The following is a 57671-nucleotide window of genomic DNA, read 5'->3' on the forward strand; positions in this document are numbered from 1 at the left end:
CTGCTTTTGACTGCGCCGCCTTGTTTAGCGCTGCGCCGTCATCAGCAGAGAAGCGAGATTATGTACTGCTGTTTTCTCGCTGTCAACTGTTTTTTAACTTTCGTTCGCTGAACTTTTCGCCACCGCCAGACTCGCCGGCAACCCGTCGTGTTCAGCAACAGGTGAGCCAGCAACTATAGTCAACTCGCGCCGTCAGCGCAAGCTGGAAGGCATTGAGCGTTCTATTCAAAGGCACGACGAAGCGTTTTGTTTCTTTTCCGCAACGCGCGAAGGCTCGTGTCGAGCCTCGCATCCGCTTAATCAGAAGGCTGCTCTCAGATCCGTTGAGACGATGTGCATACGCGGCGATACACGAGCCTCGAACTGACTCGCGTCCCGTCTTATTGGATAAGACGGCGCTCAACCGGGACTTGGCTTTCGTGTAAGTAGGGCACTTCAGCACCTGCCTGACTTCTTCCGAGACCGCGATGTTCCGCTTCATCCACGCCGCCGATCTTCACCTGGACTCTCCTTTACGCGGATTGAACCGCTATTCAGGCGCACCGACAGAGAGGCTACGAGCAGCGAGTCGCGAGGCCTTCCATCGATTGGTGGATATGGCCATCAACAGCCGTATCGACTTTCTTGTTCTGGCTGGCGATCTGTACGACGGCGATTGGATCGACTTCCAGTCCGGCTTGTATTTGCGCAGTGAACTCGCGCGATTGATCAAATCCGGCATATCCAGCTACATCGTCAAGGGCAATCACGACGCGCGTAGCGTTATTTCCCGTGAATTACCCTTGCCAGAAGGTGTGCACGAGTTCGACTCACGAAAAGCACAGACACTGCTGCATCCGTCACTGCCGGTGGCCATTCACGGCCGCAGCTTTGCCGATCGTGCGATGGCCGAGGATCTGGTGCCGAGCTATCCGGCCCCTCGGCCCGGTCTGTTCAATATCGGTGTGCTGCACACGAGTTTGGCCGGCGATGCCAATCACGACACCTACGCCCCCACGACCGTGCAGGCTCTGCGCCAGCATGGTTACCAGTATTGGGCGCTCGGTCATATTCATCAGCACGCGCGTGTGAGCGACGACCCTTGGATCGTCTACCCGGGCAATCTGCAGGGGCGCCATGCGCGCGAGACCGGGCCGAAGGGCTGCGAGCTAGTGACGGTGACGGACGACTTCAGCGTTTCCAGCGACTTCGTCGAGCTGGATGTGGTGCGTTGGACAGTAGTGAACGTCGAACTGACCAGCCGATCCGATGCCGCCCACGCAGATCAAGGCCTGACGGGCGACGATCTGCGTGACGATCTCACCGTCGCGCGCAACCGGATCCGTGATGCGCTCGAAGCCACGATTGCCTCCGCGCCGGATCGGCTGCATGCAGTCCGACTGCACCTGGAGGGGCAGACGACACTCGCCATCGAGGAGGCGCGCATGCCCGGCACGCTGGCAGCCACCGCCCGCGCAGCTGCCCAGGACGTGAACAATGGCGAGGTCTGGGTTGAACGGGTCGAACTCGCGCTGCGCGCCCCCTTCGACCGCGCGGCCGAGGCGCGCCGTGACGACGCCGTCGGCGAACTGGTCCGCGCCATCGACCGCAGCGCCGGTGATTCGACCGAGCTCGACAGGCTCCTCGCCCCGTTGATCGAAACCTTGATCGACAAGTCCATCCCGTCCGGCCTCCTGACCGAGGCCGAGCGCGCTGCCTTCCGCGACCCGTCGTTCTGGCGCGAACTGCTGCTCGAAGCCGAGGACACCTTGCTCGCCCGCCTGGGCAACGAGGTGAAGGCATGAAGTTACGCAGCCTGCATCTGCTTGCCTTCGGGCCCTTCACTCGTCGGACGCTGGACTTCGGTCCACGCGGCACAGGCGTGCATCTCGTGACCGGCGCGAACGAGGCCGGGAAGTCGTCCGCGTTGCGGGCGATGGGCGACCTGCGCTTCGGCATCCATGCCCAGAGCCGCGACGATTTCGTGCATGACTACAAGTCGATGCGCATCGCGGGCGTGTTCGATGGCTCTGACGGCAAACCGCTGGCGCTGCTGCGCCGAAAGGGCAACAAGGCGACGCTCCAGCTCGCCGATCCGGTCACGCTCGAAGCCTTGCCCGATCTGGCCGTGCCACCCGAAGTCGAACGCGCGCTCGGCGCGGGACTGACGCGGACGGAATTCGAACAGCTGTTCGGCCTGGACCACGCACGCCTGCGGGCGGGCGGACGTCAGCTGCTCGCCGGCGAGGCCGAGGTCGGCGCCGCGCTATTCGACGCGAGCGCAGGCAGTGTCAGTGGCGTACGCAAGTTGATCGAGGCACTCGACGCCGACGCCAAGCGCCACTTCAATCCCCACGGCCGTGCCGAGACCGCCACGATAAATGCCGCGCTCAAGGCCTGGGATGCCGCGCGCAAGGCAGTCAGGGAAGCCACCGTCAAGCCTGCCGAATGGAGTCGGCTCGATGCCGCCGCCCGCGCGGCTGAAGTCAGGCGACAGGCTGCTGCCGAGGACTCCGGCCGGGCACGAGAGGAACAGACCGCAGCCGAACTGCTCAAGCTGTTGATTCCGCAGCTGGCCGAGTTCGACGCCTGCGAACGCGCCCTCGCCGACCTGATCGATGCGCCCCGCCTCGCACCCGAGGCAACCGCGCGCCGCATGGCGGCCGAAGCCGGCCTTGCCGCCGCCGAGGCCACGATGCGCCAGGCTGCGTCCGATCTCGCGGAAGCCGAGGCCTTGCGCGCTACGCTCGATCCCGATGCCAACGTGCTCGCCCATGCCGAGCCGATCGAGCGACTGGCTGCCGCCGCCGCGCGCGCCAGCGCCTACCGGCTCGACCTGCGCCGCTTCGCCGGCAATGCCGACGATGCCGCGCAACGCCTTGCGCTTGCCGCCACGCGGATCGCGCCCGGTCTGGCAACTGACGTCGTGGTCGCCGCGTTGCCGTCGGACCGCGACGCACGCGCCCTGCAGGATCACGCGGCCGACGCCCTGCGCCTCACCGAACGACTCGGCGAGGCCGGCGCCGGTGCCGAGCAGCTGCACGAGCGGATCGCCGCCCTTGCGCCCATCGTCCTGCCCGACCTCGTCGCACTCGATGCGCTCGGAGCCGCCCTGGCCAATCTGCTCGACAGACAACAAGCAAGCACGCGCGCCGCGCCGCGACGGGACGCCCTCGCCTGCCACCGCGCCGAACTGGCCGCGTTGCTTCGCGAGCTCACCGCGACCGACACCGCGCTCACCGCCACCGATTCCGACCCGCTCGCCATGCTCACCGCGCTCGCACTTGCCCGCCCGCTACCGCGCGCCCGGTTAGCCGAGCTGAGGGACAGCCGTGCCGCCCGCGATGCCGAGCGCCGCGCCTTGCTCGACCGCATCACCAAGCTCGACACCGATCTCGCAGCCCTGCGCATCGAGGAAGCCAGCCTGCTCGCCACCGGCCAGCCCGTCACCGAAGCTAGCCGCAACGCCGCCCGCGCCGAGCGCGACCGGTTGTGGCTCGAACTGCGCCAACAGCATCTGCTGCCCGGCCGCGCCCCTGACGCCGATGCACTGCGACTCGCGGACCGCTATTTCATGCTGATGGTTGAAGCCGATCGCCAAGCCGATGCGCTGCACGCCGACGCCACCCGCGCGACCCGACTCGCCACCTGCCTGCTGCGGATCCGCCAGATCGAAGCGGCGCGTGCCGACCTCGCGCGCGACCAGGCCGCACACGATGACGCCGACCGCATCGCGCGAGCCGACTGGCAAGCTGCCCGCGCCGCCGCACATCTCCCCGATCTCGACTTTGACGCCCTGGCCGAATGGCAGACCGGCGTCGCCCGCGCGCTCACCCTCGGCGCGGACATCGCGCGTGAGCAGGCAGCGCTCGACATGCTCGATGCCGACGCACGCAGCGCCGGCGAGAACCTCGCCAGCCTGCTCGGCCACCCGCCGCAGACCGATACCGCCCGCCTCGCCGCCGAAGCCCGGCAGCGCCTGCAAGCCGCCGAGGATCTCGCGCGTCAGCACGAGCGCCGCGAGGCCGAACTCGCTGGCCTGCGCCAGCAGCTCGAGCGTCTCGAAGGTCAGATCGCCGCCGACACCGACCGGCTGGACCGCCACCGCGCACACCTGTCCGGCTGGTACACCCGGCTGCTGCTGCCCGCCGACGCCACGCCCGCCGACATCGCACCGCGCCTCGATGAACTGGCGCGTGTCGTCGCGCTCGACCAGAAGCATCGCGACGCCAAGCTCACCCTGCGCGAGCGTCAGGTCGAACTCGACCAGCTCGCCCAGGAGGTGGAACAGCTCGCCCGACGCCTCGATGCCCGCCCGCCACATCGGCCCGCGCCGCCCGCCGACGGATCGACCTCGCCGGACGACGTGCCGGCGCCGCCCGGCGCGTCCATTGACCGCGCCGCCGACCAAGACCCCGTCGATCGTGCCAATGGCTTCGCCCGCCGGCTCGCGGTCGCGCGCGATACCGTCGGCCGCGCCGCTACGCTGGACGAGCAGATCGGCCAGGCCCGTCGCGCCCGGGATCGCGCCCTCGCCGATGCCGACGCCGCGCGCGCCACGCTCGCCGTGCTCTGCGCCGCCGCCGGTTGCAGCGATCCCGCCGACTTGCCCGCGCTCGAAGACCGGGCCGCGCGCCGCCGCGATGCAGAGGCGGCCCTCGCGCGCGCCCGCGCAGACCTCGACCGCAGCGCCCCCGGCCTCACGCCGGACGCCGTGCGCGAACGCATCGCCGGCCTCGACCTCGCCGCACTCGACACGAAGCTGCAAGCCCTTGCAGCGGCCACCGAGCATGCCGAGGCCGAGCATGTGCGCGCCATCCAGGCCGCGCGCGACGCAACTCACGCGCTCCAGGCCATCGATGCCAGCGACCGCGCCGCACGCGAACGAGAAGCCATGGAACACGAAGCAGCCCGCGTGCGCGACGCCGTCCGGCCCTGGCTGCGGCTCAAGCTCGCCCACGGACTGCTCTCGCGCGCGATGGACAGCTTCCGTGAACGTGCCCAGGCGCCGATGGTCGCGGCCGCATCGGCCTACTTCTCGATCATGACCGGCGGCAAGTACGTCCGCCTCGTCGTCGACGAGATCGACGAGCGCCCCGCACTCGTGGCAGAGACCGCCGGAGGCACCCGCATCCCGCCCGACGCGATGAGCGAAGGCACAGCCGATCAGCTCTATCTCGCGCTGCGGCTGGCGGCGCTCGACCTGCGCACCGAGCAGGACATGCCGCTCGTGCTCGACGATGTGCTCATGACCTCCGATGACGGTCGCGCCGCCCGCATCCTCGACGCGCTCAGCCGCTTCGCGCGGCGCCGGCAGGTGCTGGTGTTCAGCCATCACGACCATCTGGCCGCGATCGCCCGCGGACTGGCGCCGGCGGACGGCGCGGCGCCGATCTCGCTGCTCAGGCTGGATTGAAAGCGCTTGCAGCCGGCGTGCCGGCCGTCCGGGACGCCGGTGCCGGCGGCCAGCCCTGAACCTGCACCGTCCGCGTCGGAAACGCAAAGGCGATGCCCTCGGCGCGGAAGCTTTCGAGGATGGCCAGGTTGATCGCCTGCTGGATGTCCATGTAGGCGTTGAAGTCCGGACTCAGCACGTAATAGACGATCTCGAACTCCAGCGCCGACTCGCCGATCGCCGAGAAATGCGCGCGATCCAGCCTCACGTTCTGGCGCCCGCCCACGATGTCGCGCAGCAGATGCGCCGCGCGCTCCACCTTGGCCGGCTCGGTGTCGAAGACCACACCGAGCTTGAACACCACGCGCCGTTCGAGCATGCGCTTGTAGTTGCGGATGCGGCTCTTCAGCAGGTCGGCGTTGCCGACCACGATCTGCTCGCCGCTCAGGCTCGCGAGCCGCGTCGTCTTGATGCCGATCTGCTGCACCGATCCGAGGTAGTCGTCCACCGCAATGAAGTCGCCGATGACGAAGGGCTTGTCGATGCTGATCGACAGCGAGGCGAACAGGTCGCCGAGGATGTTCTGCACCGCCAGCGCGATCGCGATGCCACCCACGCCCAGGCCGGCCACGAGCGCCGTGATGTTCACGCCCAGGTTGTCGAGGATGAGCAACAGGAACATCGACCACAGCAGCACCCGACCCAGGAAGCCGATCAGCGCCGACGACACGCCGCCGCCGGGCTGGGCGCGCTGGCGCTCGTCATAGCCGTGCAACCACTGGCGCAGCGCCGCGTTGGCCCAGAGCGCGGCCTGGAGGATGAGCACCGTCACCGCCACGCGGCCAAACACGGTGCGCGCGGTCGGACTGAGTTCGAGGTACTGCACGCCCACCATCAGGCCGACGATGAGCACGAAGGGAAAGCGCGTGCCGCGCAGCACGGCCACGAGCGCGTCGTCCCAGTGCGTGGCGGTGTGCTCGGCGAAGCGCGCGAGCCGGCGCAGCAGCAGTCCGCCGACGAGATAGATCACGAGCATCACGCCGAGCGCGATGGCGCCCGCGAGCGCGAAATCCATCCAGTCGTTGCTGGCGAGGAGGTCCCTCATGCCGTCATCTCCTTCCTGTTGCGGGAAGGAGATGGTCGGCTGCCGCGCCCTGCCCGGCGCAGCCGCCTTACCCGCGTTTACCGTGGGCGGGGCTCGGGCAAGGTCTTGTTGCGGATCAGTCGAACAGGCGGCGCGCGCGCGGCGAACCCGGTTCGATGCCGCTGTCGCGCAGGCGCTGGTAGAGCGGCGCGAGCTGCACTTCGATGCCGGCGAGCGCCGCATCGGTGACGGGACGGCGGTTGTCGTCGACCAGCTCGGCGCCGAGCCGGGCACCGACCGCGCGCGCCACGTCGATCATCGTCGCGAAGGGCTTGGCCACCTCGGGCGCGCGCGGCACGTCGAGCACGCAGGTCAGCACGCCGCTGGCCGCCTCGGGCGGCGCGCCCGCAAGCGACACGAGCCGGCCCTGACCATCGAGCGCATGCATGCTGAACAGCTCGTCATGCACGCCCTCGATGTAGAGCAGCCGACCGTCCGGCCGCACCGAGAAGCCGGCCTCGGTCGCCACGCGCAGGATGTCCAGTGCGGGCCAGGGGCCGCCGGTACTCACGAGGTTGACGCCGATCTGCGCATCGACCGCCGCGCATTGCTGGTCGAGGTCGCGCGCATGGGCCAGGACGTCGGCCATGTCCGGCAGTTCGATGTGGGCTTCGAGCGCGTGGCCGATGTTGTTGATGGCGGTCGCGAACTCGCTGAACTCGACCGCCGTGAGCGGCCCGCCGCGATTGGCGAGCAGCACGCCGCAATGCACGCCGCTGTAGGGCTGGCCGGCGCGCGGCAGTTCGAGCGCATGGCTCTCGGCATGCGTGGCGCCGACGCGCACGGATTTCGTGCCGGCGCGCAGTCCGTCGAAGGACGCGGCAAGGCGCGAGCCATCGATGGGCGCGTCGAAGCTCAGGCTCACGATGGCCTCGACCTCGTCGTCGAACTCGACCGCCTCGGGCTCCTCGACCGGCACCAGCACGCTGTCGACGAAGGGCTCGGGCGCCTCGGGCACGTCGATGCTCGGCTCGATGCGCGCCTCGCGCGGCGAGGTAGGCGTGAGCAGCGCATCGGCGGTCTGGCCGAAGGCTTCGCGCGCCTGCTTCATCGCACGCCATTCGACCCACTTGTTGTAGGCCACGACGGCCACCACGACGACGGCACCGCCCGCGGCAAGCCAGATTTGCAAGTCAGTCATATGCCTTCTTCTCGTTCTCAGGCGGCGGCCGCTTCGGCCCCGGCCATGCGGGCCGCCGCTTCGATGTCGACCGCGACGATGCGCGACACACCCTGCTCCTGCATCGTCACGCCGATGAGCTGCTCGGCCATCTCCATGGCGATCTTGTTGTGGGAGATGAACAGGAACTGGGTGACGCTCGACATCTTCTTGACCATGTTCGCGTAGCGCTCGGTGTTCGCGTCGTCGAGCGGAGCGTCCACTTCGTCGAGCAGGCAGAACGGGGCCGGGTTGAGCTGGAAGATGGCGAAGACCAGCGCGATCGCGGTGAGGGCCTTTTCGCCACCCGACAGCAGGTGGATGGTGGAGTTGCGCTTGCCCGGCGGCTGGGCCATGACCTGCACGCCGGCGTCGAGGATTTCCTCGCCGGTCATGATCAGGCGCGCCTCGCCGCCGCCGAACAGCTCGGGAAAGAGTCGCCCGAAATGCTTGTTCACGTCATCGAAGGTGCCTTTCAGCAACGACCGGGTTTCCTGGTCGATCTTGCGGATGGCGTCTTCGAGCGTGGTGATGGCCTCGTTGAGGTCGGTCTGCTGGGCGTCGAGGAAGGTCTTGCGCTCCTCGGCGGCCTTGAGTTCGTCGAGCGCAGCGAGGTTGACCGCGCCGAGCGCCGCGATCTGGCCTTGCAGCCGCGTGATGTCGCCCTGCATCACGGCGGGTTTCCAGTCGGCGTCAGGCGCGTCGAGCTTCGCGCCGAGCGCGGCCTCGTCGGCCTGGGCTTCGGTCAGCTGCGTGCCGTACTGCTCGACGTTGAGCCGCGCCGCCTGCTCCTTGAGCTGAAGCTCCATGATCTTGGCGCGCGCCGGGTCGAGCTGGCGCTCGATGCGGTTGCGCTCGTCCTCGCCGGCGCGCAATTGCGCGGCCAGCGCGTCGCGCTCGGCACGCTGCTCGGCAAGGCGGTCATCCGCGTCGGCGCGGCGCGCAAGGGCTTCCTGCAAGGCGTCGTGCGCGGTGTCGTCGGCGATGGCGGCGAGTTCGAGTTCGAGCGAGGCGCGCTGCTTCGCGGCGAGTTCGGCCTGCTGGGCGGCGAGCGCGACATTGCGCACGAGTTCCTCGATGCGGGCGCGCTGCTGGCGCGCGGCGAAGCGCGCTTCCTGCGACTGGCGCTCCTGGTCGCGCAGCGCGTTGCGCGCGTCGGCCAGCTTCGCCTCGCGCGCTTCCTGCGCGAGCTGCTCGTCCTCGTGCCTGCCCTGGGCTTCGGCCAGGCGCTCGTCGAGCTGCTCGAAGGCTTCCTGCGAGGCTTCGAGCGCGGCCTGCTGCTCGTCCTGCTGGGCGACGATTTCTTCCAGCTCGCCTTCGATGCGCGTCGAGCGCTGCTCGTAGTCGCGCTGGGCCTGCTGGAGCTTGAGCACTTCGAGCTGGAGCTGATGTGCGTCGCGCGTGAGCGTCTGGCTCTTCTGGCGCAGGTCGGCGGCGTGCTGGTTGGCGGCGGTGAGCGCGGCCTCGGCACGCGCGACATTGGCGCGCGCCTCCTCGGCGATCATCGTCTGGGCGCGCGATTCCTTGGTCAGATCGTCGATCTCATGCTGGCGCGCGAGCATGCCGGCTTGCTCGTCGTCCGCCGCATGAAAGGCGATGCTCGCGCGGCCGACCGCATGGCCCGCGCGCGTCACGAAGATGCCGCCGAGAGGCAGCTTTTCGCGCGCCGCGAGCGCATCGTCGATCGACTCGGCCGCGAACACGTCAGCCAGCCATTCGGCCAGCAGCGCGCGCAGCGCCGGATCGGTCACGCGCACCAGCGCCAGCAGCGGCCTGAAACCAGCCGGCGACTCGCCCGCCGACGCGATATGCCCGGCCATGTGGAAGGTCAGCTTGGCCGGCGGCGGATCGGCCGTGAAAGCCTTTGCACGCGCGATGTCGCCGACCTCGATCGCGGCCACCTTCTCGCGCAACGCCGCTTCGAGCGCGGTTTCCCAGCCGGCGTCGATGCCGATGCGCTGCCACAGCCGGGGCATGTCGGCGAGGCCGTGCTTGCGCAGCCACGGCTCCAGCTTGCCGCGATGCTGGACGTCGTTCTGCAGCTTGCGCAGCGCGGCGAGACGGGCCTCGACCTGGTGCTGCTTCTGGCTCTCGGCGCCGGCGCTGCGTTGCGCCTCGGCGCGTGCCTGCTCGGCGGCGGGCACGGCGGCCTGGGCGTCGTCGAGCTGGGCGGCGAGTTCTTCCTGCCGCGCTTCGAGCATCGCGAGCTGTTCGCTGCCACGTTCGAGCCGGTCGGCGTCGGGCTTCTGCAGGCCGCGCGCTTCCTGATCGAGCCGTTCGCGCCGCGCGGCGAGCTGTTGCAGCGACTGGCTCAAGCTGCGCTGGCGCGCGCTTTCGAGCTGGATCTGCTGCTGCACGCCCATGGCCTCGGCACGCAGATCGCCCACGCGCTGCTGGCCGTCGCGCACCGCGTCTTCGAGCGCGGGCAGGTTCTCGCCGGCGATCGCTGCGCGCTCTTCGGTTTCGGCGGCGCGGGCGTCGAGTTCCTCGGCCTGCTCTCGCGCGGTGTCGAGCTGTTCGGACAGCGTCTCGCGCTGCTCGGCCCATTGCCGCACCTGCGCCGCGAGCGTCGCGATCTGCTGCCGCAACCGCGTGCGCGACTCGCCGACGAAGCGGATTTCCGCCTCCAGCTTCGACACCTCGCTCGCCACCTGGAGCAGCTCGCCCTGGGCCTGCTCGACGCGATGCGTGGCGTCGTATTCCGACTGCCGCAGCTTCTCGACCCGCGCCTCGACAGCGCGCAACTCGGCGGTCTGGGCATCGAGCGTGATCTGCGCCTGCTCGATCTCGCGCATGCAGCGCGCCCGGAGCGTCTCGGCCTCGCGCCGGCGCAGCAGCCAGAGCAGCTTCTGCTTTTCGTCGGCCTCGGCGCTCATGCGCTTGAACTTCTCGGCCACCGCCGCCTGGCCTTGCAGCTTCTCGACGTTGACCGTCAGCTCGCGAAGGATGTCCTCCACGCGCAGCAGGTTCTCGCGCGTGTCGTGCAGGCGGTTCTCGGTCTCGCGGCGGCGCTCCTTGTACTTGGACACGCCGGCCGCCTCTTCGAGGAACACGCGCAGTTCGTCGGGCTTGGCCTCGATGATCCGGCTGATCATCCCCTGGCCGATGATGGCGTAGGCCCGTGGCCCGAGACCCGTGCCGAGGAAGATGTCCTGGATGTCGCGTCGGCGCACCGCCTGGTTGTTGATGTAGTAGGTGCTGGTGCCGTCGCGCGTGAGGGTGCGCTTGACGCTGATTTCGGCGTACTGGCTCCACTGGCCGCCCGCCTTGCCCTCGGCGTTGTCGAACACCAGTTCAACCGATGCCCGCCCCGCTGGCTTGCGGTGGGTGGAGCCGTTGAAGATCACGTCCTGCATCGACTCACCGCGCAGCTCGCTGGCCTTGCTCTCGCCGAGCACCCAGCGCGTGGCATCGATGATGTTCGACTTGCCGCAACCGTTCGGCCCCACCACGCCCACGAGCTGGCCGGGAACCTGGAAGGAAGTCGGATCGACGAAGGACTTGAAGCCCGAGAGCTTGATCTGGGTGAGACGCACGCTTTGCTGTATTCGCTCGGAGGATGGGAACCGGCGGCTGGGCCCTTGCGGCCTGCGCGGTGACGCCACGAATCAGGGCTACGGCATGCGGCCCGCCTGGGCGGAGGGCCGCGAAAGGCCGCCGCCAGAGCCGGGCGATCATAGCACTCGCTCCGGGGGCCTCCCGAGGGCGGATGCTAGGATCGCCGACCCGCCGGCGCCTGCCGCTGCATGGCCGGCAACCGTTCATCCACGAGCCAGAACCGCTCGTCACCCATGCCCTAGTGGCGTCGTATTCCAGCCATGTCGACCAAGCCGTCCAAGGAACTTCCCGTCTTCCCCAACCCGAATGCGGAGCGGGACTACCACATCCACATGGAGATCCCGGAGTTCACCTGCCTGTGCCCCCTCACGGGCCAGCCCGACTTCGCGCACTTCACGCTCGACATCATTCCCGACAAGAAGTGCATCGAGCTGAAGGGTCTCAAGCTCTACATGTGGAGCTACCGCAACGAAGGCGCCTTCCACGAGAAGGTGACCAACACCATCCTCGACGACATCGTCGAAGCCATCAATCCGCGCTTCATCCGCGTGACGGCCAAGTGGTACGTGCGCGGCGGCATCTACACCAACGTGGTGGTCGAGCACCGCAAGAAGGGCTGGAAGCCGGCGCCGCGCGTCGACCTCGCGAGCTTCGAGCCCGAAAGCCCGCTGCGCGGCTGAGCCCCGGAATCGCCCGGACAGCGGACGTTCCGCGATCCGGGAAAGTTGAACATTCCGGGCCGGATGCGGCCCGGACGCCGCTGTCAGAATGCGCGGCGCGGACAGTTCCATCCGCGAGCCCCCAGACAAGAGCATCCGACAGCGAGACCTGACCGCATGACGCCCGACACGCGACTGCCCAGGTTCTTGCACGCCCTGCGCCGACGGCTCGCGCTCGCGCTCCTGATCGGTATCGTCCAGCCCGCGCCGGCCAGCGACAACGCCATCCGCGATCTGCTCGACCGTGCCGACAACGCCCTGCGCTCCGACGCCGATGTCGCGCGCGGCCTCGCGCTCGAAGCGCTCGGCAAGCTCGACGCCGCGCCCGATGCCGACCTCGAACTCCGAGCCCGCGTCGTGCTCTGCGACGCCCTCATCGAAACCGACGCGGCCGGCGCCGAACGCCAGCTCGCCGCCGGCCGCGCGGCGCTCAAGGCCGCCACCAGCCGCGCCTACGAAGCCGACCTGCTCAACTGCGAAGGTGAGCTGCGCTCGATCGCCGGCGACACGCCGGCCGCGCTGCGCCTGTTCGAACGCGCGCTCGCCATCGCCGAGCGCAATGACCGCCCCGATGCCGCCGCCGAAAGCCTGCTGCGTCGCGGCGAGTTGCGCAGCCGCAACGGCGACCTCGCCGCCGCGATGGGCGATCTGCGGCGCTCGCTGCTGCTGTTCGACTCGGTCGGCCGGCAGAGCGCCGCCGGCGATGCGCTCAATAGCATCGCCAACCTCTACAGCCGGCTCGGCGACGACACCGAAGCCGCCGCCGCCTACGAGAACCTGTTGCGCCGGCTGGACCCCGACAAGAGCCTGCGCGACTACGCGGTCATCGTCCACAACCTCGGCCGGGTCAAGGAAGCCGCCGGCGACTGGCCGGCCGCCCGGCGCGAATACGAACTCGCGCTCGACCTGAGCCGGCGCGTCGGCAACAGCCGCATCGTCGGCTACGCGCTGCGCGGCCTGGCCGCCGTGCGCCTCGCCGACCACCAGCCGGACAGCGCGCTCGATTTGCTCGACGAAGCCGCCGCCCAGCTGCGCAAGGCGCCCGACAACTGGCTCGACGCCCAGATCCTGTTGCAGCGCGGCCTCGTGCTCCAGGCGCTGCACCGGCCCGCCGAGGCGCTCACCGCGCTTGAAGCCGCCACGGTCGAGCTTGAACGCTCGGGCGCGCTGTTCCCGCGCGCCACCGCCCACATGGCACGGGCCCAGATCCATGCCGAGCTGGCCCAGTGGCAGGCCGCCTACGAGAACACGCTGCGCGCCAAGGCCATCACCGAGAACGTGCTGCGCAGCCAGATCGACCAGCGCTACGCGATCCTCAAGGTGGAACACGACACCGCATCGCGCGAGCACGAAAACGCGCTGCTGCTGCGCGAGCGCGCCGCGATCGAGAACTCGCTCCAGCAGGAGCGTCGCGCCAACCGCTTCAAGCTGGTGGCGATCGTGCTCACCGGCATCCTTGCCGCGACGCTCGGCACGATCCTGCTGCGGCTGCGCCGCTCGGCCGCGCGCATGCAGCTGCTGGCGATGACCGACGAACTCACCGGCCTGCCCAACCGCCGCGCCGTGCTTGAAAGGCTCGACCGCATCCTCGGCAAGCCGTCCGACAAGCCCTGCTCGGTGCTGATCGCCGACATCGACCACTTCAAGCTCATCAACGACGGCTGGGGCCATCTGGTGGGCGACGAAGTGCTCAAGACGCTGGCGCTGCTGCTGCGCTCGGGCGTGCGCGAGCCGATGGCGCTCGGCCGCCTGGGGGGTGAGGAGTTTCTCGTCGTGCTGCCCGAGACCGGGCTCGCGGCCGCGCACCAGGTGGCCGAACGACTGCGCCTGCAGGTGGCCGCGCTCGACACGCGCGGCCTGTGCGACGACCGTCAGCTCACGATGAGCATCGGCGTCGCCGTCGGCCTGCCGGGTCGCTGCTCGGCCAGCGAGCTGCTGAGCGAGGCCGATACCGCGCTCTACGTGGCCAAGGCGGCGGGCCGCAACCGTGTCCACCCTTCGCCGGCGCCGACCACGCCCGAACCGATGGCCACGCCCGGCTGAAGCCTGAACCGACGGCCAGGCCAGCCTCGCTGCTCTGCCCGTCCGCGCCCCCCTCGCGCCTTGCGTCGCGACCACCGTCGGCGCACCCGGCTCGCCCTGTGCCCTCGAAGGACCGAGGCACGGCGGCGTGAAGATCACGCGCCCGCCGCGAACTCCCGACGGGATGTAACCAGAGGGTCACGCTCGGGAATCTTGCTAGCCTGACCCGGCCTATCTGACCGCCGGACACCCCGTCATGGAACCCGATCTGCTGACCCGCCTGCGCGCGGAGACGGCCGAGGTCCATCGCAGGCTCGACTCCGCGCTCGGGCTGCTGACGCCCCCTCCCGACCAGTGTCGTGTGACCGCCTTTCTCGAAGGCATGCACGGCTTCCTGCTTGGCTGGGTGCCGGCGTTGTCGGCCAGCCTCGGCGATGCCGACGGTGACCACGCGCAGCGCCGCCTCGCCCTCGTCGCCTCCGATCTGCTGCGCCTCGGCCACGACCGCGCCAGCCTCGCCGCCCTGCCCGTCTGCGCCACCGCCGCGCGTTGCGCCGCGACGCCCGCCACCGCGCTCGGCTCGCTCTACGTCATCGAAGGCTCGATGCTCGGTGGCTTGGTGATTGCCCGCGCGCTCGCCGACGCCACCTGGCTGCCGCCCGGCGGACTCGGCTATCTCGCGCGTGACGCTGCCGATGCCGAACGCTGGCGCCTGCTGGCGCGCCGGCTCGCGGCCGCGCCCCCGGCCGAGGCCGTCATCGCCGGCGCGCGCGAATGCTTCGAATGCCTGGCCGACTGGCTGCCGCATCGCCTCTCACGTCCCGTAGCCACCGATGCCTGAAATCAGCCCCGCCGACGCCACCGATCCCTGCGCCCGCGAGCCCATCCGCACGCCCGGCGCCATCCAGCCCCACGGCGCGCTGATGCTGCTCGGCCCGCCCGACGCCGGCGGCGACCGCGACGTGCTCAGCGCCAGCATCAACCTCGCCACCCTGCTCGGCCTCGACGCCCGCCCGACACGCCTCGGCGCACTGCCCGACGGCGTCCGCCTCGCCGGCCTGCTCGACGGCCTCGACACACCCGGTGGCCCGCCCTTCACAGACCTGCTCAGCCTGCCCGCCGGCCGCTTCCAGCTCGACGCCCGCTCCACGCCCCAGGGCCTGCTGCTCGAATTCGAGCCCGCTGGCGACGTCGGCCCCGATGCCGGCAGCTTCTACCGACACCTCGGCGAGCTGATCGACGCGATGGGCCTGCTCGACCACGAAGACGATCTCTGCCGCCGCGTCGCCACCGAGACGCGCCGCCTCACCGGCTTCGCGCGCGTGCTCATCTATCGCTTCGCGCCCGACTGGCACGGCCGCGTCGTGGCCGAGGACGGCGACGGCCGCCTGCCGAGCTATCTCGGCCTGCGCTTTCCGGCCTCCGACATTCCGGCCCAGGCGCGCGAGCTGTACCGCCGCCATCGCCTGCGCCTCATTCCGGACGCCGACTACGCGCCGGTCCCGCTCGACCCGCCGCTGCTGGCCGACGGCAGCCCGATCGACCTCGGCCCGGCCGGACTGCGCAGCGTCGCGCCGGTGCATGTGGAATACATGCGCAACATGGGCACGGCGGCCTCGATGTCGGTATCGCTGCTGGTCGATGGCGCGCTCTGGGGGCTGATCTCCTGCCACCACCCCGAGCCGAAGACGGTCGCGCCGCCGCTGCGCGCGCTGTGCGACTTCCTGGGCCAGCTGCTCGCACTCCAGATCGGTGCCCGCACGCGCGGCGAGCATGCGGCGCGGCGCCTCGCGCTCAAGCGGGTCGAGAACGAGCTGCTCGCGCGCGTCGCCCGCGCGGCCGACTTCCCGTCCGGTCTCGCCGCCAGCCCCGAGGCCTGGCTCGGCCTCGTGAACGCCGCCGGCGCGGCGGTGGTGGTGGAAGGCGCCATCCTCACCGCCGGCCGCACGCCGCCGATCGATCGGCTGCGCGATCTGGCCGGCTGGCTCAAGCGCGGGCAGGACACACCGCTCTGGCACACCGACGCGCTCGCGCGCCACTGGCCCGAGGCCGCCGATCTGGGCGAATCCGCGAGCGGCCTGCTCGCCATCGCCATCTCGCAGCTGCACGCCAGCTGGATCCTGTGGTTCCGCCCCGAGCTGCCGCACAGCGTCGACTGGGGCGGCGACCCGCGCAAACCCGCCGCTGCGCCCGGCGAGCGGCTGTCGCCGCGCAAGTCCTTCGACCTCTGGCGCGAACAGGTGCGCGGCCAGTCCGAGCCCTGGCACAGCGCCGAACTCGACGCCGCCGCCGACTTCCGCCACGCCATCGTCAGCTTCGTGCTGCGCCAGGCCGAGGAGCGCGCCGCCCTGACCGACCAGCTCCAGCGCAGCAACAAGGAGCTGGAATCGTTCAGCTACTCGGTCTCGCACGACCTGCGCGCGCCCTTCCGCCACATCGTCGGCTATGCCGAGCTGCTGCGCGAACGCCATGCCGACGGCCTCGACGACAAGTCGCGCCACTACCTCGACAACATCATCGACTCGGCACTGTCGGCCGGCCGGCTGGTGGATGACCTGCTCAACTTCTCGCGCCTCGGCCGCGCCAGCCTCGACATGACGCGCGTGGACATGAACAAGCTCGTCGCCGAGGTCAAGCAATCGCTCGCGCCCGATACCGCCGGCCGCGCCATCGACTGGCGCATCGCGCCCCTGCCCGACGCCTGGGGCGACGCGGCGATGCTGCGCCAGGCGCTCGCCAACCTCATCGACAACGCCGTCAAGTACACGCGCGACGCCAGCCCGGCCGTCATCGAGATCGGCGGCGAGGCGCTCGCCCATGAGCTGCGCTTCTGGGTGCGCGACAACGGCACCGGCTTCGACATGGCCTACGTGGGCAAGCTGTTCGGCGTGTTCCAGCGCCTGCACCGGGCCGAGGACTACGCCGGCACCGGCATCGGCCTCGCCCTCACGCGCCGGATCATCGACCGCCACGGCGGCCGCATCGACGCCAGCGGCGCGCTCGGCCAGGGCGCCTGCTTCCGTTTCGCTTTGCCCGTGCCTTCCCTTTCCCCCTCTCCGGAGCCGGCCAATGGCTAGCCTGCGCCCCATCCTCCTCGTCGAGGACAACCCGCGCGACCTCGAACTCACGGTCGCCGCGCTGGAGAAATGCCAGCTCGCCAATCCGCTCGTGATCGCGCGCGACGGCGCCGAGGCGCTCGACTGGCTGCACCGCCGGCATGACGCCGCCGCGCGCGAGCCGGGCGATCCGGCCGTCGTGCTGCTCGACCTCAAGCTGCCGCGCATCGACGGCCTCGAGGTGCTGGAACAGGTCAAGCACGACCCGGCGCTGCGCGCGATCCCGGTAGTGATGCTCACCTCCTCGCGCGAGGAGCGCGACCTCGTGCGCAGCTACGAACTGGGCGTCAACGCCTTCGTCGTGAAGCCGGTGGACTTCAAGGCCTTCTTCGCCGCCATCCAGGACCTCGGGATGTTCTGGGCCATCCTCAACGAACCGCCGCCGCGCGGTACCTCGCCCGGCGGAGCCTGACGATGCAGCTGCACTCCTTGCATGACGACCGCGCCTCCCATCGCCCGGCCGAGCCGCCGCTCGACGCGCCGCACCAGGCCCCCGTGCTCGTCACGCCGCCGGCCGACGACGCGCGCACCACGCCCGCGACCGGCGTCGCGCCGCCGCGCCTGCTGCTGCTGGAGGACAGCGACATCGACACCGAGCTGCTCACGCTCGCGCTCGAACGCGCCGGCCTGCGCTTCGAGATGACGCGCGTGTCCGGCCGGCGCGGCTATCTCGCCGCGCTGGCCGACGACCGCTTCGACGCCATCCTCGCCGACTACTCGCTGCCCGACTTCGACGGCCTGAGCGCCCTGCATCTCGCGCGCGAGCGCCTGCCCGGTGTGCCCTTCCTGTTCGTGTCGGGCGTGGTGGGCGAGGACTTCGCCACCGAGGCGCTGCGCCAGGGCGCGGTCGACTACGTGCTCAAGCGCAACCTCGCGCGCCTGCCCGGCGCGGTCGAGCGCGCCATCGCTGAAACCCGCGAACGCGAGCAGCGCCGCCGCGCCGAAAACGCCCTGCACGCTAGCGAAACCAACATCCGCCTCGCCGCCGAGGCCGCCAACCTCGGCCTGTGGGAATACCACCCGCTGACCGGCCGGCTGCACTGGGACGACCGCGCGCTCGCCCTGCTCGGCCTGCCGCCCGCCACGCCGGCACGGCTGATCGCCTTCGTCACCGCCGCCCATCCCGACGACCGCGATCAGCTCGCCGACGCGATCGACCGCGCGCTCACGCCCGGCGGCAGCGGGCATGTGGCCGAACGCTTCCGCGCCGGCGAGCGCTGGGTGGTGGCGCTCGGCCAGGCCTTCTTCGAGGACGGCGTCTGCACCCGTTGCGTCGGCATTCTCCAGGACGTGACCGACGCCCACCGCAAGGACGAAGCGCTGCGCCGCTCCAACCAGGCGCTCGAGGCCCGGGTGGAGGAGCGCACGCGCGAGCGCGACGGCATGTGGCGGCTGTCGGACGACCTCATGTGCCTTTGCACGCCCGAAGCCCTGCTGCTGGCGGTGAACCCGGCCTGGGTCCGCCAGCTCGGCTGGCGCGAGGAGGAACTGGTGGGCAGCTCGCTGGGCGAGCTGCTGCATCCGGACGACGTGGCGCCCGTGACGGCGCGACTCGCGCGCATGGCATCGGGCGGAGCGGTGCGGCGCTTCGACAGCCGGCTGCGCAACCGCGACGGCAGCCTGAGGCTCTACCGCTGGGCGGCGAGCACCGAGCACGGCGCCATCTATGCCGTGGGCCGCGACATCACCGAGGAGATGGCCGCGATCGACGAACTGGCCGCCGCCAACCGCCAGCTGCGCACCCAGATCGAGGAGCGCGAGCGCGTCGAGGCAACGCTGAGCCAGATGCAGCGGCTCGACGCGGTCGGCCAGCTCACCTCGGGCGTCGCGCACGACTTCAACAACCTGCTCACGATCGTGCTGGGCAACCTCAATGCGCTCGGCCGCGCCGCGCTGCCGGACGACCAGCAGCGCCGCATCCAGATGATGAAGCAGGCCGCCGAGCGCGGCGCCCGGCTCACCGGCCAGTTGCTCGCCTTCTCGCGCCGGCAACGGCTGGAGCCGCGCTCGACCGATCTGAACGACCTCGTCGCCAACCTGCGCGACCTGCTGCAAAGCACGATGGGCGGCAGCGTGCGCATCGGCATCGAGCTGCATCCGGGCCTTTGGCCGGCGCTGGTCGATCCGACCCAGCTCGAACTCGCCATCCTCAACCTCGCCATCAATGCCCGCGACGCGATGGACGTGGGCGGCGAGCTGCGCCTGTCCACCGACAACCTCGTATTGCGCGCGAGCGAAGGCGCGCGCCGCCCCGAGGACCCGGGCCCCGGCCAGTACGTGGTGCTGAGCGTGAGCGACAACGGCTCGGGCATGACGCCCGAGGTGCGCGCCAAGGCCTTCGAGCCCTTCTTCACCACCAAGGACATCGGCCGGGGCTCGGGCCTCGGGCTGGCCCAGGTGTACGGCTTCGCCAAGCAGTCGGGGGGAGGCGTGCGCATCGAATCGGAAGTCGGGCACGGCACGACGGTGAGTGTGTTCCTGCCGCGCACCCTCGGCCGGATCGAGGACGACAGCGACGTCCTTGCCGAGTCGCCGCGCCCCGACGGCCCCGCGCCGCTCGTGCTGCTGGTGGACGACGACAGCGCCGTGCGCGAGATCACCGCGCTCACTCTCGGCGATCTCGGCTACCGCGTGATCGAGGCCGGCAGCGGCGGCGCCGCGCTCGACCTGCTCGACCGCCGTACCGACATCGACCTGATGCTGGTCGATTTCGCGATGCCCGGCATGAATGGCGCCGAACTGGTGCGCGAGGCGGCACAGCGCCGGCCCGGCCTGCCTTCCCTGTTCATCACCGGCTATGCGACGCCGGGCGCGCTCGACGGCGTGGACGAGGACCGCATCGTGCCCAAGCCCTTCCGCGAGGACGACCTGGCGGCCAAGCTGGCCCGCGCCGCGCCGAAGCACGCCCGCGCCGCCCAGGCCTCCGCCGAGCCTCCGGCGCCAGCGCCGGACGGCACCACGCCCGACTGCGTCGGCTCGCCCGACCGCGCCGGCTCGCCCGACCGCGCCGGCTTACCCGGCGCCGCCGACACGACCGCCGCCGAGGCGCCGTCCGCCGCCCTCGACATCCTCTACGTCGAGGACAACGAGCTGATCCGGGGCACCGTGGTCGAGTACCTGACCGCGCTCGACCACCGCGTCGCCGCGATGGCGACCGCCGAGGAGGCACTGGAAGTGCTGGCACCCGGACGCTTCGACCTGCTGTTCACCGACATCAGTCTGCCAGGCATGTCGGGCATCGACCTGGCGCGCGAGGTCGCCCAGCGCGTGCCCGGCCTGCGCGTGGTCCTGGCCTCGGGCTACGACTGGCAGACCGACCTGCGCCAGTTCGGGCTCGACGTCATCACCCTGCCCAAGCCCTTCGACCTCGAACAGCTCGACGCGCTGCTGGAGGAGATCGCGCGCTCGCGCCGCTGACGCTGGCGACCGAGCCACGAGACGCGCGCCATCGGGCGGCGGCCGGCATGGCCCGCCCGCGTTCCGGGCGAGCCGACATGGCCGGCGCGCATCCGGCGCGGCAAGCTTCTTGCACCCTGCCAGCGGCCCGCGCCGGTGCCCGCGCGCAGGTGCCGCGCCCGCTCGCCACGCCGGCGACTCGGGCCGTCGTCCAATCCGTCGAAGAAGAAAAGCCATGTCCAGCCGTCAACGTCGTCAGCTCCTGCTGGCCGCCTGCGCCAGCGCCGTCCTTGCCCTGCCCGGCGCCGCCAGCGCGGCCGACAAGCTCAAGGTCGCCGCCATCTACACCGTGCCGGTCGAGCAGCAATGGGTCTCGCGCATCCACAAGGCGCTCACCGCGGCCAGGGCGCGCGGCGAGATCGAGTACGTGTTCAGCGAGAACGTCGCCAACGCCGACTACGAGCGCGTCATGCGCCAGTACGCCGAGGGCGGCAACGGCCTCATCGTGGGCGAGGCTTTCGCGGTCGAGACTGCCGCGCGCCGCGTGGCGAAGGACTATCCCAAGACGGCCTTCCTGCTCGGCTCCTCGGGCAAGCCGCAGGCGCCCAACTTCTCGGTGTTCGACAACTACATCCAGGAGCCGGCCTATCTGAGCGGGATGATCGCCGGCGCGATGACGAAGACCGGCACCATCGGCATGGTGGGCGGCTACCCGATTCCCGAGGTCAACCGGCTCATGAACGCCTTCATGGACGGCGCGCGCGCGACCAACCCCAAGGTGAAGTTCATGGTGAATTTCATCGGCAGCTGGTTCGATCCGCCCAAGGCCAAGGAGGCCTCGTTCGCGATGCTCGACAAGGGCGCGGACGTCATGTACGCCGAGCGCTTCGGCGTGAGCGACGCGGCGAAGGAACGCGGCAAGCTTGCGATCGGCAACGTCATCAACACGCAAGACAAGTACCCCGACACGGTCGTGGCCTCGGCGCTGTGGAACATGGAGCCGACCATCGACGCGGCAATCAAGGCGGTGAGGGCCGGCGGCTTCAAGGCCGAGGACTACGGCCAGTACTCGCTGATGAAGTTCGGCGGCTCGGAGCTGGCGCCGCTCGGCAGCTTCGAGGGCAAGGTAGCGGCCGAGGTGATGAAGAAGGTGCGCGAGAAGGAGATGACGTTCAAGGCCGGCAAGGCCACGATCGCGCCGGTGGACTCGGAGCCGAAGTCCACGCCCTGAACGCCGCGCGTGACGCGCCGCCCCCTTCGAGATCTGGCGCCGCCGCCCGCCTCACGGCGCGGCAGCGCCGGACGCCGCGCCTCGCCAGCCGTGCATTGCAAACGTTTTCATCCCGCCCATGTCCTTGCCCGACAAGCATCACGACGCCCCCGCCGACCGCGTGCTCGAACTGAGCGGCATCAGCAAGCGCTTCGGCGCGCTGCTCGCCAATGACGCGATCTCGCTCGACCTCCGGCGTGGCGAGGTGCTCGCGCTGCTGGGCGAGAACGGCGCCGGCAAGTCGACGCTGATGTCGATCCTGTTCGGCCATTACACGGCCGATCGGGGCTACATCCGCGCCTTCGGCGCGCCGCTGCCGTCGGGCGATCCGGCCGCGGCGCTGGGGGCGGGCATCGGCATGGTCCACCAGCACTTCACGCTGGCCGACAACCTCAGCGTGCTCGACAACGTGATGCTCGGCACCGAGCCGCTGTGGCAGCCCTTCATGCGGCGCGGCGCGGGTCGGCGCCGGCTGCTCGAACTGGGACGCAAGTTCGGCCTCGCGGTCGAGCCGGAGGCACGCGTGGGGGCGCTGTCGATGGGCGAGCGCCAGCGCGTCGAGATCCTCAAGGCGCTGTATCGCGGCGCTCGCGTGCTCATCCTCGACGAGCCGACCGCCGTGCTCACGCCCGATGAATCGGCGGCGCTGTTCCGCACGCTCGCGACGCTCACGGCGCGCGGGCTGTCGGTCATCTTCATCTCGCACAAGCTCGACGAGGTGCTCGCGCACAGCGACCGCGTGGCCGTGCTGCGGCGCGGGCGGCTCGTGGCCGAACGGCGCACGCTGCATTGCACGCGCGAATCGCTGGCCGCGCTGATGGTCGGGGCCAGGACGGTGGAGCCGCCGGGCGATACGCCGATCGATAAGGTCCGGCCGGCCGCGACGACGGACGGCAAGCCGATGCGCGAAACCGCGCCAACCGAACCGGCGGGCCGGACGCCGATCACCGGTGACGATGCGGCGGACACGCCCGACGCGGCAGCCGAGACCGTCGGCACGAGCACCACTGCAACCGCGCCGCCAACCGACGCGGTGAACATGGCGCCGGAACCGGCTAGGGAAACGCCCGCGGCGCCCCCCACGCCAACGGACGCGGCTCGCGCCACCACCACCGACGCCGGCGCTGCCATGGCGGCCACCGCGCCGCGCCTGCGCCTCATCGCCCTCGCCCACGGCACGCTGCGCAAGGCCAGCCTCGATCTCGCGCCGGGCGAGATCGTCGGCATCGCGGGCGTGTCGGGCAATGGCCAGGACGAGCTGGCGCAACTGCTGTTCGGCCTCGCGCGACCGAGCGCCGGCTCGATCCTGCTCGACGGCGAGCCGCTGCCCGCCAGCCCGCGCGCGCTCACGCGGCTCGGCGTCGGCCGCGTGCCCGCCGATCGCGCGCGCGAGGGCCTGATCGCCGACCTGAGCGTGGCCGAGAACGCGGTGAGCGAGCGCCTCGCCGACGCGCCGTTCTCGCGCCTGGGCTGGATCGCGCGCGGCGCCGCCCGCGCCCTCGCCGAACGCCTCGTGCGCGATTTCGACGTGCGCTGCGCCGGCACCAATGCCGCCGCGCGCTCGATGTCGGGCGGCAACATGCAGAAGCTGGTGCTCGGCCGGGCTCTCGCCGCCGGTCCGGCGCCGCGCGTGCTGGTGCTGCACCAGCCGACCTGGGGCCTCGACGTGGGCGCCGTCGCGGCGGTGCATGCACGGCTGCGCGCCGCGCGCGACGCCGGCGCCGCCGTGCTGCTCATCTCCGACGATCTCGACGAGTTGCTCACGCTGTGCGACCGCATCGCCGTCATGTTCCGGGGCCGGCTCGGGCGCGCGCGTGCAGGCGTCAGCCGCTCGGAGCTTGGCCTCGCCATGGCCGGCGCCGAAACCTGATTTCCCGCAAAAAGCACACGTTCACGCCGGAAAACCGCCCGCCCTTCCCAAAGCACCGGGTTTTCCCGGGGTTTTCCTGGCCGTGGTTTCGATTCCGTGTCTATACTTACGTACAAACCCTAGGTTTTGGCTACCCCAGGAGGGGACAGCCGGGCGCACGAGGCCCGGCCGCCGTTGACGACAACCTCGACTTCACACGGAACCCGCCATGAACAAGCTCATCGCCGCCCTCGCCCTTTCGCTCGCCGGTCTCGGCATCGCACAAGCCTCGGCGCTGCCCGAATCGCTGCGCACGCCCAACGCCAGCTCGCCCGACTACACCGTCTTCCACGACGCGCCCACCGGCTTCGTGTTCGTGAAGCTGCCCACCGGCTGGAAGTTCGTCGGCAAGGCGGACAAGAGCGCCGCCGCGCCGTCCGACCTGCACACCGTCTTCCACGACGCTGGCACCGAATTCGTGTTCGTGCGCATGCCCGAAGGCTGGAAGTTCGTCGGTCGCGCCGACACCGCAATCTGATCCGTGCGCGGCCATCCGCCTCTCACGATCCCCCGCAAAGCCGCGCCTCAAGCGCGGCTTTTTTCATTTGCGCACTCGGGATCCGCATGTAAGGGCAGGCACAGCACCGGCGGCTACATTGGTTCGCGCGCCGTTTCCCAGGCCCGTTCTCCGTCATTCCCATGCGTTTTGAACCCCGCCTGAATCCCTCGCCGGCACTGCTGCTGGCCGCGCCTGTCGCCGCGGTGCTCGCGAGCCTCGCGATCGGCTCGCTGCTGATCGCGGCGACACGCGCGCCGGTCGGCCAGGCCTTCGTGCTGCTGCTGCAAGGCGCGCTCGGCTCGCGCTTCGCCCTCACCGAAACCCTCACCCGCGCGACGCCGCTCATCCTCACCGGGCTGTCAGCGGCGGTCGCGTTCCGCGCCCGACTGTGGAACATCGGTGCCGAGGGCCAACTCATGCTGGGCGCGCTCATGGCGGTGGCGATCGGCGGCGCGCCCAACCTGCTCGGCGTCGAGTCGCCCGAGGGACTGTGGCTGCCGGTGATGGCGCTCGGCGGCATGGCGGCCGGCGCGCTCTGGCTCGCGCTGCCGACGCTCGCGCGGCTCGCTATCGGCGTCGATGAGGTCGTCACCACGCTGCTGCTCAACTTCGTCGCGGTGCTGCTCGTGTCGATGCTGCTCGACGGCCCGATGAAGGACCCGCTCGCGCTCGGCTGGCCGCAGTCGGTGGCGATCGCGCCGGCGCTGGAACTGGGCAAGCTGGTCGAGCGCAGCAGGCTGCACACCGGCCTCGTCTGGGCACTCGTCGCGACGGCTGTTGTGTGGACGATCCAGTCCCGCACCACCTTCGGTCAGGCGATGCGCGCGGTCGGTGCGAACGCTCGCGCGGCGAAGTTCGCGGGCGTGCCGGTCGGCATGACGGTGCTGCTGACGGCGCTGATGTCGGGCGCGCTCGCCGGCCTCGCGGGCGTGGCCGAGGTGGCCGGTCGCGCCGGCTACGTCACGCTCGACATGAGCCCCGGCTACGGCTACTCGGGCATCGTCATCGCGATGCTCGCCGGCCTGCATCCGGCGGGCGTGGTGCTCGCGGCGGTGTTCGTCGCGGCGATCATGGTCGGCGCCGATTCGATGAGTCGCGCGCTCGGCGTGCCGAGCTATCTCGCCGACGTGATGGTCGCGGTCGCGCTGCTCGCGATGCTGGTCTCGACGATGCTTGCGCGCTATCGCCTGCGGCGCGACTGAGCACTCGCCGCCCGGCGCCGCCGGCGTGGCAACCTGCCGGCTGGCCCGCCTCCTCCGCCAAGACCGATTGCATGGAACTGCTCGACCTCGTTTCCGGGGCCGCCTTCTGGGTGGCCGTGCTGCGCCTCGCGACGCCGCTGCTGTTCGGCACGCTGGGCGCGCTGCTGTGCGAGCGCTCGGGCGTGCTCAACCTCGGCATCGAAGGAATCATGGTGGCGGGCGCGTTCTGCGGCTGGCTCGCGGCGCATCACGGCGCGGGGCCCTGGGGCGGGCTGGCGGCGGCGCTGCTGGCGGGCGCGCTGCTCGGGCTGCTGCACGGGCTGCTCACCGTGGTGCTGGCGCTGTCGCAGCATGTGGCCGGGCTCGGGCTGACGATGCTGGCGACCTCGCTCTCCTACTTTTCCTACCGCGTCGCCTTCCCGCAGGACAGCGGGCCGCCCGCGATCGCGCCCTTCGCGCGCTTCGGCGCCGAGGCGCCCCTGCTCGATTCGGTGCCGGTGCTGGGCCAGCTCACCGCGCCCACCGTGCTCGCCTTCCTGCTCGTGCCGCTGACGGCCTGGCTGCTCAACCGCACGCCGCTCGGCCTCGCAATCCGCATGTGCGGCGAGAACCCCGACGCGGCCGAGGCGCAGGGGCTGTCGGTCATCGGCATCCGGCTGCTGGCGGTGGCGGCGGGCAGCGCGCTGATGGCGCTGGGCGGCGCCTTCCTCACACTGTCGGCCTTCGACGCCTTCTTCTTCAACATGGTCAACGGGCGCGGCTGGATCTGCATCGCGCTCGTGGTGTTCGCGTCGTGGCGACCGGGCAAGGCGATGCTCGGCACGCTGCTGTTCGGCGCCTTCGATGCCTTGCAGATTTCGCTGCAATCGTCGCCGTCGGGCTTGGGCGGATTGAAGCTGCCATATCAGCTCTACCTGATGGCGCCCTATCTGCTGTCGATCACGGCGCTGGCACTCGCGGGGCGGCGCGCGCAAGTCCCGCAAGCCCTGATGAAACCCTGGCGCAAGGGCGAGCGATGATCTGAGACGGTGTCAGGAAGTTGCAAGAATCGGCTGCCAAGTTCCCCGACGCCGCCCCATACGGGGCCGTATGCCAAATTCGGCGGGCAACAGCCGACTCGCGCAACCGGAGACACACGCATGCAGAACATCTACGAACAGGGACTCGACCGGAACGCCGCCAACTTCGCGCCGCTGTCGCCGCTCATGTTCATCGAGCGCACCGCCGCGATCTACGGCAGCAAGCTCGCCGTGGTTCATGGCGGTCTGCGTCGCACCTGGGCGGAGACCTACGAGCGCTGCAAGCGCCTGGCGAGCGCGCTGACCAAGCGCGGCCTCGGCGTCGGCGACACCGTCGCCGTCATGCTGCCCAACACGCCGGCCATGGTCGAAGCGCACTTCGGCATCCCGATGAGCGGCGCGGTGCTCAACACGCTCAACACCCGCCTCGACCCCGAGAACATCGCCTTCATGCTCGACCACGGCGAGGCCAAGGCGATCATCGTCGATCGTGAATTCGCGCCGATCGCGCTGCGCGCGCTCCAGATGCGCGGCCGCACCAAGCCCATCCTCGTCATCGACGTGGACGACCCGCTCTACACCGGCAAGAACGCCGGCATCGGCAGCATCGAGTACGAAGCCTTGCTCGCGGAAGGCGACGCCGATTTCGCCTGGAAGCTGCCCGACGACGAATGGGCCGCGATCGCGCTCAACTACACCTCGGGCACCACCGGCAACCCGAAGGGCGTCGTCTATCACCACCGCGGCGCGGCCATCAACGCGGTGTCCAACATCCTCGAATGGGACATGCCCAAGCACGCCGTCTACCTGTGGACGCTGCCCATGTTCCATTGCAACGGCTGGTGCTTCCCGTGGACGGTGGCGGCCCGCGCGGGCGTGAACGTGTGCCTGCGCCGCGTCGATGCCGAGAGTGTGCTGACCCTCATCCGCACCGAGAAGGTCACGCACTACTGCGGCGCGCCGATCGTGCAGAGCCTGCTCATCAACGCGCCCGACGAACTCAAGCAAGGCATCAACCATCAGGTGAAGACGATGGTCGCGGGCGCCGCGCCCCCCGCCGCGATGATCGAGGGCATGGAAGCGCTCGGCTTCGACCTCACCCATGTGTACGGCCTGACCGAGGTGTACGGCCCCGCGTCGGTGTGCGTGAAGCAGGACGACTGGGCCGAGAAGGACATCGGCGAGCGCGCCCGCCTCAATGCGCGCCAGGGCGTGCGCTATCACCTGCAGCACGGCATTACCGTGATGGACCCGGCCACCATGACCCCCGTGCCCGCCGACGGCGAGTCCATGGGCGAGATCATGTTCCGCGGCAACATCGCGATGAAGGGCTATCTCAAGAATCCCGGCGCCACCGAGGACGCCTTCGCGGGCGGCTGGTTCCACACCGGCGACCTCGCGGTCATGTATCCGGACGGCTACGTCAAGATCAAGGACCGCTCGAAGGACATCATCATTTCCGGCGGCGAGAACATCTCGTCGATCGAGGTGGAAGACGTGCTCTACCGCCACCCGGCGGTGGTGGCGGCGGCGGTCGTCGCCAAGCCCGATCCCAAGTGGGGCGAGACGCCCTGCGCCTTCGTCGAACTGAAGCAGGGCGCGACCTGTACGGTCGAAGAGATCGTCGCCCACTGCAAGCAGCATCTGGCCGGCTTCAAGGTGCCGCGCGCGGTCGTGTTCAAGGAACTGCCCAAGACCTCCACCGGCAAGATCCAGAAGTTCGAGCTGCGCAAGGAAGCCGGTTCGGCCTCGGCCATCGACGTGTGATCCCTCCGCCTCCGGCCCCCTCGCCGGAGGCTGCCGGGCCAGTACCTGAAGGGCTGGTCCGGCGTCCCGATTTCTCCATCTGTCTCCGTTGGACGCGGCTCCGATCCACAAGATCGTCCGCAGGGCGTGCAGGTCCGGTTCCGAAAGGCGGGCCGGGCCTCACGCCACGCTTTTTCCCTCCTCCGGCGTCCGCCGAAACTCCCTCGTTGAAAACCCTTGCAAGCCCGTGGTCGCCAGCGCCTGCGGGGCGGGCTAACTTCCTGCTTTGCGTGAATCGTCACCAGCACAAGCAGGCCCATGACCAAGCACTCGCCCCGTCACATCCGGCTCACGTCCCATCCGGGACACGGCCCGCGAACCTCGCCTGAAATCCACTGGGATGCGCCCGATGCGCAGCATCGCGGCCCCATCGTGGGCACCACGCTCAACCGCGCCCAGCGCAACGTGATCGGCACGCACAGCGGCTCGTACAGCGTGTACCGCGCGCTCGCCGTAGCCGCCGGCGCGCTCGACCCGACCCACCGCGCCGACCTCACCAACACCGCGCCGACCGACCTCATCGGCCCCTACCCGCAATGGAGCGAGCCGGGCCGCATCGTGTCGCTCGACCCGTGGGGCGCGGCCGTGGCCGACGTGTTCGCCGACCAGATCGCGGCCGGCATCGACATCCGCCCGACCATCGCCGTGACCAAGGCGCACATCGAGCTGCCCGAGATCCGCGACGCGATCGCCGCCGGCCGGCTCAAGCCCGACGGCAAGATTCTTCTGGACAACGGTTCGGCCTGCGTCACCAAGGCCGCCGTCGAGCCGGTGTGGTGGCTGCCCGGCGTGGCGAAGCGCTTCGGCTGCACCGAGACCGAGCTGCGCCGCATCCTGTTCGAGGAAACCGGCGGGATGTACCCCGAGCTGGTCACGCGCAGCGACCTCGAAGTCTTCCTGCCACCGATCGGCGGACAGACCGTGTACATCCTCGGCAACCCGCGCGACCTCGCCAACCCCGAGGTGCCGCTCACTGCGCGCGTGCATGACGAATGCAATGGCTCGGACGTGTTCGGCTCCGACATCTGCACCTGCCGGCCCTATCTCACGCATGCGATCGAGGAGTGCATCCGCGGTGCGCAGGCCACCGAAGCGGGCGGGCTCGGCGGCGTGGGGCTGATCGTGTACAGCCGCAAGGAAGGCCGCGCGCTCGGCGAGGTCACCAAGTTTCTCGTCTACAACGCGCGCAAGCGGCAGGTGGGCGGCGACAGCGCCGACAAGTACTTCCTGCGCACCGAATGCGTGGCCGGCGTGCAGGACATGCGCTTCCAGGAGCTGATGCCCGACGTGCTGCACTGGCTCGGCATCCGCAAGATTCACCGCCTCGTCTCGATGAGCAACATGAAGTTCGACGCGATGGTCGAGAGCGGCATCGAGATCGGCGAGCGCGTGCCCATCCCCGACGACCTGATCCCGGCCGACGCCAAGGTCGAGATCGAGGCCAAGATGGCCGCCGGCTATTTCACCGACGGCCGCGTGCCGGATGGCGAGGCGCTCGCCGCCGTGAAGGGACGGGGGCTGGAATGAGCAAGGTCAGCTACGCCCATCGCGAGGGCCACATGCACGAGCAGCACCTGCCCGCCGGCCTCGCCCAGCTCGACCGCGCGGTGGCCGAACTGCGCCAGCCCGCGACCATCCGCGCCCGCGCGGCCAACGTGCTCGCGGCGGTCAAGGCCGGGAAGTCGGAGTTCTTCCGCATCGACGAGGGCAAGCTCGACGAGGCCGCCGCGCTCGTGGCCGAGGTCACGCGCGGCAACTATCCGACGCTCGACGTGCCCTTCCACAGCCGCTGGCGGCATTTCGGCGCGGGCGGTATCGACCGCGAGGCGCAGTTCGACGCGGCCTTCGCGGCGCGCTTCGGTGCGGCGACGGGCAGCGACGCGGGCGGCGCGACGCTCGTGTCGCCCGCGACCGCGCCGGCCGGCGGCAAGCCCCGATCGGCCGCCGAAGCCGATCTCGCCCTGTCCCGCGCCCGCGCCGCCATCGACCTCGCGCTTGTGAGCGTGCTGCTCGACGCCGGCGCTGGCGCGCAATGGCGCTGGATCGAGTCGCGCGCCGACGGCCATTCGGCCAGCTACGCGCGCTCCGAGGGCCTGGGCGTCGCGAGCTTCCACGCCTTCATGCGCGGCGCCTTCTCGGCCACGGCCGGCGACCCGCTGCGCGTCGATGCCGAGGCGCTGCAACGGATGGACGCCAGCACGCTCGGCGCGCTGTTCCAGGTGACGGAGGCCAACCCGCTCGTCGGCATCGACGGCCGCGCGACGCTGCTGCGCCGCCTCGGCAAGACGATCGCCGCGCGGCCCGAGCTGTTCGGCAAGCCGGCGCGGCCGGGCAATCTCATCGACGCCCTGCTCGCCGAATCGGGCCAGGCGCCGGTGCGCGCGCGCGATGTGCTCGGTCTGCTGCTCGACGGCCTCGCGCCCATCTGGCCCTCGCACCAGAAGTTGGCCGACCGGCCGCTCGGCGATTGCTGGCGCCATCCCTTCGCGGGTGGCAGCGGCCTCACCGCCGGCTGGCTGCCGATCCACAAGCTGTCGCAATGGCTGACCTACTCGCTGCTGGAGCCGATCATGCGGGCCGGCGTGCAGGTGATCGGCATCGACGAACTCACGGCGCTGGCCGAGTACCGCAACGGCGGCCTGCTCATCGACAGCGGCGTGATCGTGCCGGCAAACCGCGAGGTCAAGCTCAAGGCCTGGACGCCGGGCGACCTGCCGATCATCGAATGGCGCGCGCTGACGATCGCGCTCATGGATCCGCTCGCCGACCTCGTGCGCGCAAGGCTCGGCAAGCCCGACATGCCGCTCGCCGCCATCCTCGAAGGCGGCACCTGGGCGGCGGGCCGCGTGCTCGCGGGCCGGCTGCATGGCGGCGATCCGCCGCTGCGCATCGTTAGCGACGGCACCGTGTTCTGAACCAGACCAACACATTCACGACAGCACAAGATGAGCTTCGAACTCCCGCCCAACGTCACCGTCATCGACCACCCGCTGGTGCAGCACAAGCTCACCCTCATGCGCCGCAAGGACGCGAGCACCAACAGCTTCCGCCGCCTCCTCAACGAGCTGAGCACGCTCATGGCCTACGAGGTCGTGCGCGACATGCCGATGCAGGAAATCGACATCGAGACGCCGCTCGAACTCATGAAGTCGCGCGTCATCGACGGCAAGAAGACGGTGCTGGTGTCGATCATGCGCGCGGGCACCGGCATCCTCGACGGCATGCTCAACGTGATTCCGGGCGCGCGCATCGGCCACATCGGCCTGTACCGCGACCCCAAGACGCTCGGCGCCGTCGAGTACTACTTCAAGATGCCCGGCGAGATGGAATCGCGCGACGCGATCGTGCTCGACCCGATGCTCGCCACCGGCAACTCGGCCATCGCGGCGATCGACCGGCTCAAGGAAGTCAATCCGCGCAGCATCAAGTTCGTCTGCCTGCTCACCTGCCCCGAGGGGCTGACGGCGTTGAGCCGCGCTCACCCCGACGTGCCGATCTTCACCGCGCATGTGGATCGCGGGCTGGATGAGCACGGCTACATCCGGCCGGGGCTGGGCGACGCGGGCGACCGCCTGTTCGGCACCAAGTAAGCCCGGTCGGCGCGCGGGCCGCAGCGCCGCGCGCCGCCTGCCTCGGCACCGTCATCGCGCCCACCGCCATGCTCGACCTCCTCCTCACCCACGCCACGCTGCCCGACGGCCGCACCGGCATCGACATCGCCGTCGCCTCCGGCCGCATCGCCGAGGTCGCGCCCGGCATCGCGGCGCGCGGCGCCGAGGCTGCGCGCATCATCGACGCGGCCGGCATGCTCGTCACGCCGCCCTTCGTCGATGCCCATTTCCACATGGACGCGACGCTCTCCTACGGCCTGCCGCGCGTGAACGCGAGCGGCACCCTGCTCGAAGGCATCGCGCTCTGGGGCGAACTCAAGCCCGCGCTCGACGAGGAAGCGATCGCCGCCCGCGCCCTCGCCTATTGCGACTGGGCGATCGCGCGCGGCCTGCTCGCCATCCGCACGCATGTGGATGTGTGCGACCCGCGCCTGCTCGCGGTGCGCGCCCTGCTCGAAGTGAAGAAGCGCGTCGCGCCCTGGCTCGACCTGCAACTCGTCGCCTTCCCGCAGGACGGCGTGCTGCGCTACTCGCCGGCCAAGGACGATCCGTCCTGCAAGCTGAGCGCGCTGCAATTGCTCGAACAGGCGCTCGACCTCGGCGTGGACGTGGTCGGCGGCATTCCCCACTTCGAGCGGACGATGGCCGACGGCGCCGAGTCGGTGCGCCTGCTGTGCGAACTGGCCGCCGCGCGCGGCCTGCGCGTGGACATGCATTGCGACGAGTCCGACGACCCGCATTCGCGCCACATCGAGACGCTGGCGTACCACGCGCAGCGGCTCGGGCTGCACGGGCGCGTCACCGGCTCCCACCTCACGTCCATGCATTCGATGGACAACTACTACGCGAGCAAGCTGATCCCGCTCATCGCCGAGGCGGGCGTGGCGGCGGTGGCCAATCCGCTCATCAACATCACGCTCCAGGGCCGGCACGACAGCTATCCCAAGCGTCGCGGCATGACGCGCGTGCCCGAGCTGATGGCGGCCGGCGTGACGGTGGCCTTCGGCCACGATTGCGTGATGGACCCGTGGTACTCGCTCGGCAGCGGCGACATGCTCGACGTGGCGGCCATGGGTCTGCATGTGGCGCAGATGACCTCGCAGGCCGGCATGCGCGCCTGCTTCGCGGCCGTGACGGAAAACCCCGCGCGCATCCTCGGCCTCGACGGCTACGGCCTCGCGCCGGGCTGTCATGCGGACTTCGTGCTGCTCCAGGCGCGCGACGCGGTCGAGGCGATCCGGCTGCGCGCGACGCGGCTGGCGGTGGTGCGGCGCGGACAGGTGATTGCCGAGGCGGCGCCGGCCGTGTCGCGGCTGACGCTCGGCGGCGAGTCGCGCACGGTGGATTTCCTGCACAACCGCCAGCAGTGAAAGCGGGCGCAGAATGCGCGCCTTCCGCCTGACCCTGATCTGCGCGGCCCGCAGACGGCCGCCTTCCTCCCGGACACCCGCATGTTCCTGCGCATGAAGCGTCTCAACGCGGTCCGCGCCTCGCGCCCGGTTGCCGCCTTCCCCAACCAGCCGCTCAAGCCGGCCGACCTGCTGCGCGCGATGCTCGACGCCGCCATCCGCGCCGCCCAGCCGTCGCGCTGCGTGCCGCCCTATCTGCCGCAGCTGCCCAAGGGGCGGCTCATCGTGATCGGCGCGGGCAAGGCCTCGGCGGCGATGGCCAAGGCGGTCGAGCATCACTGGCCGGGCGAGCTGGAAGGGCTCGTCATCACGCGCCACGGCTACGGCCAGCCCTGCGACCGCATCGACATCGTCGAGGCCTCGCATCCGGTGCCCGACGCCGCCGGCCAGGACGCCGCGCGCCGCCTGCACAAGCTCGTGAGCGGCCTGACCGAGGACGACGTGGTGCTCAGTCTCATCTCGGGCGGTGGCTCGGCGCTGCTCGCCGCGCCCATCGACGGCATCACCCTCGAAGACAAGCAGGACGTGACGCGCGCCCTGCTCGCCTCGGGCGCCAGCATCAGCGAGATCAACTGCGTGCGGCGCCACCTGTCGGCGCTCAAGGGCGGGCGCTTGGCGCTGGCCTGCGCTCCGGCGCGGGTCATCAACCTGCTCATCTCCGACGTGCCCGGCGACGACCCGATCGACATCGCCTCCGGCCCGCTCGTGCCCGACCCGACCACCTGCGCCGACGCGATCGCCATCTGCAAGCGCTACGGCCTGCGCCTGCCGCTCAACGTGTGGAAGGTGCTGGAAAGCGGTCGCGGCGAAAGCGTCAAGCCCGGCGACCCGCGTCTGCCGCAGATCGAGACCCACATCATCGCGGCGCCCCAGGCCTCGCTCGAAGCCGCCGCCGACGTGGCGCGCGCCGCCGGCGTCACGCCGCTCATCCTCGGCGACAGCATCGAGGGCGAGGCGCGCGAGGTCGGCAAGGTGATGGCCGGCATCGCGCTCCAGGTGCTGCGCCATGGCGAGCCGATGAACAAGCCCTGCGTGCTGCTGTCGGGCGGCGAAACCACCGTCACGGTGCGCGGCGACGGCAGCGGCGGGCGCAACGTCGAGTTCCTGCTGTCGCTCGGCATCGCGCTCAACGGCGTGCAGGGCGTGCATGCGATCGCCGCCGACACCGACGGCGTGGACGGCGCGGCCGAGATCGCCGGCGCCATCCTGCGGCCGGGCACGCTGGCCAAGGCGCGCGCGCTCGGCATCTCGCCGCAGCAGGCGCTCGGCAACAACGACGGGCACGGCTTCTTCGGCGCGGTCGAGGATTCGGTCGTGACCGGGCCGACGCTGACGAACGTGAATGACTTCCGGGCGATTCTGGTGATCTGACCCCGGCGGGCGACGGGGTAAGCTCGGGCGGTCTTCATCAACGCGCCGACACATGCCCCACGACATCCCCAACATGGCCCTGTTCTGCGACTTCGAGAACGTCGCGCTCGGCGTGGCCGAAGCCGACTATCCGAAGTTCGACATCCGCAAGGTCATGGAGCGCCTGCTGCTCAAGGGCAGCATCGTCGTCAAGAAGGCCTACTGCGACTGGGATCGCTACAAGACCTTCAAGCGCGACATGCACGAGGCTGCGTTCGAGCTGATCGAGATCCCGCATGTGCGCCAGTCGGGCAAGAACTCCGCCGACATCCGCATGGTCGTGGACGCGCTCGACCTCTGCTACACGAAGAGCCACGTCGACTGCTTCGTGATCATCAGCGGCGATTCCGACTTCTCGCCGCTCGTCTCCAAGCTGCGCGAGAACAACAAGAAGGTGATCGGCGTGGGCGTGCGCAAGTCCACGTCCGACCTGCTGATCGGCAACTGCGACGAGTTCATCTTCTACGACGACCTGGTGCTCGAATCGATCGAGGCGCGCCGCAAGCGCGCCGAGCGCCAGCAGGGCCAGCAGCAGGCGCGCGGCAACGGCCGGGGCGGCAAGCCCGCCGGCGAACGCGGCGACAAGGCCGACGACCGCAGCGACAAGCCAGCCGCCGAGCGCGCCGACAAGGCCGAGCGCGGCAACACGACCGAGCGTGGCGCCTCTGCCGACGCCAGCGCCGCCGAGCGTACCGCCGGCCAGTCGCGCTCCTCGCGCAGCCGCCGTGGCCGAGGCCGAGGCGAAGCCGCACCCGCGCCCGCCGACCTGTTCGCCACCGATGACGGCGCCCTGCCCCTGTCCGATGCCGGCGACGCCGCCGCGATGCTCGACGACCGCGAGCTGCCGCCTGATCTCGCCGACACGAACCTCGACGACGCGTTCGCCGATGACGCACTGCTCGCCGCCGACGACGCACCAGCCGACGCCGACGAGGCCACACTGCCCGCCGCAAGCGTCGATCCGGACGCCACGGTGTCCGACACCACCAGCGCCGCCGCAAGCGATGACGCCGCCGAAGCGGCACCCACCGACGACAACGGCAGCACCGATCCCGACACCATTGCACCGCCCGAGCCCGAGCCCGCGACCAAGCCGCCACGCCGTCCCGCGCGCAAGCGCACCAGCAAGGCCGCCGCGGCCAGTACGGAAAGCGACGCCACGCTCGCCATCGACGCCCCGGCGCCGATCGCAGCCGGCGCCGACGCAGGCACCGCTGACGGCTCGCCCGCCATCGAGCCATCCGCACCCGCGCCGAAGGCCAAGGCCAGCCGCGCGAAGCCACGCAGCCGCAAGGCCGCCGATGCCGCTCCAGACGCCTCTGCCGCCGAAACCTTGGCGCCGGCGGCTGCCACCGACAGCCCGGTCGCCGAACCCGCCGCCGAACCGGACGCGGCCGGCACCAAGGCAAGGCCGCCAACCGGTGCCGATGCGAGTGCCGCGACGCCAGCCAGCCCCGCACCTGAAACAAACTCGCTGTCAGCACTGGCCGAACCCCCGCCCGTCAACGAGGACGAGCAACGTCGCCTCCAGGCGCTCGACTGGGTCATCGAGACCATCGAGGCGCTGCTCAACGAACGCGGTGCCGACGAGCGGCTCTGGGGTTCGATGGTCAAGCAGACGCTCAAGCGCCGGAAGCCCGGCTTCAACGAGGCGGCCTACGGCTATCGCGCCTTCAACGACCTGCTCGCCGATGCCGAGCGGCGCGGCCTGCTCCAGCTCGAACGCGACAGCAAGTCGGGCGGTGCGCTGATCCGGCTGGTCTGATCGGCACGCGCCCCGTCCCGAAGCCGCCATGGCAACCAGCGGTGGCAACAACGGCGAAAGCGGCGACGGGCAGACGGCAGCCAAAAGCAAAAGGGCCGGCAAGCGCCGGCCCTTTTCGCGTCAGCCGCCTCGCGGCGTCTGCTGCTCCGATCAGACCTTGTGGATCTGCAGATGCACGAGCGTCTGGTTCAGCAGGCCATAGGCGATTTCGCCGAAGGTGAACGGACCGCGGAACTCGCCCGTGTGGTGACCTTCCAGGCCGCCGTACAGGTAGTTGAGGATGCAGTTGAGCGACAGCGCGGGCTCGATCGCGAGCGGCGCGATCGCGTCGGCAAAGGCCTTCGGGTAGTCGGCCACCGGCGTCGCGATCCGGTAGCTCACGCCCGGGAACACCGGCGCGTACAGCTGCACGCGGCCTGCCTCGGCGTCCACCGACGCGACACTCACGTTCACCATCGCACCGCAGTAGTCGGCCACCAGCGGCAGGCGGGTGTCGATCTTGTTCTCGGCAATCCACTTCGCGAAGTTGACCGCCTGACCATCGACGCGGGCCTCGCCCACGCCGAAGCCGGTCGTGCCGAACTCGATCGTCGGGCCATTGCCCTGGCCGAACAGGTTGACGATGCCGATCTCGGCCTGATGGCCGTCGGCGAGCGTCGCATGCAGCGCGACCGCCTTGTCGGCGCTCACCTCGCCGGTGCGGCCGTCATAGACCTTGGCCGTCGCCTTGCCGATGTCTTCCACCGCCACGCCCGCGATCCAGCCGAGCAGCGGACGGTTGAAGATGCCTTCGTAGCCGTAGACGTTCTTGGCGAACGACTCGTGAATGCCCGTCATGGCCGGCACGATCAGGAAGCTGAAGCCGTTCTCGGCCTCGTCGGCGGCGATGCCGGCCAGCGCCTGTTCGTCATACAACCTGGTGCTCAGCGCCGTGACCGTCGCGGGCAGCTGCGACAGGAACACGCGGTCGGTGGCCTTGCAGCCGCCGGCTTCGTCCATGAAGTAGGGGATCGTTCCGCCGATCCAGTTGCCCTTCGGCAGCTGGCTCAGCAGTTCTTCCGGACCGGCCACGACGGCCTTCACACCGGATTCGATCAGGGTCGCGGCTTCGCGCAGGGTGTGCAGCTTGTTCATGGATTTCGCTCCTCAGCCGAAGATGGCCTTGATGTCCTTGTCGGCGATGCGCTCGTTCTCGCTGAAGAACTTGTGCGCCTCGTTGATCAGCTTCTCGACGTTGCCGGGCGAGGGATCGGTCTTGGCCGCCATCGTCAGGCGACTGATGAGGAACTTCGCTGCGAGCAGGGTGAAGGCGGGCTGGGTCTTGCCAGTCACCAGATCCTTCCACTTCGGGTGTTGCTTCGACGGAACCATGTGGCGTCTGTCTCCCACGTTGCGTTGGGCGGATGCGGCTTTCGCGGAATCGAAAGGGCATCCGCCGCCTTCCGGTCGCGTGCGGCTGCCATGTCAGGCGCCACTGCTGTTCGGAATAACGGCGGCGGTGATCGTTTCCTGATCGCACGGAGGCTCAGGGCTTACCCGCATCAAGCAGCAACGCCCGGCCGACAGGATCGGACCGGGCGTTGCGGAACAGAGGGGCGGCACGGGCCGCCGGGAATCACTTCTTCGCGGGCGGCAGCAGCACGCTGTCGATCACCTGGATGACGCCGTTGGAGGCGACGACATCGGGCGTCGTCACCACGGCCACGCCATTGAGGCCAAGGAAGCTGCCAGCCTTCTCGACCGTCAGCTTGTCGCCTGACACGGCGGCCAGTTCACCCGGCTTGATGTCGGCCGAGCCGAGCTTGCCGGCGACGACGTGATAGCTGAGCACGGCCTTGAGCCTGGCGGGATCGGCCTTGAGTTCGGCCAGGGTCTTGGCCGGCACCGCGGCGAAGGCCTCGTCGGTCGGCGCGAAAACCGTGTACGGGCCGTTGCCTGAAAGCGTGTCGCCGAGGCCGGCGCTGGCCACCAGCGAATTGAAGGTCGACAGCTCCGGACGGGCCGAGGCCACCGCCGGAATGTCCTTCGACGCGCCGCCGAAGCTGGCGCAGGCCGACAGCGCAATCGCGATCGAGGAAAGAATCAGGGTGCGTCGTTTCATTTCGGTTTCCGTCGAGAATGGAATTGGAGCCAACCACCCGACGATATCTCCGACCAATGAACGATTCATGACACGCGAATGACGCGCCACAAAACAAAAAGGGCCGGCGATTTGCCAGCCCTTTTAGTGCAATTCCCGAATCGATTCGGGAATACGGTGAATTTCGATCAGCCGAAACGCCCGGTGATGTAATCCTCGGTCTGCTTGCGGCGCGGCTTGATGAAGATCTGGTCGGTATCACCGAATTCGATCAACTCGCCCAGATACATGTAGGCGGTGTAATCGGAGCAGCGCGCGGCCTGCTGCATGTTGTGCGTCACGATCACGACCGTGTAGTCCTCCTTCAGCTCGGCGATCAGCTCTTCCACCTTGGCGGTGGAGATCGGATCGAGTGCCGAGCACGGCTCGTCGAGCAGCAGCACCTCGGGGCGGATCGCGATGCCGCGCGCGATGCACAGGCGCTGCTGCTGGCCGCCCGACAGGCTGGTGCCGCTCTGCTTGAGCTTGTCCTTCACCTCGGTCCAGAGCGCGGCCTTGCTGAGCGCCCATTCGACGCGCTCGTCCATCTCGCCCTTGCTGAGTTTCTCGAACAGACGCACACCGAAGGCGATGTTGTCGTAAATGCTCATCGGAAACGGCGTGGGCTTCTGGAACACCATGCCGATCTTGGCGCGAATGAGCGAAACATCGGTCTTGGTCGTAACCAGATTTTCGCCGTCGATGATGATTTCACCTTCGGCACGCTGTTCCGGATAAAGCGCGAACATCTTGTTGAAGGTGCGCAGCAGCGTCGACTTTCCGCAACCCGACGGGCCGATGAATGCCGTGACCTTCTTTTCGGGAATGCCGAGATTGATGTTCTTCAGCGCGTGGAACTTGCCGTAATAGAAATTGAGGTTGCGCACCTCGATCTTCGACGCGGCTCCCACCGTGCTCTTGGCAGCGGCCTTGCTGTCGAACATGCCGGCGGAAACATTGATCGGGCGGGTGACGTCCATCGGTTTGCTTTCGAACATGATCAGAACTCCTTCTTGCCGAACAGGGTTCGGGCAAGAACGTTGATGCACAGCACGCTGACCGTGATCAGGAACACGCCAGCCCAGGCCAGTGCCTGCCAGTTCTCGAACGGCGACATCGCGAACTTGAAGATCGTGACGGGCAGGTTCGCCATCGGCTGGGACATGTCGAGGCTGAAGAACTGGTTTGACAGTGCCGTGAACAGCAGCGGCGCAGTCTCGCCGGAAATGCGCGCCACCGCGAGCAGCACGCCGGTCACGATGCCGGCGCTCGAAGCCTTGAGCGTGATGCTGTAGATCACGCGCCATTTCGGCATGCCGAGCGCGAACGAGGCTTCGCGCAGCGCGTTGGGCACCAGCAGCAGCATGTTCTCGGTGGTACGGATGACGACCGGGATCACGATCAGCGCCAGGGCGAGCACGCCGGCCAGCCCCGAGTAATGGCCGCTGCGCGCGACCACGACCGCATACACGAACAGGCCGATCACGATGGACGGCGCCGACAGCAGGATGTCGTTGATGAAGCGCGTCGCGCGGCCGAGCAGCGTGTGCTGGCCGTACTCGGCAAGGTAGACGCCCGCGAGCACGCCGATCGGAGTGCCGACGAAGGTTGCTGCCAGCACCATGATGGCCGAGCCGACGATGGCATTGGCCAGCCCGCCCACGTCGGCATTGGGCGCCGGCGTCGACTCGGTGAACAGCGACACGCTCAGGCCCGAGATGCCCAGTTGCAGCGTGGTGAACAGGATCCATACCAGCCACACCAGCCCGAAGGCCATCGCCGACAGCGACAGCGTAAGCGCGATGTTGTTGATGATCTTGCGCTTGCGATGCATCGCGTCGCGCAGGGCGGTATCGACGCGCCCGGGCGCCTGCGGTTGGAAGACGGCGCTCACGAGCGGGCTCCTTCACCGGCGCGCAGCTTGGCAAGCAGCAGCTTCGACGCCGACAGCACGAGAAAGGTGATGAAGAACAGCAGCAGGCCGAGTTCCATCAGCGCGGCGGTGTGCACGCCCGACGACTCGGCAAACTCGTTGGCCAGCGCCGAGGTGATGGAATTGCCCGGCATGTACAGCGACAGGCTGTCGAGCAGGTTGGTGTTGCCGATGACGAAGGTGACGGCCATCGTCTCGCCGAGCGCGCGGCCGAGGCCGAGCATCACGCCGCCGATCACGCCCGTCTTGGTGAAGGGCAGCACCACCTTGAATACCACTTCCCAGGTGGTCGAGCCGACGCCGTAGGCGGCTTCCTTGAGCATCGGCGGCGTCACCTCGAACACGTCGCGCATCACCGCGGCGATGAAGGGAATGATCATGATCGCCAGGATGATCCCGGCGCACAGCAGGCCGATGCCGATCGGCGGGCCTTCGACCAGCGAGCCGATGCCCGGAATCGGACCGAGCACGGTTTGCAGCGGAATCTGGAAGTAGCTCGAGAACACCGGCGCGAACACCAGCAGACCCCACATGCCGTAGACGATCGACGGGATCGCGGCAAGCAGTTCGATCGCGGTTCCGAGCGGCTGGCGCAGCCACACCGGCGACAGTTCGGTGAGGAACAGCGCGATGCCGAAGCTGACCGGCACGGCGATGACGAGCGCGATGATCGACGTCAGCAGCGTGCCGTAGATGGGGATGAGGGCACCGAAGTTCTCCTCGACCGGGTCCCAGGTGGACGTGGTGAGGAACTTGAAGCCGAAGCGCGAGATGGCCGGCCAGGCTTCGACGATGAGCGAGACGATGATGCCGGCGAGCACCAGCAGCACGAGCGAGGCGGCAGCGCGCGTGGCACCGGCGAAGATCATGTCGCCGGCGGCGTTGTAGGCGCGATCCGTGTTGGGCTGGGTGGCCAGGCCGGCGGAGCGGTTGGGTTCGGTCATGGGATGTCCTGGAGGTGCGGCGAGCTTCGGTGTCCGGGGGGAAACCGGTGCGCAACCGGTCGCCGTCATGCAGTGGCGCCGGAGCCCGGAGGCTCCGGCGGTGCGGACATTACTTGAAAGCGACCGCCTTGCCCGAAGCGTCCTTGACCGTCGTGGTCCAGAGGTTCTGGATCAGCTTGACGACTTCCGGCGGCAGCGCGACGTAATCGAGTTCTTCGGCCGCCTTCGCGCCGTTGGCATAGGCCCAGTTGAAGAACTTGAGCGCCTCGGCGGTCTGCTCGGGCTTGTCGCTGTTCTTGTAGACGAGGATGAAGGTGGTCGAGGTGATCGGCCAGGCTTCCTTGCCCGACTGGTTGTTGAGGTTGACCGCGAACTTGGCCTTCTCGTAGTCGGCGCCGGCGGCGGCGGCGGCGAAGGTCTTGTCGTCGGGCTGCACGAAGTTGCCGGCGGCGTTCTGCAAGGCCGCATAAGGCATCTTGGTCTGCTTGGCATACGAGTACTCGACGTAGCCGATCGAACCCGGCAGGCGCGACACGAACGAGGCGACGCCTTCGTTGCCCTTGCCGCCCATGCCGTTGGGCCAGCTCACGGTGTTGCCGGTGCCGACCTTGCCCTTCCAGTCTTCCGACACCTTGCTCAGGTAGTCGGTGAAGCCGTTGGTCGTGCCCGAGCCGTCGGCGCGGTGCACCGTGGCGATGGCCTGCTCGGGCAGCTTGAGGCCTGGGTTGAGCGAGGCGATGGCCGGGTCGTTCCACTTGGTGATCTTGCCCAGGAAGATGTCGGCCAGGACCTTGCCCGTCAGGTGCAGTTCACCCGGCTTCACGCCGGCGATGTTGAACACCGGCACGATGCCGCCGATGGCGGTCGGGAATTGCACGAGACCGGCCTTGTCGAGGTCTTCCGGCTTGACTGGCGCGTCCGACGCGCCGAAATCGACGGTCTTCGCGGTGATGGCCTTGACACCGCCCGACGAACCAATCGACTGGTAATTCACCTTGTTGCCCGTGGCCTTCTGATAGTCGGCCGCCCAGCGCGAGTACAGCGGGGCCGGGAAGGACGCGCCGGCGCCGGTGACTTCGGCGGCATGCGCGGAAACGGCGGCGCTGCCGATGGCGGCGAAGGCGGCGGTCAGGACGAACTTCTTCAGCATGGAAAACCTTTCGGTGGAGGGCTATGAACCTGCGCTGAACGATATGCAGGCTTTGTGACAGTCCAATGACATGACCCGGTCGCGCAGCCCGACGGCCCGCTGGCCGTCGGACGGCGCGCGGGCACTGCGTCAGGTCGCGGGTTGCGGCGTGATCTGCTGGGCCAGCATGCCGAGCAGCACGCCGTGGGTGGAACGGCGCTTCTCGCCCTCGGCGGGCACGAGGCGGGTGTAGTTGCCCTCTCCGTCCATGATCCAGGCTAGCGCGTTGTCTTCCAGCAGCGTCGTCAGACCTTCCTCGATCACGCGTTGCTTGAGCTTCTTGTCGGTGATCGGGAAGGCGACCTCGATGCGGCGGAAAAGGTTGCGGTCCATCCAGTCGGCGCTCGACAGATAGACGCGCTCGGCGCCGTTGTCGAAGAAGTAGAACGCGCGGCTGTGTTCGAGAAAGCGCCCGATGATCGATCGCACCACGATGTTGTCGGACAGCCCCGGCACGCCCGGCCGCAGCGCGCACACGCCACGCACGATGAGGTCGATCTTCACGCCGGCCTGGCTCGCCTCGTACAGCGCCTCGATCACCTTGTCCTCGAGCAGCGCGTTCATGCGCGCGATGATCCGGCCCTTGCCGCCCGCCTTCACATGGGCGATCTCGTTGCGGATCGCGGCAATCACGTTGTCGTGCAGCGTGAACGGCGACTGCCACACCTGCTTGAGCGCCTGGTGCCGCCCGAGGCCTGTGAGCTGCTGGAACAGCTCGTGCACGTCGGTGCAGATCTGGTTGTCGGACGTGAACAGGCCGAAGTCGGTGTAGAGCTTGGCCGTGCGCGGGTGGTAGTTGCCGGTGCCCAGATGGGCATAGCGCACGAGCTTGGTGGCGCCGGTGCGGCCGATCTCTCGGCGCACGATGAACAGCAGCTTGGCGTGCGTCTTGTAGCCGACCACGCCGAACACCACGTGCGCGCCCGCCTCTTCCAGCCGCGCCGCCCAGTTGATGTTGGTCTCCTCGTCGAAGCGCGCGAGCAGCTCCAGCACCACCGTCACTTCCTTGCCCATGCGCGCCGCCTGCACCAGCAGTTCCATCAGCTCGCTCTGGTTGCCGGTGCGGTAGATGGTCTGCTTGATCGCGACGACGTTCGGGTCGTTGACCGCCTGCCGCACGAAGTCGAGCACCGGCGTGAAGCTCTGGTAGGGGTGATGAACCAGCACATCCTGCTTGGCGATGATCTTGAACAGGTCGCGCTGCTTGGCCTCGCCCTTGCGGATAGGCTCGGGCAGGCCCGGCACGAAGGGCCGGTACTTGAGCTCGGGGCGGTCGATCAGATCGGCCACCTGCATCAGCCGCACGAGGTTGACCGGCCCACCCACCGGAAACACGTGCTCGCTGGTCAGGCCGAACTGCTTGCACAGGTATTCGCGCATCGACGTCGAGCAGTTGTCCGACAGCTCCAGCCGCACCGCATCGCCGAACTGGCGCTGCGACAGCTCGCCCTTGAGCGCCTCGCGCAGATTGGTCACTTCCTCGTCGTCAATGAACAGGTCGGAGTTGCGCGTGCACCTGAACTGGTAGATGCCCTTGATCTCCATGCCCGGGAACAGCGAGCCGACGCAACCCTGCATCACCGACGTCAGCAGCATCAGCCCGTGCGGATAGCCGCTGATCTCGCGCGGCACCTGGATGAGCCGCGGCAGCGCACGCGGCGCCTGCACGATCGCTATGCCCGAATTGCGCCCGAACGCGTCCTTGCCCGACAGCTCGATCGCGAAATTGAGCGACTTGTTCAGCACGCGCGGAAACGGCCGCGCCGGATCGATCGCGATGGGCGTGAGGATCGGCAGCACCTCGCGCTCGAAGTACTCGCGCGCAAATTTGGCGTGCGCCTCGTTCCAGGTGGCCGTGACGTGGAAGACGATGCCCTCGCGCTCCAGCGCCGGCACCAGCACCTCGTTGTAGAAGGCGTACTGGCGCGCGACCAGCGCATGCGCCTGCTCCGAGACGATGCGCATCGTCTCGGCCACCGTCTTGCCGTCTTCCAGCACGAAGCTCGGATCGGTGCGCACCTGGGCCTTCAGGCCCGATACGCGGATCTCGAAGAACTCGTCGAGATTGCTGGAAACGATGCAGAGGTACTTGAGCCGCTCGAGCAGCGGGACCGTCGGGTCTTCCGCCATCGCAAGCACGCGCTCGTTGAATTTCAGGATGCCGATTTCGCGGTTGAGCAACTGCGGAACGCCTTCGTTGAGTTGTTGTGGGCTTCTGTCCATGACTCTTCCGTGACTGGCGAGGCGAATGCTTGCCTTGAGCTTACGGAAGGGTTCCAGCTTTTCATGACGATTTGATGAATTGTCGCCGTGGCTGCAAGCCCCGATCGAGCCGGGAAAGCCTGCTGTCATAATTTCCGCGACTGCTGCGGCGCACTATTGCGCGCCTCCTGCAAGGCCCGCTACGCGGCTCTTTTTCATTCCCATTCGCCTCGCGCCAGATGTCGGATCCGTCCCTCATTGCCTCCGTGGACTGCGGCTCCAACAGCTTCCGGCTGCTGGTCGCCCGCGTCGTCGAGACCTCCCACGGCAAGCAGATCTACCCGCTCGACTCGCTCAAGGAGACGGTGCGTCTCGCCGCCGGCCTGTCGAAGGACAAGATCCTCGACGACGCAGCCTTCGAGCGCGGTCTCGCCGCCCTCGCCCGCTTCGGCGAGCGGCTGCGCTCCTTCCATCCCGAGCAGGTGCGCGCGGTCGCCACCAACACGCTGCGCGTCGCCAAGAACGCGCCGCTCTTCTTGCGTCAGGCCGAAGAGCTGATGGGCTTCCCGCTCGAAGTCATTGCGGGCCGCGAGGAAGCGCGTCTGGTGTACGTGGGTGTCGCGCACGCGCTGCCGATGGCCGACGAGAATTCCGCCCCCGGTCGCCGCCTCGTGGTCGACATCGGCGGCGGCTCGACCGAATTCGTGATCGGCCGGGGCTACGAACCCGAGCTGATGGAAAGCCTCTATCTCGGCTGCGTGAGCTGGTCGCGCAACTTCTTCCGCGACGGCGAGATCGATCGCCACAGTCTCAAGGAAGCCGAACTCGCCGCCCAGCGCGAGATCCAGGTCATCTCGCGCACCTATCGCCAGAAGGGCTGGGAACAGGCGGTCGGCTCGGCCGGCACGGCCAATGCGCTGGCCGAACTCATCCAGCTCAACAACCTCGGCAACGGCGCCGCCGCGCCGCAGGGAATGATCACGCGCGAAGGCATGGACGCGCTGCGCGCCGAGCTGCTGCGCGCCGGCAATGTCAATAAGCTCAAGCTCGACGGCCTCAAGCCCGATCGGCTGCCGGTACTGCTGGGCGGCTTCGCGATCATGAACGCGGTGTTCAACGAGCTGGGCATCGAACGCATGCACACCTGCGACAACGCGCTGCGCCTGGGCGTGATGTACGACCTGATCGGTCGCGGCCAGAGCCACGACATGCGTGTCGTGACCGTGGCGCAGTTCCAGGAGCGCTACGGCGTCGATCGGTCGCAGGCCGCGCGCGTGGGCGAGTTGGCGGTGCGGCTGTTCCAGTCGACCGGCGTGGTGACGGGAGACGAGCTGGAGGCGCATCTGCGCTTCCTGCGCTGGGCTGGCGACCTGCACGAGGTCGGGCTGTCGATCTCGCACGCCGGATACCACAAGCATTCGGCCTACATCGTCGGCAATGCCGACATGCCGGGCTTCTCCAAGCGCGAGCAGGCCGAACTGGCAACGCTACTGCTCGGCCACGCCGGCAAGCTGCCGAAGCTGCGCGCGGCGCTCGAAGGCCGCAAGCAATCGCGCGTGGACTGGATCCGCATCGCCTGCCTGCGCATTGCCGTGCTGCTGTTCCGGCGCAGGGTCGAGATCGAGCTGCCGCCGGTCGAACTGGAGGTGGCGGCCAATGGCTTCGTGCTCGGCTTCGACGGCACGTGGCTCGATGGCCATCCGCTTACCGACTACACGCTGGAGCAGGAGATGGCGGAGTGGGAGAAGGTCGGCTTCACGCTCAAGGTGAAACGGCTGGAACCGCAGGCCTGAAACCGCCGCGGTCGCCGTCACCCATGGCGGCGCGCGCTGCGTGCCGCAGGCGCTCGGCTCGGCAGGTGCAAGTCGCCGCCGCCTCGGCCGTTCAGTCCGGCGAAAACATCCCGCGCAGCACCACCGGGGCGTCGCCGCGACTCTGGTGACGCAACTGGAACCACCACACGGCCGACTTGCGCACGCTCACGTGACCGTCGCGGCCGGTGAGCAGCCGCGCGATCACCTGGCCACAGGTCGGCTGGTGGCCGACGATCACGAGCGAGTCGGCATCGTCACGCATCAAATCGAAGTAGCGCGCCGGATCGGCGTCCGGCGCGATCGCCGGCTCGACGCGAAAGCTCGACGAAAAAGCCGTGGCCGTCTCGCGCGTGCGTACCGCCGGGCTGGCGACGACCGCTGGCGCGAGCGCACGTGCCTTGGCGATCGCGCGCACCCAGTCCGCCGATTGCGCCGCCTGGGCATGGCCCCGTGCGTTGAGCTTGCGGCCGAGGTCGCCCTCAGGGTTGTCATCCTCGGCTTCGGCGTGACGCCAGATGAAGAGATGCATGTCGGGATTCCTGCGAGAAAGGTCAGGTCACGTCCGCCGGCGGCACGCACTTGAGCACTTCCTCGAAGGTCGTGAGCCCTTGGGCGATCTTGCGCGCGCCGCCAACCCGCAAGGGGCGCATGCCCTCGCGGATCGCGGCGTGTCGCATGGCCGAGATGTCGGGCGCGGCATGGACGAAGGACTTCAGACGCTCGCTCATCACGAGCAGTTCGTAAATGCCCGAACGCCCCCGGTAACCGGTCATGCGGCACTCAAGGCAGCCGACCGGCCGATAGACCTGCGACGGCGGCGGCGCCTTCCAGGGCGAGATGAAATCGTTCCATTCGGACTCGCCCGGGCGCTCCTCCGCGGTGGCCGGGCGCTTGCACTCCGGGCACAAGGTGCGCACGAGCCGCTGCGCGAGCACGCCGAGCAGCGTCGCGTTCAGCAGATAGGCCGGCACGCCCAGTTCCAGCAGCCGTGACACGGCGCTCGGCGCGTCGTTGGTGTGCAGCGTGCTCAGCACGAGATGGCCGGTGAGCGCGGCCTGGATGGCGGTTTCGGCGGTTTCGAGGTCGCGGATCTCGCCCACCATGATGATGTCCGGGTCCTGGCGCATCAGCGCGCGCACGCCGTCGGCGAAGCTCAGGTCGATGCCGTGCTGGACCTGCATCTGGTTGAAGGCCGGCTCGACCATCTCGATCGGGTCTTCGACCGTGCAGACGTTCACCTCGTCGGTCGCGAGCAGCTTGAGCGTCGAGTAGAGCGTGGTGGTCTTGCCCGAGCCGGTCGGACCGGTCACGAGAATGATGCCGTGCGGCCGCGAGGTCATCTGCGTCCAGCGCGCGGCGTCGTCCTCGCCGAAGCCGAGCGCGGCAAAGTCGCGCACCAGCACGTCGGGATCGAAGATCCGCATCACGAGCTTTTCGCCGAAAGCGGTCGGCAGCGTCGAAAGCCGCAGCTCCACCTCGTTGCCGGCCGGCGTCTTGGTCTTGATCCGGCCGTCGAGCGGGCGGCGCTTTTCCACCACGTCCATGCGGCCGAGCAGCTTGATGCGCGCCACCATCGCCGACATGACCGCCGTCGGCACCTGATAGACCTGATGCAGCACGCCGTCGATGCGGAAGCGGACGACGCCGATCTCGCGCTTGGGTTCGAGATGGATGTCACTCGCGCGCTGCTCGAAGGCGTACTGCCACAGCCAATCGACGATCTGGACGATGTGGGCGTCGTTCTGGTCGATCGCGCGGTTGCCGCTCGCGAGCTGCGCGCCGATCTGGATGAGCTGCTCGAAATTGTTGCTCGACGAGCCGCCGTGGTTGACCCGGCTCGCCCCCTTGACCGAGCGCGCGAGGTTGTAGAACTCGACCGTGTAGCGCTCGATGTCGCGCGGATTGGCGATGACCCGGCGCACGGTCTTGCGCGTCGCCTTCTCGATCGGCGCGACCCAGTCGTCCAGGCCCGGTTCGCAGGTCGCCACGAAGATGTCGTTGCCGCGCACCTCCACCGGCAGCACGCCGTAGCGCGTCGCGTAGGCGCTGCTCATCACTTCGGCGATGCGCGTGAAATCGACCTTGAGCGGGTCGATGTGGAAGTAGCCGAGGCCGGTCTGCCCCGCGAGCCATTCGCAGATGACATCGGCGCTCAGCATCTCGCCCGCCCGTGTGCCCGAGGCCACGCGCAGGCGCGCGTCGGCCACGGTGTCGATCGGATGCAGCGCGCGCGCGCTCGTGACCGGCACGCGCCGGATCGCCTCGATGTCGCCCTCAACGATCCAGCCCTGGGCCAGCAACTGCTCGACCAGCTGGTCGAGCGGCAGCCGCCGGCCGCGCAGCATTGCCTTGAGCGAGATGGGAACGGTGCGGGCACCGGCGGAATCGCCGTTCATGACGGGCGTGATGCGTGCGAGTGACATGCCGGTGATGGTGCCACGCGGGCATTGCCGGCAATCGGCGATCTGGGCGGCAAGTCCGGGGGCATATCGCGACGTCCTTGCGCGCCGCAAAGACGTCGCGCCTCGCATGCCGATCGGCCCGACGCCACCGCGCGCCATCACGGCAGCAGCCATCGGCCGCGGGCCGCAATGAAAAAGCCCCGACCGGAAATACCGGTCGGGGCTTTTCGAATCTGGTTGCGGGGACAGGATTTGAACCTGTGACCTTCGGGTTATGAGCCCGACGAGCTGCCAGACTGCTCCACCCCGCGTCTGGAAGACCGCGATTATAGTACGTGCCATCCCCTCAGGCAAACGAGCCGGCCGCCACGCCCGAAAGACCCGCCCGAATGAACTACTGCTCCCACTGCGGCCATGCCTTGTCGATGCGCATTCCCGACGGGGACAACCGCATTCGTCATTGCTGCGACAACTGCGGAACCATTCACTACGCCAATCCCAAGCTCGTACTCGGCACCCTGCCCTACGAGGGCCAGCGAGTCCTCCTCTGCCGACGAGCCATCGAGCCGCGCCACGGCTTCTGGACCCTGCCCGGCGGTTTCATGGAAAACGGCGAAACCCTTTCCGAAGGCGCGCTGCGCGAAACCGATGAGGAAGCAGGCGCCCGAGTCGAAATCGGCCCGCTGTTTTCGGTGCTCGATGTCGTGCACGTACACCAGGTACACGTCTTCTATCTGGCCAGACTCCTGAGCCTCGACTTCGCGCCCGGCCCCGAAAGCCTTGAGGTGCGCATGTTTGCCGAGAACGAGATTCCCTGGGATGACATCGCCTTCCGCACCACCGCGATGACCTTGCGCGCCTTCTTTGACGATCTGCGCCAAGGCACTTTCATGCTGCACACGGGGCGGGTCCAGCCCGCGCATGCGCCGCATGCGCCCCACGGCCCGCTCTGAGGGCGGACCGAGATGCGTCAACTGCGCATCGGCCGCTCGGCCGTGCCGTGGATCGAATCGGGCGATGTCTTCCCGATGGCATCAAAGGCTCTCGGACCGTTCAGCGAGATGCCCGGGCTGGTCGCCGCCGGCCTCGATCTGGATGCCCGCATGCTGCTGGATGCCTACGGCAAGGGCATCTTCCCGTGGTTTTCGGAGGGCCAGCCGGTGCTGTGGTGGAGCACCGATCCGCGCATGGCGCTGTATGTGGACGAGTTCCGGGTCCATCGCTCCTTCGCCAAGACGCTGCGTGCCTGCGCCCGCGATCCGCGCTGGGAAGTGCGTCTTGACCATGACTTCACCGCCGTGATGCGCGCCTGTGCCGGCAGTCTGCGTCACGGCCAGGATGGCACCTGGATCACCGACGGGATGATCGCCGCCTATGGCGAGCTGCATCGCATGGGCCATGCGCATTCCTTCGAGACCTGGTTCGACGGCGAACTGGCGGGAGGCGGCTACGGCGTGTCGATCGGGCGCATGTTCTTCGGGGAATCCATGTTTGCACGCCGGAGCGACGCCTCGAAAATCGGGCTTGCCGCCCTGGTTTTCTGGCTCCGGACGCAAGATTTCCGGATGCTAGACTGCCAGCAGAACACCCGTCATCTGGCATCGCTCGGGGCCCACGAGATTCCGCGCGAACGCTTCTGTGCCGAGTTGGCGGAGCTGGTCGCGATGCCCGCGCCGGAGCATTGGCCCGAACGTCTCGCGATCCCGCTGGTCTAGTCGCAAACCCGTCGGCGGCAGCGCCGATCCACCAGTCGAACGCGCGAATGAGTCATCTCAAGGAACTGCCCTTTGCCGCGCTCCAGTTCTATGCGACGGCACCCTATCCGTGCAGCTACCTGCCGGGCCGACAGGCACGTTCCCAGGTCGCGACGCCTTCCCACCTGATCCACGCCGAGACCTATTCCGAACTCGTGCGCGTGGGATTCCGGCGTTCCGGGCTGTTCACCTACCGCCCTTACTGCGACGGCTGCCGCGAATGCATCCCGGTGCGCATCCCGGTCGAGCAGTACGCACCCTCCCGGGCTCAGCGCCGTGCGAAGCGCGATCACCAACAGCTCGAAGCGCGCGTCTTGCGATTGGTGTTCGATACCGAGCATTACGACCTGTACGTGCGCTACCAGAACGCACGTCACGCGGGCGGCGGCATGGACAACGATTCGCGCGATCAGTACGCCCAGTTCCTGCTGCAAAGCAAAGTGAATACTCGGCTGGTCGAATTCCGCGAGCCCGCAGGCAGCCCCGAGGCCGGTGCGCTGCGCATGGTGAGCATCATCGACGTGCTGAGCGACGGGCTGTCGTCGGTCTACACCTTCTACGACCCTGATGCGGTGGGCGCCAGCTACGGCACGTACAACATCGTCTGGCAAATCGAACAATGCATGGCGATGCAACTGCCGCATCTCTACCTGGGCTACTGGATCGCCGGCTCACCCAAGATGGCCTACAAGGCGCGTTTTCGGCCGATGGAAAGCTATGTCAATGGCCGCTGGCAGCCGCTCGCGCTGCCTGAAGGACTGGCGGGCTAGCCGTCATGCCTGCGTGACCCGGCGCCGAGGAGATGTCGGGTGACGGCTCCCGGCTCTCGGCTCCCGGTAAGCAGGATGACGGGCGGCCAGCGGTGACAGGCCGGCGCTGGCCTACAATCCGCGCCCCGTTCCGCCATCCGATCGCCGTCATGTCGCTTTATTCCCTGGCTCGCCCGCTGCTTTTCCTGCTCGACCCCGAAAAGGCCCACCACGTCGCCTTCGGCAGTCTCGACACGCTGGAGAAGCTCGGCCTGCCCGGCTGCCTGATGCAGCAGCGCATCGCCGAGGATGCGCGCGAGGTCATGGGCATCCGTTTTCCCAATCCGGTCGGGCTTGCCGCTGGTCTCGACAAGGACGGCGAGCACATCGACGCGCTATCGCGCATGGGCTTCGGCTTCATCGAGGTGGGTACGGTCACGCCCAAGCCCCAGGCCGGCAACGCCCAGCCGCGCCTGTTCCGCCTGCCCGAGGCCAACGCGATCATCAACCGGATGGGCTTCAACAACGGCGGTGTCGATGCCTTCGTGCGCAACGTGCAGCGCTCGCGCTTCTATCAGCAGGGCGGCGTGCTCGGGCTCAACATCGGCAAGAACGCCGGCACGCCGATCGAGAAGGCCGCTGACGACTATCTCCATTGCCTGGAGCGCGTGTATCCGTATGCGAGCTATGTCACGGTCAACATCAGCTCGCCCAACACCAAGAATCTGCGTCAACTCCAGGGCGGTGATGAACTCGATGCCCTGCTCGCCGCGCTGATGGAGCGCCGCGACCGCCTCGCCGACCAGCACGGCAAGCGCATCCCACTCGCGCTCAAGATCGCCCCCGACCTCGACAGCGAGCAGATCGCCCGTATCGCTGACCTGCTCGTGCAGCACCGCGTCGACGGCGTGATTGCCACCAACACCACGCTCGCACGCGACGCCGTCAAGGGCCTGCGCCATGCCGACGAAGCGGGCGGCCTGTCGGGCGCGCCGGTCAAGGCCGGCAGCGACCGCGTGATCGCCGCGCTGCACGCCCGTCTGGGCAACGCGCTACCGATCATCGGCGTGGGCGGCATCTTCGGTGGCCAGGATGCCGCCGACAAGATCGCTGCCGGAGCCAGACTCGTGCAGGTCTATACCGGCCTCATCTATCGCGGCCCCGAACTGGTCGCCGACTGCGCACGCGCGCTGCGCACGCGAGTCTGATGCAAGAGAACGTAACGCCCGGCGCAAGGCCCGGCGTCACGCCCGCAATCTGAGTCGCACCTACTACTCGGCCGTCGCCGGTCCCTCACGGTGCGCACCAGCGGCGATACCTCGTATCGCCGCGGCTCTCGGTCTGGATGGACTGCCGACGGCACTCATCCGTGCAGCGACCCATGACCGAGGATTCCGACAACCGCATCTTCTTCGCCCTCTGGCCCGACCAGACCACGCGCGACGCACTCGTCAAGGTGCAGGAGCGCTGGCTGCGGCTCGGCCGGCTGGCCGCCACCAGTCCGCGCGGCCCGCGCCTGATGCGGCCCGACAGCTTCCATCTCACCCTCGCCTTCGTTGGCCCGGCCGCGCCGGACCATGTCAGGCACTGCTCCGACCTGCTCGCGCGACTGGTGCGCGAGGCCTCGATCGAGGATGAACACGGTCTCGACTGCGTGCTTGACCGGCCGATCAATTTCGGAAACGCGGCCACCATCGCCGCCGCCGACACGCCGCCCGCGTTAATTGGCCTAAGAGAATTCCTTAGCAATAACTTGCACTTACTTTCGATTGAATTCGATAGCAAGCCCTTCCATCCTCACGTCACGCTGGTGCGCAATGCAAGGCGTCCGGCACATCCGGTTCGCAATCAGGCCAGCGATGACAAGGTGGTGTTCAAACCGCGCGCAATCGGCCTTTACGCCGCATCCGGCGAAGGCGGACTGCGCCGTTACGAGGCAATCGCTGAATTTCCATTGAGTTGATTCGACTTTCAGGGCATCCAGGAACTGGGGCAGCTTTTCATATTGCGCATTTCGCAATGCGCCAGCACGATTGGCGCTGAAGGGCCTTTCCGGAACCCGAAAAGTGGACCGGATAACGGCCGAATATCGCCGCTGAGCGGAAGAGATGGGAGCACTAGAATCGGTTACCTAAACTCCTACGTCGCCTAGGTGCGCTTTTGAGGTCAAACCAATGAATATTCCGTCCAGCCCGATTCCGGAGGAAAAAGCTCCGGCCGCAGCACCCAAGGGCAAAGAGCGCAACTCCATCACCTCCGTGCAGGTCATCGAACGGATGATGCGTCTGCTTGACGCACTCGCAGGACAGCCGGATCCGGCCAGCCTGAAGCAGCTTTCCGCCGAAACCGGACTGCATCCCTCGACCGCGCACCGCCTTCTCAACGACATGGTTGCCTGCCGCTTCGTCGACCGCGTCGAGCCCGGCATGTACAAGCTGGGCATGCGCCTGCTGGAGTTGGGCAATCTGGTGAAAGCCCGGTTGTCGGTGCGTGAAGCCGCGCTGCCGCATATGCGGCGCCTGCATTACCGCACCGGCCAGACCGTCAACCTGTCGGTACGCCAGAGCGACGAGATCGTCTATATCGAGCGCGCCTATGCCGAACGCAGCGGCATGCAGGTGGTGCGCGCCATCGGCGGTCGTGCCCCGCTGCACCTCACCTCGGTCGGCAAGCTCTTCCTATCGGTGGATGACCCGAAGAACGTGCGCAATTACGCGATGCGTACCGGCCTGACCGGTACCACCGTCAACAGCATCACCGATCTCACCAAGCTCGAACGCGAACTCGCCCATACCCGCAGCCGCGGCTATTCCCGCGACAACGAGGAACTCGAGCTTGGCGTGCGCTGCATTGCGGCGGGCATTCGAGACGATCAGGGCAAGCTGGTCGCGGGCCTGTCGATTTCGGCCCCGGCCGATCGCCTTCAGGAGGACTGGGTGCAATTGCTGACCAGCACGGCGGAAGAAATCTCCAAGGCACTCGGCTATACACCGAGCCACGACGGATCGCAGCAGGCCGCCTGATTCCGACTTCCCTCGTTCAGGTACGGCAATACGGAGATTTCGACCGGCCTTCATGCTCCGGGGCGACAGCAAAAAAAACGGGAGCGCAATGCCTTGTTGGCACTGCGCTCCCGTTGCATTTACGGCCGCCGCAATGCGGCGTTTGATTGGATGCGTCAGCCCGGACGCGCCACCGTGGCACGCGGCGCCGCCGGTGCGGGTGTCTCGGCCACGGCCGGATGACGCACCAGCCAGTCACGGATGCGGCCCGCGTCACCGAAGCGCGAATACTTGCCTTGGGCATCGAGCAGCACCATCACGACCGGACGAGCGTCAATGGTGGCCTGCATGACGAGGCACTGGCCAGCCTCGGAGATGTAGCCGGTCTTCTGCACACCGATGCTCCAGTCCGGACGATCGACCAGACGGTTGGTGTTGTGGAACTCGATCGTGCGCTTGCCATCAGTGATCGCATGCGTGGGGCTGGTCGTGAAATCGCGGATGAGTGGCACGCGATAGGCAGCCATGACCATGCGCGACAGATCACGCGCACTCGACTGGTTGCTGCTCGACAGACCAGTGGGCTCGACGAAATGCGTGTCATGCATGCCGAGCAGCTGCGCCTTGGCATTCATCGCCGCGACGAAGGCCGGCAGCCCCCCGGGATAGTGGCGACCGAGCGCGGAAGCCGCGCGGTTCTCCGAAGCCATCAGGGCCAGATGCAGCGCGTCCTCGCGCGTCATGCGGGTGCCGGGGCGCAGGCGCGAGCTGGTGTGCTTGTTGGTGTCGATGTCGTCGGTCGTGATCTCGATTTCCTCGTCGAGCGGCAGGCGGGCATCGGTCACGACCAGGGCGGTCATGAGCTTGCTGATCGACGCGATGGGCAGCACGGCGTCGGCGTTCTTCTCGAACAGCGGCGTGCCGGTGGCCTGATCGACGACGAGCGCGACGCTGGACTTGAGATCGAGCGGATTGTCGGCCTGATGCAGGCCAAGCACGCGGCCCTGCGACAGCACTGCGGGCGGTTGATAGGCGGCGCGCTGGATGCGGGCGACCTGGGCGGTATTGCTTCGGGAGCTGCCAGGGATCGCGACACGACGATCCTGCTTGCGGGCCGGGCGGACCGAGGTCCTGACCCTTTCGACGGCGGCTTTCGCCTTGGAAACCTTGCTGGTCGTGGTTCGCGAATCGGCCGTGGCGGCCTGCGCTTCTCCCGACATGTAGCCAAGCACCATGATCAGACAGAGAAGCCAGATCAGCATGGCTAGCGATATGCGCATTTGCATGAATGAATCTCCGAATTCGGTGCCGTGTGAATCCTGAATCACGGGCGGCGGGAGTTTATCACCGAATAAAAAGTGCCATCGCGAGAAGCACTTAGCGCACTAACCTCAAGTTGAATGCCATTTGCCCGGCTATTTCGCACTTGGCCGGGATCCATTTACGGCAGGCAGGCGGCGATGCATGAGGAGAATCGCGCCGAAAGTTGCGCCGACACCCGCATGGGCGAGGCCGATGGCACCTCGCAGGTCTTCGGGCGCGGCGTAGTACAGAACCCAGGCCGAGCCGATGGCAAGCGACCAGCCCGCAAACAGCAGAACCGCGCTCATGCGGCGGCGCCCGCCGCGCCAGCCGCGCGGAACGTGCAGCGGCAGGAAGCTGCCGAGCGCGACCAGGGCGGCAAATCCAGCCAAGCCATGGAGCTTCATGAGCCAGGGTTCTGCGGGATGCGGCAAGCCTTCCTCGGTGCCGCCACCGATGCTGTAGTGCAGCGCGATCCAGCCGAGGCCGCTGGCAAGCAACAACAGCAGTGGCCAATCGAGCAGGCGACGCTGCCAGCGTGGCACGGGATTGGTGCGGACCGGACGCGGAGCGTGACCCGGCAAGTGATGCCCCGCGTGCGACGCGGCGGGATGGCGATGGGGATTGCTGCGATGCATGGCGCGCGACTCTAGCAGCGCGCGCAGTGCCGTTCAGTCGTCGAGTGGCGGGATGAAGACGATGGGATCGGCGGGCGTGACGACGCAGCCGGTCGCGCCGTGCCGCGCGAGCAGGCCTGCCGCCGCCGGGCCGAGCAACGCCAGCGGCTTGGTGAGTGCATCAGCAAGAGCGCAGCGCGGCGCGATCACGGTGACGGGGCCGCGCAGGAAGTCGGAATTGCCCGCCGGACGATGCAGCGCGTCGCCCTTGCCGGCCGAGAAGCCGCTTTCCAGATACTGCGACGTGGCCACCGCGCCCCGCGCGAGCAGGCCGATCGGACGCAGCAACGGGCCGCCCGGGGTCAGCTCGCGCAGCTTGATCTCGTGCTCAAAGGCGCCGAACACACGCAGATCGCCGCCCGCCTCGACCCAGCCGTCGCGCAAGCCGTGCGCGCGCAGCGTGGCGACCGCCACATCCACCGCGAAACCCTTGGCAATGCCGCCCGCGTCGAAGCGCGCGCCCGCCACCGTCAGCACCAGCCGCGCCGGTCCGACGATGCGATAGCCCGCCGCGCCGCCCGCACTGCCAAGCGCGATGTCGAACAGGCCGGCGCTGTCGAGGCGCAGCCGGTCGGCCAGGCGCAGCAGGCGTACCGTCCAGGGATCGCAGTCGATCGGCTCGCCGAGCGGGGCGGCGGCAAGCCGGCGCAGGTCGCTCGCCGGATCGTGGGCGGACATCACGCGCTGCACGCGTGCGATCGCGGCGAAGGCGGCTTCGACGGCGGCAGCCGGCGCGTCGATGGCAACGACCGTTGCGGCCCGCCCGGCGGGTGCATCACCGGCGGCGGCAACCACGGCCGCGACCGGGTCCACGCTGGCCTCCTCCTGCTCCACCCTGGCCGGCACATTGCGAAAAGCCCCTGGCCGTTCCGAAAGGCGGGGAATGGCCCGCCAATCCCCGGGACGGACGACCACGCCGATCTCGACCCGAGTGCCGAGCAGCGGTCGGGCGCGGCGGAAGAGGCCCTGAGCGCCCGCGCCAGGCCCGCCGGACACCACGTCAACGGGTGTTCCGGCGCTGGCCGGTCCTTCGGCCGGTGCCGCCGACGCGTCGTGCCCGGCGCCTGGCGTATCAGCTGACCCAGCCACCTTCGCGCGCGAGCTGCATGAGCGTGACGATGCGGCGCACGCCATCGGTCAGATGGGTGCACGACAGCGTGGCGCCGCTGATGTTGGCGATGTCATCGCCGACCTTG

Annotated in this window: 44 protein-coding genes and 1 tRNA gene (1 of these 45 running past the window's edge); 27 read left to right on the plus strand and 18 right to left on the minus strand. The window is 68.7% G+C overall.

Annotation, left to right across the window (positions count from 1 at the left end; translation table 11 throughout):
• Positions 1–467: 467 nt before the first annotated feature.
• Both H566_RS26030 and H566_RS0117540 read left to right on the plus strand, forming a co-directional pair.
• The gene (locus tag H566_RS26030; protein ID WP_034412152.1) at positions 468–1784 is read left to right on the plus strand and encodes a metallophosphoesterase family protein; all 1317 of its coding nucleotides are present in this window, start codon (positions 468–470) and stop codon (positions 1782–1784) included.
• A complete protein-coding gene (locus tag H566_RS0117540; protein ID WP_084545250.1) occupies positions 1781–5395 on the plus strand; it encodes an ATP-binding protein in 3615 nt (1204 codons plus the stop codon). The genes H566_RS26030 and H566_RS0117540 overlap by 4 nt, the downstream gene beginning before the upstream one ends.
• Here H566_RS0117540 and H566_RS0117545 read toward each other — a convergent pair.
• The 3 genes from H566_RS0117545 to smc all read right to left on the minus strand — a co-directional run bounded on the left by H566_RS0117545 (position 5382) and on the right by smc (position 11213).
• Complete coding sequence (locus H566_RS0117545) at positions 5382–6479, minus strand: mechanosensitive ion channel family protein (protein WP_028312461.1); 1098 nt, start codon at positions 6477–6479, stop codon at positions 5382–5384. The genes H566_RS0117540 and H566_RS0117545 overlap by 14 nt on opposite strands.
• Positions 6480–6594: 115 nt before the next feature.
• Positions 6595–7659, minus strand: a complete 1065-nt coding sequence (locus tag H566_RS26035) for a cell division protein ZipA C-terminal FtsZ-binding domain-containing protein (RefSeq protein ID WP_051378932.1) — start codon at positions 7657–7659, stop codon at positions 6595–6597.
• Between the two features lie 17 nt (positions 7660–7676).
• Entirely contained in the window at positions 7677–11213 is a 3537-nt protein-coding gene (smc, locus tag H566_RS0117555) for a chromosome segregation protein SMC (protein ID WP_028312462.1), read from the minus strand.
• A gap of 282 nt (positions 11214–11495) precedes the next feature.
• Here smc and queF point away from each other — a divergent pair, with 282 nt between their 5' ends.
• From queF to H566_RS29740, 18 genes are all read left to right on the plus strand, one after another.
• Positions 11496–11915 (plus strand): preQ(1) synthase, encoded by a 420-nt coding sequence (gene queF / locus H566_RS0117560; protein WP_028312463.1) that lies wholly within the window; start codon positions 11496–11498, stop codon positions 11913–11915.
• A 156-nt stretch (positions 11916–12071) separates the two neighbouring features.
• Entirely contained in the window at positions 12072–13997 is a 1926-nt protein-coding gene (locus H566_RS0117565) for a diguanylate cyclase (RefSeq protein WP_028312464.1), read from the plus strand.
• Positions 13998–14232: 235 nt separating this feature from the next.
• Positions 14233–14817, plus strand: a complete 585-nt coding sequence (locus H566_RS26040; protein ID WP_051378933.1) for a biliverdin-producing heme oxygenase — start codon at positions 14233–14235, stop codon at positions 14815–14817.
• Entirely contained in the window at positions 14810–17053 is a 2244-nt protein-coding gene (locus H566_RS26045) for an ATP-binding protein (RefSeq protein ID WP_034412156.1), read from the plus strand. The genes H566_RS26040 and H566_RS26045 overlap by 8 nt, the downstream gene beginning before the upstream one ends.
• Positions 17046–17504 carry a response regulator gene (locus H566_RS0117580; RefSeq protein ID WP_028312465.1) on the plus strand — a complete coding sequence of 153 codons (459 nt, stop codon included), beginning with the start codon at positions 17046–17048 and terminating at the stop codon, positions 17502–17504. Before H566_RS26045 ends, H566_RS0117580 begins: the two co-directional genes overlap by 8 nt.
• 2 nt (positions 17505–17506) lie before the next feature.
• The gene (locus H566_RS26050) at positions 17507–20509 is read left to right on the plus strand and encodes a response regulator (RefSeq protein ID WP_084545252.1); all 3003 of its coding nucleotides are present in this window, start codon (positions 17507–17509) and stop codon (positions 20507–20509) included.
• Positions 20510–20723: 214 nt separating this feature from the next.
• On the plus strand, positions 20724–21719 hold the full coding sequence (locus H566_RS0117590; protein ID WP_028312466.1) for a BMP family protein: 996 nt from the start codon (positions 20724–20726) through the stop codon (positions 21717–21719).
• A gap of 118 nt (positions 21720–21837) precedes the next feature.
• A complete protein-coding gene (locus H566_RS26055) occupies positions 21838–23628 on the plus strand; it encodes an ABC transporter ATP-binding protein (protein ID WP_051378934.1) in 1791 nt (596 codons plus the stop codon).
• Positions 23629–23836: 208 nt separating this feature from the next.
• Positions 23837–24145, plus strand: coding sequence for a hypothetical protein (locus H566_RS27685; RefSeq protein ID WP_051378935.1), 309 nt, complete (start codon positions 23837–23839; stop codon positions 24143–24145).
• Positions 24146–24306: 161 nt separating this feature from the next.
• Positions 24307–25368 carry an ABC transporter permease gene (locus H566_RS0117605; RefSeq protein WP_028312467.1) on the plus strand — a complete coding sequence of 354 codons (1062 nt, stop codon included), beginning with the start codon at positions 24307–24309 and terminating at the stop codon, positions 25366–25368.
• 71 nt (positions 25369–25439) lie between these two features.
• Positions 25440–26387 carry an ABC transporter permease gene (locus tag H566_RS0117610; protein ID WP_028312468.1) on the plus strand — a complete coding sequence of 316 codons (948 nt, stop codon included), beginning with the start codon at positions 25440–25442 and terminating at the stop codon, positions 26385–26387.
• 120 nt (positions 26388–26507) lie between these two features.
• The gene (locus tag H566_RS0117615) at positions 26508–28154 is read left to right on the plus strand and encodes an acyl-CoA synthetase (RefSeq protein ID WP_028312469.1); all 1647 of its coding nucleotides are present in this window, start codon (positions 26508–26510) and stop codon (positions 28152–28154) included.
• 297 nt (positions 28155–28451) lie between these two features.
• Positions 28452–29720: a GTP cyclohydrolase II gene (locus H566_RS0117620; protein ID WP_051378936.1), complete on the plus strand. Its 1269-nt coding sequence runs from the start codon at positions 28452–28454 to the stop codon at positions 29718–29720.
• Positions 29717–31108, plus strand: coding sequence for a DUF1688 family protein (locus tag H566_RS0117625; RefSeq protein ID WP_084545253.1), 1392 nt, complete (start codon positions 29717–29719; stop codon positions 31106–31108). The genes H566_RS0117620 and H566_RS0117625 overlap by 4 nt, the downstream gene beginning before the upstream one ends.
• Positions 31109–31138: 30 nt before the next feature.
• Positions 31139–31783 carry a uracil phosphoribosyltransferase gene (gene upp, locus H566_RS0117630; protein WP_028312472.1) on the plus strand — a complete coding sequence of 215 codons (645 nt, stop codon included), beginning with the start codon at positions 31139–31141 and terminating at the stop codon, positions 31781–31783.
• A gap of 68 nt (positions 31784–31851) precedes the next feature.
• Positions 31852–33174: an amidohydrolase family protein gene (locus tag H566_RS0117635; RefSeq protein WP_028312473.1), complete on the plus strand. Its 1323-nt coding sequence runs from the start codon at positions 31852–31854 to the stop codon at positions 33172–33174.
• Between the two features lie 180 nt (positions 33175–33354).
• A complete protein-coding gene (locus H566_RS0117640; protein ID WP_051379095.1) occupies positions 33355–34584 on the plus strand; it encodes a glycerate kinase type-2 family protein in 1230 nt (409 codons plus the stop codon).
• Between the two features lie 73 nt (positions 34585–34657).
• A complete protein-coding gene (locus H566_RS29740) occupies positions 34658–36388 on the plus strand; it encodes an NYN domain-containing protein (RefSeq protein WP_084545359.1) in 1731 nt (576 codons plus the stop codon).
• Between the two features lie 150 nt (positions 36389–36538).
• Here H566_RS29740 and H566_RS0117650 read toward each other — a convergent pair whose 3' ends face one another.
• The 8 genes from H566_RS0117650 to ppk1 all read right to left on the minus strand — a co-directional run bounded on the left by H566_RS0117650 (position 36539) and on the right by ppk1 (position 44796).
• A complete protein-coding gene (locus H566_RS0117650; protein ID WP_028312475.1) occupies positions 36539–37522 on the minus strand; it encodes a DUF6976 family protein in 984 nt (327 codons plus the stop codon).
• A gap of 12 nt (positions 37523–37534) precedes the next feature.
• The gene (locus H566_RS0117655) at positions 37535–37759 is read right to left on the minus strand and encodes a hypothetical protein (protein WP_034412159.1); all 225 of its coding nucleotides are present in this window, start codon (positions 37757–37759) and stop codon (positions 37535–37537) included.
• A gap of 244 nt (positions 37760–38003) precedes the next feature.
• On the minus strand, positions 38004–38489 hold the full coding sequence (locus H566_RS0117660; protein ID WP_028312477.1) for a fasciclin domain-containing protein: 486 nt from the start codon (positions 38487–38489) through the stop codon (positions 38004–38006).
• 167 nt (positions 38490–38656) lie between these two features.
• Positions 38657–39451: a phosphate ABC transporter ATP-binding protein PstB gene (gene pstB / locus H566_RS0117665; RefSeq protein ID WP_034412356.1), complete on the minus strand. Its 795-nt coding sequence runs from the start codon at positions 39449–39451 to the stop codon at positions 38657–38659.
• A 56-nt stretch (positions 39452–39507) separates the two neighbouring features.
• Entirely contained in the window at positions 39508–40401 is an 894-nt protein-coding gene (gene pstA, locus H566_RS0117670; RefSeq protein ID WP_028312479.1) for a phosphate ABC transporter permease PstA, read from the minus strand.
• Positions 40398–41384, minus strand: a complete 987-nt coding sequence (gene pstC, locus H566_RS0117675) for a phosphate ABC transporter permease PstC (RefSeq protein ID WP_028312480.1) — start codon at positions 41382–41384, stop codon at positions 40398–40400. The genes pstA and pstC overlap by 4 nt, the downstream gene beginning before the upstream one ends.
• A gap of 109 nt (positions 41385–41493) precedes the next feature.
• Complete coding sequence (pstS, locus tag H566_RS0117680) at positions 41494–42534, minus strand: phosphate ABC transporter substrate-binding protein PstS (RefSeq protein ID WP_034412162.1); 1041 nt, start codon at positions 42532–42534, stop codon at positions 41494–41496.
• Between the two features lie 129 nt (positions 42535–42663).
• Positions 42664–44796: a polyphosphate kinase 1 gene (gene ppk1 / locus H566_RS0117685; RefSeq protein ID WP_028312482.1), complete on the minus strand. Its 2133-nt coding sequence runs from the start codon at positions 44794–44796 to the stop codon at positions 42664–42666.
• A 218-nt stretch (positions 44797–45014) separates the two neighbouring features.
• Between ppk1 and ppx the strand changes: the two genes are divergently transcribed.
• Positions 45015–46568 carry an exopolyphosphatase gene (gene ppx / locus H566_RS0117690; RefSeq protein ID WP_028312483.1) on the plus strand — a complete coding sequence of 518 codons (1554 nt, stop codon included), beginning with the start codon at positions 45015–45017 and terminating at the stop codon, positions 46566–46568.
• 91 nt (positions 46569–46659) lie between these two features.
• Here the strand turns inward: ppx and H566_RS0117695 are convergent, their stop codons facing one another.
• The 3 genes from H566_RS0117695 to H566_RS0117705 all read right to left on the minus strand — a co-directional run bounded on the left by H566_RS0117695 (position 46660) and on the right by H566_RS0117705 (position 49302).
• The gene (locus tag H566_RS0117695; protein WP_028312484.1) at positions 46660–47118 is read right to left on the minus strand and encodes a SixA phosphatase family protein; all 459 of its coding nucleotides are present in this window, start codon (positions 47116–47118) and stop codon (positions 46660–46662) included.
• A gap of 22 nt (positions 47119–47140) precedes the next feature.
• On the minus strand, positions 47141–48934 hold the full coding sequence (gene tfpB / locus H566_RS0117700) for a type IV pilus assembly ATPase TfpB (protein WP_028312485.1): 1794 nt from the start codon (positions 48932–48934) through the stop codon (positions 47141–47143).
• Between the two features lie 291 nt (positions 48935–49225).
• A tRNA-Met gene (locus H566_RS0117705) sits at positions 49226–49302 on the minus strand.
• Positions 49303–49380: 78 nt separating this feature from the next.
• Between H566_RS0117705 and H566_RS26070 the strand changes: the two genes are divergently transcribed.
• The 6 genes from H566_RS26070 to H566_RS0117735 all read left to right on the plus strand — a co-directional run bounded on the left by H566_RS26070 (position 49381) and on the right by H566_RS0117735 (position 54517).
• The gene (locus H566_RS26070) at positions 49381–49944 is read left to right on the plus strand and encodes an NUDIX hydrolase (RefSeq protein ID WP_034412164.1); all 564 of its coding nucleotides are present in this window, start codon (positions 49381–49383) and stop codon (positions 49942–49944) included.
• 12 nt (positions 49945–49956) lie between these two features.
• Positions 49957–50706, plus strand: a complete 750-nt coding sequence (gene aat, locus H566_RS0117715; protein ID WP_028312486.1) for a leucyl/phenylalanyl-tRNA--protein transferase — start codon at positions 49957–49959, stop codon at positions 50704–50706.
• A gap of 47 nt (positions 50707–50753) precedes the next feature.
• Positions 50754–51515, plus strand: coding sequence for an arginyltransferase (locus H566_RS0117720; RefSeq protein WP_028312487.1), 762 nt, complete (start codon positions 50754–50756; stop codon positions 51513–51515).
• A 149-nt stretch (positions 51516–51664) separates the two neighbouring features.
• Positions 51665–52702 (plus strand): quinone-dependent dihydroorotate dehydrogenase, encoded by a 1038-nt coding sequence (locus H566_RS0117725; RefSeq protein ID WP_034412166.1) that lies wholly within the window; start codon positions 51665–51667, stop codon positions 52700–52702.
• Positions 52703–52875: 173 nt separating this feature from the next.
• Positions 52876–53457, plus strand: coding sequence for a 2'-5' RNA ligase family protein (locus H566_RS0117730; RefSeq protein WP_028312489.1), 582 nt, complete (start codon positions 52876–52878; stop codon positions 53455–53457).
• 313 nt (positions 53458–53770) lie between these two features.
• Positions 53771–54517: an IclR family transcriptional regulator gene (locus H566_RS0117735; protein WP_051378938.1), complete on the plus strand. Its 747-nt coding sequence runs from the start codon at positions 53771–53773 to the stop codon at positions 54515–54517.
• A gap of 155 nt (positions 54518–54672) precedes the next feature.
• Here the strand turns inward: H566_RS0117735 and pbpG are convergent, their stop codons facing one another.
• The 4 genes from pbpG to H566_RS0117755 all read right to left on the minus strand — a co-directional run.
• The gene (pbpG, locus tag H566_RS26075; RefSeq protein ID WP_051378939.1) at positions 54673–55758 is read right to left on the minus strand and encodes a D-alanyl-D-alanine endopeptidase; all 1086 of its coding nucleotides are present in this window, start codon (positions 55756–55758) and stop codon (positions 54673–54675) included.
• 153 nt (positions 55759–55911) lie between these two features.
• Positions 55912–56436: a hypothetical protein gene (locus H566_RS26080; RefSeq protein ID WP_156924491.1), complete on the minus strand. Its 525-nt coding sequence runs from the start codon at positions 56434–56436 to the stop codon at positions 55912–55914.
• A 33-nt stretch (positions 56437–56469) separates the two neighbouring features.
• Positions 56470–57609: an FAD:protein FMN transferase gene (locus H566_RS27690; protein WP_084545257.1), complete on the minus strand. Its 1140-nt coding sequence runs from the start codon at positions 57607–57609 to the stop codon at positions 56470–56472.
• A protein-coding gene (locus tag H566_RS0117755; protein WP_051379096.1) for an FMN-binding protein crosses the window boundary here: on the minus strand, positions 57548–57671 show its 3' end. The gene runs 455 nt beyond the window's last position; only the last 124 of its 579 coding nucleotides appear in the window; the start codon falls outside the window, past its right edge — the gene reads right to left on this strand; its stop codon occupies positions 57548–57550. Before H566_RS0117755 ends, H566_RS27690 begins: the two co-directional genes overlap by 62 nt.

This window comes from Derxia gummosa DSM 723 (assembly GCF_000482785.1).
In the GTDB taxonomy this organism is placed as follows: domain Bacteria; phylum Pseudomonadota; class Gammaproteobacteria; order Burkholderiales; family Burkholderiaceae_E; genus Derxia; species Derxia gummosa.

Coding starts and splice junctions, on each gene's coding strand:
- H566_RS26080 (WP_156924491.1), bottom strand. CDS start 56,436: ATGCATCGCAGCAATCCCCATCGCCATCCCGCCGCGTCGCACGCGGGG.
- H566_RS0117565 (WP_028312464.1), top strand. CDS start 12,072: ATGACGCCCGACACGCGACTGCCCAGGTTCTTGCACGCCCTGCGCCGA.
- H566_RS0117735 (WP_051378938.1), top strand. CDS start 53,771: ATGATGCGTCTGCTTGACGCACTCGCAGGACAGCCGGATCCGGCCAGC.
- H566_RS26030 (WP_034412152.1), top strand. CDS start 468: ATGTTCCGCTTCATCCACGCCGCCGATCTTCACCTGGACTCTCCTTTA.
- H566_RS0117580 (WP_028312465.1), top strand. CDS start 17,046: ATGGCTAGCCTGCGCCCCATCCTCCTCGTCGAGGACAACCCGCGCGAC.
- queF (WP_028312463.1), top strand. CDS start 11,496: ATGTCGACCAAGCCGTCCAAGGAACTTCCCGTCTTCCCCAACCCGAAT.
- H566_RS0117725 (WP_034412166.1), top strand. CDS start 51,665: ATGTCGCTTTATTCCCTGGCTCGCCCGCTGCTTTTCCTGCTCGACCCC.
- H566_RS26035 (WP_051378932.1), bottom strand. CDS start 7,659: ATGACTGACTTGCAAATCTGGCTTGCCGCGGGCGGTGCCGTCGTCGTG.
- H566_RS0117655 (WP_034412159.1), bottom strand. CDS start 37,759: ATGGTTCCGTCGAAGCAACACCCGAAGTGGAAGGATCTGGTGACTGGC.
- H566_RS0117640 (WP_051379095.1), top strand. CDS start 33,355: ATGCTCGACGCCGCCATCCGCGCCGCCCAGCCGTCGCGCTGCGTGCCG.
- pstB (WP_034412356.1), bottom strand. CDS start 39,451: ATGTTCGACAGCAAGGCCGCTGCCAAGAGCACGGTGGGAGCCGCGTCG.
- H566_RS27685 (WP_051378935.1), top strand. CDS start 23,837: ATGAACAAGCTCATCGCCGCCCTCGCCCTTTCGCTCGCCGGTCTCGGC.
- H566_RS26055 (WP_051378934.1), top strand. CDS start 21,838: ATGTCCTTGCCCGACAAGCATCACGACGCCCCCGCCGACCGCGTGCTC.
- H566_RS0117545 (WP_028312461.1), bottom strand. CDS start 6,479: ATGAGGGACCTCCTCGCCAGCAACGACTGGATGGATTTCGCGCTCGCG.
- H566_RS0117625 (WP_084545253.1), top strand. CDS start 29,717: ATGAGCAAGGTCAGCTACGCCCATCGCGAGGGCCACATGCACGAGCAG.
- H566_RS0117615 (WP_028312469.1), top strand. CDS start 26,508: ATGCAGAACATCTACGAACAGGGACTCGACCGGAACGCCGCCAACTTC.
- tfpB (WP_028312485.1), bottom strand. CDS start 48,934: ATGCTGCGCGGCCGGCGGCTGCCGCTCGACCAGCTGGTCGAGCAGTTG.
- H566_RS0117590 (WP_028312466.1), top strand. CDS start 20,724: ATGTCCAGCCGTCAACGTCGTCAGCTCCTGCTGGCCGCCTGCGCCAGC.
- H566_RS0117635 (WP_028312473.1), top strand. CDS start 31,852: ATGCTCGACCTCCTCCTCACCCACGCCACGCTGCCCGACGGCCGCACC.
- H566_RS0117605 (WP_028312467.1), top strand. CDS start 24,307: ATGCGTTTTGAACCCCGCCTGAATCCCTCGCCGGCACTGCTGCTGGCC.
- H566_RS0117540 (WP_084545250.1), top strand. CDS start 1,781: ATGAAGTTACGCAGCCTGCATCTGCTTGCCTTCGGGCCCTTCACTCGT.
- pstS (WP_034412162.1), bottom strand. CDS start 42,534: ATGCTGAAGAAGTTCGTCCTGACCGCCGCCTTCGCCGCCATCGGCAGC.
- pbpG (WP_051378939.1), bottom strand. CDS start 55,758: ATGCTGATCTGGCTTCTCTGTCTGATCATGGTGCTTGGCTACATGTCG.
- H566_RS0117650 (WP_028312475.1), bottom strand. CDS start 37,522: ATGAACAAGCTGCACACCCTGCGCGAAGCCGCGACCCTGATCGAATCC.
- H566_RS26070 (WP_034412164.1), top strand. CDS start 49,381: ATGAACTACTGCTCCCACTGCGGCCATGCCTTGTCGATGCGCATTCCC.
- H566_RS26040 (WP_051378933.1), top strand. CDS start 14,233: ATGGAACCCGATCTGCTGACCCGCCTGCGCGCGGAGACGGCCGAGGTC.
- H566_RS29740 (WP_084545359.1), top strand. CDS start 34,658: ATGGCCCTGTTCTGCGACTTCGAGAACGTCGCGCTCGGCGTGGCCGAA.
- H566_RS0117695 (WP_028312484.1), bottom strand. CDS start 47,118: ATGCATCTCTTCATCTGGCGTCACGCCGAAGCCGAGGATGACAACCCT.
- aat (WP_028312486.1), top strand. CDS start 49,957: ATGCGTCAACTGCGCATCGGCCGCTCGGCCGTGCCGTGGATCGAATCG.
- pstC (WP_028312480.1), bottom strand. CDS start 41,384: ATGACCGAACCCAACCGCTCCGCCGGCCTGGCCACCCAGCCCAACACG.
- H566_RS26045 (WP_034412156.1), top strand. CDS start 14,810: ATGCCTGAAATCAGCCCCGCCGACGCCACCGATCCCTGCGCCCGCGAG.
- ppx (WP_028312483.1), top strand. CDS start 45,015: ATGTCGGATCCGTCCCTCATTGCCTCCGTGGACTGCGGCTCCAACAGC.
- H566_RS0117660 (WP_028312477.1), bottom strand. CDS start 38,489: ATGAAACGACGCACCCTGATTCTTTCCTCGATCGCGATTGCGCTGTCG.
- H566_RS26050 (WP_084545252.1), top strand. CDS start 17,507: ATGCAGCTGCACTCCTTGCATGACGACCGCGCCTCCCATCGCCCGGCC.
- H566_RS0117620 (WP_051378936.1), top strand. CDS start 28,452: ATGACCAAGCACTCGCCCCGTCACATCCGGCTCACGTCCCATCCGGGA.
- H566_RS0117610 (WP_028312468.1), top strand. CDS start 25,440: ATGGAACTGCTCGACCTCGTTTCCGGGGCCGCCTTCTGGGTGGCCGTG.
- H566_RS0117720 (WP_028312487.1), top strand. CDS start 50,754: ATGAGTCATCTCAAGGAACTGCCCTTTGCCGCGCTCCAGTTCTATGCG.
- H566_RS27690 (WP_084545257.1), bottom strand. CDS start 57,609: ATGGCGTGCGCCGCATCGTCACGCTCATGCAGCTCGCGCGCGAAGGTG.
- H566_RS0117730 (WP_028312489.1), top strand. CDS start 52,876: ATGACCGAGGATTCCGACAACCGCATCTTCTTCGCCCTCTGGCCCGAC.
- ppk1 (WP_028312482.1), bottom strand. CDS start 44,796: ATGGACAGAAGCCCACAACAACTCAACGAAGGCGTTCCGCAGTTGCTC.
- upp (WP_028312472.1), top strand. CDS start 31,139: ATGAGCTTCGAACTCCCGCCCAACGTCACCGTCATCGACCACCCGCTG.